The organism is Halorubrum kocurii JCM 14978 (genome assembly GCF_000337355.1).
GTDB classification, from domain to species: Archaea; Halobacteriota; Halobacteria; order Halobacteriales; family Haloferacaceae; genus Halorubrum; species Halorubrum kocurii.
The window spans coordinates 1-55,551 of sequence record NZ_AOJH01000079.1; the positions used below are offsets into that span (position 1 = coordinate 1).

General features: G+C 69.7%; 54 protein-coding genes (1 of these 54 only partly in view). 35 read left to right on the forward strand and 19 right to left on the reverse strand.

The genetic code is table 11. From position 1 onward, the window contains the following. Nucleotides 1-486: 486 nt before the first annotated feature. Together C468_RS12330 and C468_RS12335 are read right to left on the reverse strand one after the other, a co-directional pair. Nucleotides 487-1,017 carry a PUA domain-containing protein gene (locus tag C468_RS12330; protein WP_008849229.1) on the reverse strand — a complete coding sequence of 177 codons (531 nt, stop codon included), beginning with the start codon at nt 1,015-1,017 and terminating at the stop codon, nt 487-489. Between the two features lie 70 nt (nt 1,018-1,087). After that, nucleotides 1,088-4,852: a tetratricopeptide repeat protein gene (locus C468_RS12335; protein ID WP_008849230.1), complete on the reverse strand. Its 3,765-nt coding sequence runs from the start codon at nt 4,850-4,852 to the stop codon at nt 1,088-1,090. Between the two features lie 117 nt (nt 4,853-4,969). Here C468_RS12335 and C468_RS12340 point away from each other — a divergent pair, with 117 nt between their 5' ends. Next, the gene (locus tag C468_RS12340; protein ID WP_008849231.1) at nt 4,970-6,433 is read left to right on the forward strand and encodes an aldehyde dehydrogenase family protein; all 1,464 of its coding nucleotides are present in this window, start codon (nt 4,970-4,972) and stop codon (nt 6,431-6,433) included. 46 nt (nt 6,434-6,479) lie between these two features. Here C468_RS12340 and C468_RS12345 read toward each other — a convergent pair whose 3' ends face one another. Next, a complete protein-coding gene (locus C468_RS12345; protein ID WP_008849232.1) occupies nt 6,480-7,436 on the reverse strand; it encodes an HD domain-containing protein in 957 nt (318 codons plus the stop codon). Between the two features lie 320 nt (nt 7,437-7,756). On the opposite strand from C468_RS12345, the gene dapA reads away from it, so the two are divergent. Genes dapA through C468_RS12375 form a run of 6 tightly spaced genes read left to right on the forward strand, consistent with a single transcriptional unit; the run spans nt 7,757 to nt 13,964 of the window. Further along, nucleotides 7,757-8,755 carry a 4-hydroxy-tetrahydrodipicolinate synthase gene (gene dapA / locus C468_RS12350; protein ID WP_008849233.1) on the forward strand — a complete coding sequence of 333 codons (999 nt, stop codon included), beginning with the start codon at nt 7,757-7,759 and terminating at the stop codon, nt 8,753-8,755. After that, a complete protein-coding gene (gene dapB / locus C468_RS12355; RefSeq protein WP_008849234.1) occupies nt 8,752-9,546 on the forward strand; it encodes a 4-hydroxy-tetrahydrodipicolinate reductase in 795 nt (264 codons plus the stop codon). The genes dapA and dapB overlap by 4 nt, the downstream gene beginning before the upstream one ends. A gap of 53 nt (nt 9,547-9,599) precedes the next feature. Continuing rightward, nucleotides 9,600-10,439 carry a 2,3,4,5-tetrahydropyridine-2,6-dicarboxylate N-succinyltransferase gene (locus C468_RS12360; protein ID WP_008849235.1) on the forward strand — a complete coding sequence of 280 codons (840 nt, stop codon included), beginning with the start codon at nt 9,600-9,602 and terminating at the stop codon, nt 10,437-10,439. Next, nucleotides 10,436-11,830, forward strand: a complete 1,395-nt coding sequence (gene lysA, locus C468_RS12365) for a diaminopimelate decarboxylase (protein ID WP_008849236.1) — start codon at nt 10,436-10,438, stop codon at nt 11,828-11,830. Before C468_RS12360 ends, lysA begins: the two co-directional genes overlap by 4 nt. Beyond that, nucleotides 11,827-12,756, forward strand: a complete 930-nt coding sequence (dapF, locus tag C468_RS12370) for a diaminopimelate epimerase (protein ID WP_008849237.1) — start codon at nt 11,827-11,829, stop codon at nt 12,754-12,756. Before lysA ends, dapF begins: the two co-directional genes overlap by 4 nt. Further along, complete coding sequence (locus C468_RS12375) at nt 12,753-13,964, forward strand: M20/M25/M40 family metallo-hydrolase (RefSeq protein ID WP_008849238.1); 1,212 nt, start codon at nt 12,753-12,755, stop codon at nt 13,962-13,964. Before dapF ends, C468_RS12375 begins: the two co-directional genes overlap by 4 nt. 17 nt (nt 13,965-13,981) lie before the next feature. Here C468_RS12375 and C468_RS12380 read toward each other — a convergent pair whose 3' ends face one another. After that, on the reverse strand, nt 13,982-14,479 hold the full coding sequence (locus tag C468_RS12380; RefSeq protein ID WP_008849239.1) for a LabA-like NYN domain-containing protein: 498 nt from the start codon (nt 14,477-14,479) through the stop codon (nt 13,982-13,984). Nucleotides 14,480-14,590: 111 nt separating this feature from the next. Here C468_RS12380 and C468_RS12385 point away from each other — a divergent pair, with 111 nt between their 5' ends. The 5 genes from C468_RS12385 to C468_RS12405 are packed head-to-tail and all read left to right on the forward strand — an operon-like array spanning nt 14,591 to nt 21,103. Next, the gene (locus tag C468_RS12385; RefSeq protein WP_008849240.1) at nt 14,591-16,519 is read left to right on the forward strand and encodes an ABC transporter substrate-binding protein; all 1,929 of its coding nucleotides are present in this window, start codon (nt 14,591-14,593) and stop codon (nt 16,517-16,519) included. Between the two features lie 39 nt (nt 16,520-16,558). Then, the gene (locus tag C468_RS12390; protein ID WP_049912213.1) at nt 16,559-17,533 is read left to right on the forward strand and encodes an ABC transporter permease; all 975 of its coding nucleotides are present in this window, start codon (nt 16,559-16,561) and stop codon (nt 17,531-17,533) included. 15 nt (nt 17,534-17,548) lie between these two features. Next, entirely contained in the window at nt 17,549-18,733 is a 1,185-nt protein-coding gene (locus tag C468_RS12395; RefSeq protein ID WP_008849242.1) for an ABC transporter permease, read from the forward strand. Continuing rightward, nucleotides 18,733-19,773, forward strand: coding sequence for an ABC transporter ATP-binding protein (locus C468_RS12400; RefSeq protein ID WP_008849243.1), 1,041 nt, complete (start codon nt 18,733-18,735; stop codon nt 19,771-19,773). The genes C468_RS12395 and C468_RS12400 overlap by 1 nt, the downstream gene beginning before the upstream one ends. Then, nucleotides 19,766-21,103 (forward strand): ABC transporter ATP-binding protein, encoded by a 1,338-nt coding sequence (locus C468_RS12405; protein ID WP_008849244.1) that lies wholly within the window; start codon nt 19,766-19,768, stop codon nt 21,101-21,103. Before C468_RS12400 ends, C468_RS12405 begins: the two co-directional genes overlap by 8 nt. Before the next feature lie 12 nt (nt 21,104-21,115). Here C468_RS12405 and C468_RS12410 read toward each other — a convergent pair whose 3' ends face one another. The 5 genes from C468_RS12410 to tpiA form a co-directional block, all read right to left on the reverse strand. Then, the gene (locus C468_RS12410) at nt 21,116-21,865 is read right to left on the reverse strand and encodes an AMP-binding protein (protein ID WP_008849245.1); all 750 of its coding nucleotides are present in this window, start codon (nt 21,863-21,865) and stop codon (nt 21,116-21,118) included. A 101-nt stretch (nt 21,866-21,966) separates the two neighbouring features. After that, a complete protein-coding gene (locus tag C468_RS12415) occupies nt 21,967-22,287 on the reverse strand; it encodes a cupin domain-containing protein (protein WP_008849246.1) in 321 nt (106 codons plus the stop codon). A 79-nt stretch (nt 22,288-22,366) separates the two neighbouring features. Beyond that, complete coding sequence (dnaJ, locus tag C468_RS12420) at nt 22,367-23,536, reverse strand: molecular chaperone DnaJ (RefSeq protein WP_008849247.1); 1,170 nt, start codon at nt 23,534-23,536, stop codon at nt 22,367-22,369. A gap of 82 nt (nt 23,537-23,618) precedes the next feature. Continuing rightward, the gene (gene dnaK / locus C468_RS12425; RefSeq protein WP_008849248.1) at nt 23,619-25,547 is read right to left on the reverse strand and encodes a molecular chaperone DnaK; all 1,929 of its coding nucleotides are present in this window, start codon (nt 25,545-25,547) and stop codon (nt 23,619-23,621) included. Nucleotides 25,548-25,770: 223 nt separating this feature from the next. Continuing rightward, the gene (gene tpiA, locus C468_RS12430; protein ID WP_008849249.1) at nt 25,771-26,415 is read right to left on the reverse strand and encodes a triose-phosphate isomerase; all 645 of its coding nucleotides are present in this window, start codon (nt 26,413-26,415) and stop codon (nt 25,771-25,773) included. Nucleotides 26,416-26,564: 149 nt separating this feature from the next. Here tpiA and C468_RS12435 point away from each other — a divergent pair, with 149 nt between their 5' ends. Then, nucleotides 26,565-27,353, forward strand: coding sequence for a DICT sensory domain-containing protein (locus C468_RS12435; protein WP_008849250.1), 789 nt, complete (start codon nt 26,565-26,567; stop codon nt 27,351-27,353). Between the two features lie 156 nt (nt 27,354-27,509). On the opposite strand, the gene C468_RS12440 is transcribed toward C468_RS12435, so the two are convergent. Continuing rightward, nucleotides 27,510-28,049: a multiprotein bridging factor aMBF1 gene (locus C468_RS12440; RefSeq protein ID WP_008849251.1), complete on the reverse strand. Its 540-nt coding sequence runs from the start codon at nt 28,047-28,049 to the stop codon at nt 27,510-27,512. A 156-nt stretch (nt 28,050-28,205) separates the two neighbouring features. Between C468_RS12440 and aroA the strand changes: the two genes are divergently transcribed. Both aroA and C468_RS12450 read left to right on the forward strand, forming a co-directional pair. Then, on the forward strand, nt 28,206-29,567 hold the full coding sequence (aroA, locus tag C468_RS12445; protein ID WP_008849252.1) for a 3-phosphoshikimate 1-carboxyvinyltransferase: 1,362 nt from the start codon (nt 28,206-28,208) through the stop codon (nt 29,565-29,567). Nucleotides 29,568-29,748: 181 nt separating this feature from the next. Further along, entirely contained in the window at nt 29,749-30,003 is a 255-nt protein-coding gene (locus C468_RS12450) for a hypothetical protein (protein ID WP_008849253.1), read from the forward strand. Nucleotides 30,004-30,195: 192 nt separating this feature from the next. Here the strand turns inward: C468_RS12450 and C468_RS12455 are convergent, their stop codons facing one another. The 6 genes from C468_RS12455 to C468_RS12480 form a co-directional block, all read right to left on the reverse strand. Further along, the gene (locus C468_RS12455; RefSeq protein WP_008849254.1) at nt 30,196-31,233 is read right to left on the reverse strand and encodes a presenilin family intramembrane aspartyl protease PSH; all 1,038 of its coding nucleotides are present in this window, start codon (nt 31,231-31,233) and stop codon (nt 30,196-30,198) included. 621 nt (nt 31,234-31,854) lie between these two features. Beyond that, nucleotides 31,855-32,661, reverse strand: a complete 807-nt coding sequence (locus tag C468_RS12460; RefSeq protein WP_008849255.1) for a carbon-nitrogen family hydrolase — start codon at nt 32,659-32,661, stop codon at nt 31,855-31,857. Beyond that, the gene (locus C468_RS12465; RefSeq protein WP_008849256.1) at nt 32,658-33,086 is read right to left on the reverse strand and encodes a CoxG family protein; all 429 of its coding nucleotides are present in this window, start codon (nt 33,084-33,086) and stop codon (nt 32,658-32,660) included. The genes C468_RS12460 and C468_RS12465 overlap by 4 nt, the downstream gene beginning before the upstream one ends. A 120-nt stretch (nt 33,087-33,206) precedes the next feature. After that, nucleotides 33,207-33,434: a DUF7123 family protein gene (locus C468_RS12470; protein WP_007998354.1), complete on the reverse strand. Its 228-nt coding sequence runs from the start codon at nt 33,432-33,434 to the stop codon at nt 33,207-33,209. Between the two features lie 52 nt (nt 33,435-33,486). Continuing rightward, nucleotides 33,487-33,669, reverse strand: a complete 183-nt coding sequence (locus C468_RS12475; RefSeq protein ID WP_008849257.1) for a DUF7525 family protein — start codon at nt 33,667-33,669, stop codon at nt 33,487-33,489. Between the two features lie 82 nt (nt 33,670-33,751). Further along, entirely contained in the window at nt 33,752-34,783 is a 1,032-nt protein-coding gene (locus C468_RS12480; RefSeq protein WP_008849258.1) for a phosphate signaling complex PhoU family protein, read from the reverse strand. Nucleotides 34,784-34,942: 159 nt separating this feature from the next. On the opposite strand from C468_RS12480, the gene C468_RS12485 reads away from it, so the two are divergent. After that, a complete protein-coding gene (locus C468_RS12485; RefSeq protein ID WP_008849259.1) occupies nt 34,943-35,302 on the forward strand; it encodes a response regulator in 360 nt (119 codons plus the stop codon). Between the two features lie 34 nt (nt 35,303-35,336). Here the strand turns inward: C468_RS12485 and C468_RS12490 are convergent, their stop codons facing one another. Further along, nucleotides 35,337-35,717 (reverse strand): DUF7522 family protein, encoded by a 381-nt coding sequence (locus tag C468_RS12490; RefSeq protein WP_008849260.1) that lies wholly within the window; start codon nt 35,715-35,717, stop codon nt 35,337-35,339. A gap of 139 nt (nt 35,718-35,856) precedes the next feature. Here C468_RS12490 and aglJ point away from each other — a divergent pair, with 139 nt between their 5' ends. From aglJ to C468_RS12520, 6 genes are all read left to right on the forward strand, one after another. Next, nucleotides 35,857-36,789, forward strand: coding sequence for an S-layer glycoprotein N-glycosyltransferase AglJ (gene aglJ, locus C468_RS12495; protein WP_008849261.1), 933 nt, complete (start codon nt 35,857-35,859; stop codon nt 36,787-36,789). A 131-nt stretch (nt 36,790-36,920) separates the two neighbouring features. After that, a complete protein-coding gene (locus tag C468_RS12500) occupies nt 36,921-38,027 on the forward strand; it encodes an AI-2E family transporter (RefSeq protein WP_008849262.1) in 1,107 nt (368 codons plus the stop codon). A 93-nt stretch (nt 38,028-38,120) separates the two neighbouring features. After that, entirely contained in the window at nt 38,121-39,272 is a 1,152-nt protein-coding gene (locus C468_RS12505; RefSeq protein ID WP_008849263.1) for a cell division protein FtsZ, read from the forward strand. A gap of 78 nt (nt 39,273-39,350) precedes the next feature. Next, nucleotides 39,351-40,085 (forward strand): hypothetical protein, encoded by a 735-nt coding sequence (locus tag C468_RS12510; protein ID WP_008849264.1) that lies wholly within the window; start codon nt 39,351-39,353, stop codon nt 40,083-40,085. A gap of 642 nt (nt 40,086-40,727) precedes the next feature. After that, a complete protein-coding gene (locus tag C468_RS12515) occupies nt 40,728-41,900 on the forward strand; it encodes a 5-(carboxyamino)imidazole ribonucleotide synthase (RefSeq protein ID WP_008849265.1) in 1,173 nt (390 codons plus the stop codon). Between the two features lie 10 nt (nt 41,901-41,910). Further along, nucleotides 41,911-42,432, forward strand: coding sequence for an NUDIX hydrolase (locus C468_RS12520; protein ID WP_008849266.1), 522 nt, complete (start codon nt 41,911-41,913; stop codon nt 42,430-42,432). On the opposite strand, the gene C468_RS12525 is transcribed toward C468_RS12520, so the two are convergent. Next, nucleotides 42,415-43,638, reverse strand: a complete 1,224-nt coding sequence (locus C468_RS12525; RefSeq protein ID WP_008849267.1) for a PQQ-binding-like beta-propeller repeat protein — start codon at nt 43,636-43,638, stop codon at nt 42,415-42,417. The genes C468_RS12520 and C468_RS12525 overlap by 18 nt on opposite strands. A 123-nt stretch (nt 43,639-43,761) precedes the next feature. Here C468_RS12525 and purE point away from each other — a divergent pair, with 123 nt between their 5' ends. The 13 genes from purE (at nt 43,762) to C468_RS12590 (ending at nt 55,351) form a co-directional block, all read left to right on the forward strand. Then, nucleotides 43,762-44,379 carry a 5-(carboxyamino)imidazole ribonucleotide mutase gene (gene purE, locus C468_RS12530; RefSeq protein WP_008849268.1) on the forward strand — a complete coding sequence of 206 codons (618 nt, stop codon included), beginning with the start codon at nt 43,762-43,764 and terminating at the stop codon, nt 44,377-44,379. A gap of 167 nt (nt 44,380-44,546) precedes the next feature. Next, nucleotides 44,547-44,963, forward strand: a complete 417-nt coding sequence (locus C468_RS12535; protein ID WP_008849269.1) for an NADH-quinone oxidoreductase subunit A — start codon at nt 44,547-44,549, stop codon at nt 44,961-44,963. After that, entirely contained in the window at nt 44,963-45,661 is a 699-nt protein-coding gene (locus C468_RS12540) for an NADH-quinone oxidoreductase subunit B (RefSeq protein ID WP_008849270.1), read from the forward strand. Before C468_RS12535 ends, C468_RS12540 begins: the two co-directional genes overlap by 1 nt. After that, entirely contained in the window at nt 45,658-47,322 is a 1,665-nt protein-coding gene (locus C468_RS12545; protein WP_008849271.1) for an NADH-quinone oxidoreductase subunit D, read from the forward strand. The genes C468_RS12540 and C468_RS12545 overlap by 4 nt, the downstream gene beginning before the upstream one ends. Next, complete coding sequence (locus C468_RS12550) at nt 47,322-48,395, forward strand: complex I subunit 1/NuoH family protein (RefSeq protein WP_008849272.1); 1,074 nt, start codon at nt 47,322-47,324, stop codon at nt 48,393-48,395. The genes C468_RS12545 and C468_RS12550 overlap by 1 nt, the downstream gene beginning before the upstream one ends. Before the next feature lies 1 nt (nt 48,396). Further along, nucleotides 48,397-48,858: a NuoI/complex I 23 kDa subunit family protein gene (locus C468_RS12555; RefSeq protein ID WP_008849273.1), complete on the forward strand. Its 462-nt coding sequence runs from the start codon at nt 48,397-48,399 to the stop codon at nt 48,856-48,858. Nucleotides 48,859-48,907: 49 nt separating this feature from the next. Next, nucleotides 48,908-49,174, forward strand: a complete 267-nt coding sequence (locus C468_RS12560; protein WP_004049822.1) for an NADH-quinone oxidoreductase subunit J — start codon at nt 48,908-48,910, stop codon at nt 49,172-49,174. Continuing rightward, a complete protein-coding gene (locus C468_RS12565; protein WP_008849274.1) occupies nt 49,171-49,533 on the forward strand; it encodes a hypothetical protein in 363 nt (120 codons plus the stop codon). Before C468_RS12560 ends, C468_RS12565 begins: the two co-directional genes overlap by 4 nt. Further along, complete coding sequence (gene nuoK / locus C468_RS12570; protein WP_004049827.1) at nt 49,530-49,850, forward strand: NADH-quinone oxidoreductase subunit NuoK; 321 nt, start codon at nt 49,530-49,532, stop codon at nt 49,848-49,850. Before C468_RS12565 ends, nuoK begins: the two co-directional genes overlap by 4 nt. A 1-nt stretch (nt 49,851) precedes the next feature. Beyond that, nucleotides 49,852-51,894, forward strand: coding sequence for an NADH-quinone oxidoreductase subunit L (nuoL, locus tag C468_RS12575; RefSeq protein ID WP_008849275.1), 2,043 nt, complete (start codon nt 49,852-49,854; stop codon nt 51,892-51,894). Beyond that, on the forward strand, nt 51,891-53,423 hold the full coding sequence (locus C468_RS12580) for a complex I subunit 4 family protein (RefSeq protein ID WP_008849276.1): 1,533 nt from the start codon (nt 51,891-51,893) through the stop codon (nt 53,421-53,423). The genes nuoL and C468_RS12580 overlap by 4 nt, the downstream gene beginning before the upstream one ends. Further along, complete coding sequence (locus C468_RS12585; RefSeq protein WP_049912215.1) at nt 53,416-54,927, forward strand: NADH-quinone oxidoreductase subunit N; 1,512 nt, start codon at nt 53,416-53,418, stop codon at nt 54,925-54,927. The genes C468_RS12580 and C468_RS12585 overlap by 8 nt, the downstream gene beginning before the upstream one ends. 91 nt (nt 54,928-55,018) lie before the next feature. Next, on the forward strand, nt 55,019-55,351 hold the full coding sequence (locus C468_RS12590; RefSeq protein ID WP_008849278.1) for a hypothetical protein: 333 nt from the start codon (nt 55,019-55,021) through the stop codon (nt 55,349-55,351). A 41-nt stretch (nt 55,352-55,392) separates the two neighbouring features. Here the strand turns inward: C468_RS12590 and C468_RS12595 are convergent, their stop codons facing one another. Further along, on the reverse strand, nt 55,393-55,551 hold the 3' portion of the coding sequence (locus C468_RS12595; RefSeq protein WP_008849279.1) for a Gar1/Naf1 family protein. 69 nt of this gene lie beyond the right edge of the window; only the last 159 of its 228 coding nucleotides appear in the window; its start codon lies beyond the right edge, outside the window — the gene reads right to left on this strand; the stop codon is at nt 55,393-55,395.

Genomic DNA, 55,551 nt, shown 5'->3' on the forward strand with positions numbered 1-55,551 from the left:
TCGATCGCTTATAAATGGGTGGCGTTGACACCGGGGTGACGGCCGCCAAAGCCCCAGCCGATCGCTTATAAATGGTTGATCGTAGATCGACGGTGAACACCTCCAAAGCCTCAGCCGCTCGGTTATCAATCGTTGATCGCAGATCGACGGTGAAAGCCTCCAAAGCCCCAGCCGCGAGGACTCGATGCGCTCGCTGCGGTCCTCAGTCGGTCGCTAGCGCTCCCTCCCTGCGGTCCTAGCGTCGCCCGTCTTCGACCTCGCGGCTGCCCCTTTGAGTCCCACCCGCACAGCACCGCCCCGCACCTCACGCCTCCCCAGCCTCGCGCGTGCTCTCGCCGGCGGCTTCGCCGCCGGCTGTCAGAGGGACCTTCGGTCCATNCCGCGTCCCTCGCGCGGCGCTCCTCCCGGCCGCCAAGGGCGGCCGCTCGGAGGCGCGCGCCACCGCACACGAGCCCTAAAAATCGTCTTAAAAACGATGAGTGCGCGCTACTCGTCGGTGTCGTCGCCCTCCTCCCCGTCGCTCCCCGCGCCGTTCCGCACCTTCACGGCGACGCCGCTCGCGAAGTGCTCGGCCTCGGATCCGGAGAGCTCGGCCCGCCCGACCGCGAACAGCGCGTCGTCCTCGTCGACGACGAGCACCTCGTCGCCGGGGCGGATTCCGGCGTCGGCCGCGGTCACGAACTTCGCGAACGCGTTGCGCCCCTCGCGGACGAACGGCTCGCTCTCCTCCCCGACGATCATCCGGTGACGCGGGGCCGCGAACGCCTCGCGGATCCGGGTCCCGCCGGCGATTCCGAGGGTGAACCGACCGTCCGTGCCGTACGAGACGAGCCGGTCGCCCTCCGGGCTGCCGGGGTCGTCGTCCACGTCGCCGACGATCACCTGTCGAGGGCGGCCGCCGCTCGACCGCCTGAGGGTCAGCGTCTCGTCCGAGGGGAACAGCGCGTCGCCCGCGCCCGCACCGAACTGGTAGTCGGCGCCGGTCCGCAGGTCCGCGAGGGCCGCTGCGTCGCTCATACCTCGGGTATCCCGGCCACCCGCAAAGCGGTTGCGACACGCGGCGCCGTCCGCCCGGACCGAGGCCGACTCAGTCGCCCTCGCTCCCGCACTCGCTCTCGCCCGCCGCGGGGTCGGCGGTGAGCCCGTCCGCGTCGACACGCCACCGGTCTGCGAGGTCGCGGTACGCCGCCGGGTCGGTCGGCGAGCCCTCGAGCACCGAGCCGAGCGCCTCCTCGTCGAGTTCGCCGGGCTCCGGGTGAGACGCGAGCAGCGCCGCCAACGCCTCGGCCGCGGGGACGACCGCGCGCACGCACTCGATCCGACGGCCGAACTCGAGCGCCGCGGTCAGCCGGTCGACCGCCGTCTCCGCGTCCCCGCGCTCGACCGCGACCCGTCCGCGGTCGGCGAGCGCGCGCGCCTCGACGGCTGTGAACCCGCCCGCACGGGCCCGCTCCACCCCGGAGTCGAGCGCGGCCGCGGCGCGGTCGAGGTCGCCGCGTTCGAGCGCGAGGACGCCGCGGTTCCGGTCCGCCGTCGCCGCCCGCCGCCGACTGGCGTGCTCGTCGAGCAGCGACTCGGTCCGGTCGATCCACCGCTCGGCGGCGTCGAGGTCGCCCCGCTGGAGTTCGACCTCGGCGAGGGTCTCGGCGACCATCGCCCGCCTGGAGTCGGCGTCGAGGTCCTCGAACGTCGCCAGCGCGTCGCGGAGACACCGCTCCGCGCGGTCGAGGTCGCCGGCGAGCTGCGCCGCCGACCCCAGGTGGCTCACCGCGAACGCGCGGTACAGGCCGGAACCGATCCGGTCCGCGATGGCCCGGGCCTCCCGCGCGCGGGTCGCCGCCTCGTCGACCTCGCCGCGCTGCTCGGCGATCGCACCGAGGTTCAACAGGACGACCGCCTCGCGGTGCTCGTCGCCGACGGTCCGGTAGCCGTCGAGCGCGCGCTGCGCCTCGCGTTTCGCGGCCGTCAGCTCGCCGCGTCGGAACCGGGCGACCGCGAGGTTAGTCCGGACGTTCGCCTCGCCGTGGGTGTCGTCGTACGCCCCGAACAACCCGCCGGCGATCCGGTAGTGATCGATGACCGCGTCGGTGCCGTCGAGCGCGTCGAGCGCGTTTCCGATGTCCATGAGGCTCTTCGCGACCCCGATCGGGTCGCCGACGGCCGCGGCGAGCGCGTACGCCCGGGAGCCCGCCTCGTACGCGGCCTCGTAGTCGCCCGCGAAGTGGGCGGCCTGCGCTCTCCCCCGGACCGCGGCGGCGAGCCCGCGCCGGTCGCCGGCCGCGGAGAACAGCGCCGCGGCGCGGTCGTAGCGCTCCCTCGCGGCGTCGTACTCCCCGCGTCGACGCGCCACGTCGCCGTACCCGCGCTGGCGTTCGGCCTCGCCGGCCTCCTCCGTCGGGCGCCACGCGTCGAGCGCGTCGGTCGCGCCGTCGAGGTCGCCGGCGTCGACGTACATGCGGACCACCCACTCCGGCGGTCGGCCTCGGAGGTCGGACGGACAGGCGTCGGGGAGGTCGATCCACGAGTAACGGACCCGTCCGTACAGCTCCGCGAGCCGCGGGTAGCGTCGGCCGACGCCGTAGACGGCCCGCACTGCGCCGGCCGCCCACGCCTCGGGGTCGCGCTCGACCCGGTCCATCGCCGGCGCGTCGCCGCCCAGGGCGCGTCGGATCCGCGACCGCCGAGCGGGGTCGTCCGCCAGCTCGAGCACCCGCGTCGCCGCCCGTCCGACCCGTCTGGCGACGACGGGCTCCGGCTCCCGTTCGAGGAGGCGCTCGAAGAACAGCACCGACCACTCCCGGTGGACCGTCCGCCCCGGGTCGGTCGGCGTCGGGACGAGGACGGTGCCCGACAGCCGGTCGAGCGCCCGCCGCACCGCCTCCGGCTCCGTCTCGCCGTCGACGAGCGCGTGCGCGAGCTCCCGAACGTCGTCGACGCCGGCCACGTTGAGCAGGTTCACCAGCACCGCGACGTCCGCGGTCGGCGGCGGCCGGTCGGTCAGGTCGCGGACCGCCCGCGAGACGGAGGCCTCAAGCCCCGTCTCGTCGGTCTCTTCCGGCTCTTTTCCCCGTTCTCCGCCGGCTAGGGGGTCGCCGCCGGCCGGGGAGTCGCCGCCGGCCGGGGAGTCGCCGCCGGCCGGGGAGTCGCCGTCCAGCAGGCCGCCGGCCCGCACGAGGCGGTGAACGAGACACAGCAGCTCCCCGGGGCGGTCGCCGTCAGGCCGCCGCACCGCGTCGAGGAGCGCGCCCGGGTCGGCGACGGGCGAGGCGCCGGTGCAGTCCGCGACGTGGGCCGCGAGCCGCTCGGCCTCGCGCTCGTCGAGCCGCGGCATCCGCCGCGACTCGATCCGCCCTCGGTACTCGAGGTCGCTCGGATCGAGGGGGAGCGAATCGGGGTCGTCGTACCGCTCCTCGCGCGCGTCGAAGAGGAACGAGACGTCGTCCCGGTCGGCGAGTTCGCGGGCGACCCCGACCGCGTCGGCCGCGTCGTCGTCGACGACGTCCTCGACGACGACGAGCACGTGCCCCTCGGCGGCGACCGCGCGCTCGCGGAGCCGGTCGGTCGCCGAGAACGGCTCCCCCTCGTCGCCGGCGCGGTACAGCACCGATCCGCGCCCCGACCGATGCCACCGCACGCCGACGAGCCGGCAGACCGTGCTCTTCCCGCTGCCGGCCGGGCCGACCAGCGCGTGGTCGTCGCCCCTCGCGAGCCCCTCGATCAGCCCGTCGGCGACCGACCGCCGCGAGCCGTCGCGGACCGCGGTCCGGTCGAGCGCGAATCCAGCGTCGACCTCCGCGAGCGACGGCGTCGCGCGGAGCGGCCCCGTCGGGTCGGCGTCGCGGTCGAGCAGCGCGTCGTCGAGCGCGACGAACCCCTGCGCGGAGAGCGAGTCCGGGGGCGCGCCGCCGGCCCGCGGCGGTGCGCCGAAGGCGTCGAACCCGCGCGCATCGGCGTCGAACCCGCCCGCGTCGGCGTCGGCCCCGCGGTGGGCGCCGTTGCCGCTGCGCTCGCCGGAACCGCCGGCGGACCCCGCGCCTCCGACGGCTCCGGTCTCCCCGTCGCGCGCGGTTCGCGCCTCCCGGATCGCCGCGAGCTCGTCGGTTACGTCGCGGCCCGATTCGCGGAGGGCGCGAACGCGGTCGCGCGCCCACGCCACCGCCTCGGGATCCGCCGACTCGACCACGGCGTGAACCCCGCCGTCCGTGTCGAACACGACGAGGAGCGCGGTCTCGTCGGCGACGAGGCAGCCGACGTCGACGCCCTCGGCGACCGACACCGCGGCGCGGTCGCCGGCCGCCAGCGCCCCGAGCGTGTCGGCGTAGCGCTCGCGCCCGTGTCGGTACGTGCTGTCGGTCACCGCGAGGTCGACGCGCTCGCCGGCGTCGGCCGCGCGTCGGAACCGGTCGAGCAGGCGGGGATACGGGAGTGCTGGGAGCGCCGCGGCGACGCCGTCCGCCCTCGCGAGCGCCGCGTCGATCCGCTCTAATGGCCGGTACGGGTCGGGCGCCGCGGCCCGGTAGGTGTCGGCGTCTCGCAGCGTGGCCGGGGAGAGCGCGACCTCGGGGCCGAGCGGTGCGAGCGCGTCGCTCGCGGCGTCGACGTCGGCGGCGACGGTCAGGAACCGCCGGTAGCTCTGCGCCAGCAGGCGACCGGAGAGCGTCGTCCGGTAGCCGTCGGTCTCGCCGGCGACGAGCCCGGCGGCCTCCAGCTCGTCGATGGCCCGGTTGACCGTCGAGCGCGAGTGACCCAGCTCGTCCACCAGCTCGTGTTTTCGGAGCGCCCCCTCGGAGAGACGTTCGAGGAAGTCCAACCGGCGCTCGACCACCTCGACGAGTGCTGACCGCGCCTCCATTCGTCAGCTACGAGTCGGCCTACCCGAATAACTGTTTCCTCGGTCACACGTTCCCTCACGGGGTGACACAGTGCGTCACCGGATGAGAATATGTGGTTGGGCGAGCGAGGTCCGCGTATGGACGGGGGAGCGATCACCGACCCGGAGGGCGGTGACAGGGTGTCGACGACCGTCGCGAACGCCCGCGCCGCGGGGGCGCGGCTCGCCGAGCGCGACGACGCCGCGGCGGACCGGATCGCCGAGGCGGTCGGCGAGCGGCTGAGCGACCCGCAGGCGATCAGCCGGCTGGCGCTGGCGGCCGCGAACGAGACCGGGAGGGGCCATCCGGGGGCGAAGAGCGAGAAGATCGCGGCAGCCGTCGAGGGGGCGCGGGCGCACGTCCGCGAGACGCCCACCGCGGGCGTGGTCGAGCGAGACGAGCCGCGGGGTAGGCTCACCGTCGCCCGGCCGGTCGGCGTCGTCGGCGCCGCGGTCCCCGCGACGCACCCGGTGGTCGTCTCCGCCGCGGTGTCGCTGTACGCGCTGGCCGGACGGAACGCCGTCGTCCTCGCGCCGTCCCCGTCGACGGTCGAGACCTGCGACATGGTCGTCGAGACGCTACGGGGGGCGCTCGCGGCCGCGGACGCGCCCGTAGACGCCGTCTCGATGCTCCCCGCCCCGCCCTCGAAGCCCGGCACCGACTCGCTGTTCGAGCGGGTGGACGTCGCCGTCGCGTCCGGCTCCGCGTCGACCGTCACCGCCGGCCAGCGGTGCGGGACGCCGAACGCGTGTGCCGGCGCAGACGGACTCGTCGCTGTCTCCGACGGCTCGGCGTCGCCCTCGGCGGTGGCGACCCGCGTGGCGGTCGGCGCGACCTACGACTTCGGCGCTCACCCCGCGGCCGACGCGGCCGTGGTGAGGTCGGCGGAGACCGCTGAGCCGCTGACCGCCGCCCTCGAAGCCGAGGGCGGCTACGTTCTCGACGCCGACGAGCGCGACCGCCTCCGGGGGCTACTGGCGGGCGGTTCGGCGTCACACCGGGCGACCGACGCGGATCGAGACGCGAGGACGGCCTCTCCGGTCGGCAACTCGCCGCGGTGGTTCGCATCGGTGCTCGACCTGCCCCCCGCCGCGGACGCCGCGGCCTTCCTGATCGTCGACGGCGGGGACCTGCGCGACGGCGGAGAGCCGGACGGAGGCGAGGACGCCGGGAACGACCCACTCGCCTCGCTCCCGGGGATTCCGGCGGTCACGGTCCACGCCCGCGAGGGGTTTGACGCCGCGCTGCGGCTGGCGGCCGATCTGGGCGGCCCCCACGCGGCCGCGGTCCACACGACGCGGCAGGCGCGCGTCGCGCGGGCCGCGGAGCGGCTCGCGGCCGGTCGGCTCGTGGTCAACCAGCCGGGGACCGCGGCGGTGGGGTCGACGCGGAACGGGCTCCCGTTCGCGCCGCTCCTCGGAGGCGGAGCGCGCGAGGGGAGCCAACTCGACGGCGGGCTGACCGCGACCGACCTGATCGAGACGACGAGCGTCTCGGTGACGACCGTCGCCGACCGCCATCCGAACCGGGGCGGAGCGGGGGAGACGCTCCGGGGGCCGTAACCCCTCGGTCCCTCTCACGGCCGCCCGTCAGCCCCGCGGAACGGTCCTACAGCTCGATCCGGTCGACGATCGATCCGTTGCCGTCGCCGTCGCGGTGCGTGTTGATCGCGACCGTCCGGATCTGGTCTTCAAGCAGCGACCCGTCGATCTTCGCTTTGAGCAGCGAGTCGACCTGGAACACGCCGGCCGCGTTGTTCATTCGGATCACGACCTGCGCCGGGGTCTCGTCGCCCTCGCGCAGCGAGACGCGCTCGATCGCCTGCGACGAGACGGTGTTGATGCCGCGGCCGCCCTCCTCGTAGGGGACCCGCGAGCGCCCGCGCTCCATGTCGAGGCCGTCGGCGATCCGGACCACGCCGGCCTCGCGGGTCAGCGGCTCCTCTTCGGTGTGGTGACAGAGGATCGCGTGGAGCACCTCGGCCTTGACTCGGACCCGCTCGGGAACCCCGTAAAACGAGGGGAGGAAGTCGTCGAGGAAGTCGGCCGCGAGCGGGATCGAGTAGTACGGGTGGTCGTGGCGGTGGACGACGTGGCCGATGTCGTGGAGGGTGGCGGCGAGCGCGATGATCACCGACTCGTCGGCCTCGTCGAGCCCCTGTTGGCTGGCGCCGTTGAACTCGACGCCGCCGGCCTTCAGCAGGTCGTACAGCCGGAGCGCCCGGTCCCGCACGATCTCGACGTGTTTCGCGCCGTGGTCGTTGTACCCCTTCCGGTCGACCGGGTTGACGTTCTGCGCCTCCAGGTACGCCGTGATCTCCGGGTCCGACGCGATCCGGTCGAGCATCTCGTTGAGCCGACCGTCGGGGAACGCGTGTTCCCGGTCGGGGTAGTACTCGTGGCGGTCGGCGTCGGGAGCGGCGTCGATGTCGGCCTCCGGGTTGGCGTCGACGTCGGGATCGGGGTCGCTCTCGGAGGGGTCTGAGTCGCTCTCGGAGGGGTCTGAGTCGCTCTCGGAGGGGTCCGGGTCGCTCTTGGTAGTGTCCTCACCCGCGGGGTCACTCATAAGATCGATGGGAACGCGACGAGTGCTTAAAAGCATGTTCGTGAGCGGCCGTGCGGAGGCGATCGACCGCTGCGAGCCACCGACCGGACCGGCAGTTTCGACCCGAGGCACAACCTATAAGCGAACCAAAGGCGCATACCGTGGTGTGACCCGACCCGCGTCAGAACGCGGCTCGCCGACGCCGACAGCGACGCGGCTCTTCTCGAAGAAACGCGCGTGAACCGTCCACCGGCGGGAGTGGCGACCCCGTCTCGGACGACCCCCGACTCCCGACCCACGCGCACCGACCTGCTGACCGACCCGAACTCACCGCAGCATCCATGACGGACACCACTACCACGACACCCTACGCGACCCGAGACGAGACGGACCGACAGACGACGGCCGAGCCCTTCGAAGGCGTCTACCCGGCGATGACGACTCCGTTCACGGACGACGACGAGGTCGACCACGACCAGCTCGCGGCCAACGCCCGGTACCTCGAACGGGCCGGGGTCGACGGGGTCGTCCCGGTCGGCTCCACCGGCGAGTCGGCCACGATGACGCACGACGAGCACGTCGACGTGATCGAGACCGTCCGCGACGCGGTCGAGGACGTGCCGGTGATCGCCGGTACCGGCTCGAACAACACCGCCGAGGCGCTCTCGCTGTCCGAACGCGCCGCCGACGCGGGCGCCGACGGGCTCCTCCTCATCTCCCCGTACTACAACAAGCCCGAGCCCGCCGGCTTCCTCGAGCACTACCGGACGATCGCCGACGCCGTCGACCTCCCGCAGATCGTCTACAACGTTCCGAGCCGGACGGGTCAGTCGATCCCGGTCGACGTGAGCGTCGAGCTCGCCGAACACCCGAACATCCAGGGGTACAAGGCCGCGTCCGGCGACCTGAACCTCATCAGCGAGGTGATCGAACGCACCCGCGACGAGGAGTTCGCGGTGCTGTCGGGCGACGACGGACTCACGCTCCCCGTGCTCTCGATCGGCGGGACCGGCACCATCAGCGTCGTCGCCAACGTCGAGCCGGAGCGCTCCTGCGCGATGGTCGGCGCCGCGCTGTCGGGCGACTACGACCGCGCGCGGGCGCTCCACCACGAACTGGCGCCGCTCGTCCGCGAGCTGTTCGCCGAGACGAACCCGATCCCGGTGAAGGAGGCGATGCACGTCCGCGGCCGGGGCGGGCCGCGCGTTCGCCCGCCGCTCAGCCGGCTCTCCGAGGACCGGCGCGAGTCGCTCCGCGCCCTCCTGACCGAGTACGAGCGCGGCGACCCGGGGAGCGTCGACCCGGAGACTGTCGAGTCAGCAACCGGAGGCGCCGAATGAGCGGCGACGACGCCGACCGCCGGCTCGCCGTCACCGGCGCCGGCGGTCGGATGGGACGAGAGGTGATCGAGGCGGCCGCCGACCGCGAAGGCGTCGCCGTCGCCGTCGCGGTGAACCGCACCCCGACCGACCCCGTGGCGGGCGTCGCGGTCGAGGACGCCGACCGCCTCGGCGAGCTGCTCGCGGCCGCGGAGCCGGACGCGCTCGTCGACTTCACCGGCCCGGGCTCGGCGGTCGCGTACGCCGAGGCCTGCGCCGACGCCGGCGTGCCGATGGTCACGGGGACGACCGGGTTCGCGGACGCGCAGCTCGACAACCTCCGGGCCGCGGGCGAGTCCGTGCCCGTGCTCAAGGCGTCCAACTTCGCTCGCGGCGTCGCCGCGCTCCGACGCGCGGTCCGTGAGGCCGCCGCCGCGCTCCCCGGCTACGACGTGGAGCTGACGGAGACGCACCACAACGCCAAGCGGGACGCCCCCTCGGGCACCGCGAAGTCGATCCTCGACGACGTGAAGTCGGTCCGCGACGACCTCGACGAGCGGGTCCACGGTCGGGAGGGCGACGCGCCGCGCGAGACCGGAGAGATCGGCGTCCACGCCCGGCGCGCGGGCGACGTGACGGGCGAGCACGAGGTGCTGTTCGCGGGGAACCGCGAGTCGATCGAGCTCACCCACCGCGCCGGCGACCGCGGGGTGTTCGCCGAGGGCGCGCTCGACGCAGCCGACTGGCTCGCCGACCGCGAGCCCGGCTGGTACGGGTTCGGCGACGTGCTGGACGCGGACGCAGATAATTGACACGCATACACACATCGACGAATAAACACCGACACTCATCCATACACCATTCAATGACGCTCGAAGCCGACGTTTCCGATCTGTGGGACCGCTACCAAGAGGGCCTGACCGCCGCCGACGCGACCGACGAGGACGCCGCCGTCGTCGAGGAGTTCCTCGCCGCGCTGGAGGCCGGTGAGGTCCGCGCCGCCGAGAAGACCGGCGACGACGTGACCACGTGGGAGGCCAACGAGTGGGTCAAGCGGGGCATCCTGCTGAACTTCGGCCTGCGCGAGACCGAGGCGCGCGAGTACGGCGGCGTGACCTACCACGACGTGCTCCCGCTGCGCGACACCGAGGACCTCGGCGAGCGCGGCACCCGGAACACGCCGGACGGCACGGCGATCCGTCGGGGCGCGTACCTCGGCAGCGACTGCATCATGATGAGCCCCTCGTTCGTCAACATGGGGGCGTACGTCGGCGACGGCACCCTCGTCGACTCCTGCGACACGGTCGGCTCCTGCGCGCAGCTCGGCGAGAACGTCAAGCTCGGCGCCAACACGCTGATCGGCGGCGTCCTCGAACCGGTCGAGGACGCGCCGGTGATCGTCGAGGACGGCGTCTCGCTCGGCGCGGGCTGTCGCGTCACGAGCGGCTTCCGCGTCGGCGAGAACAGTATCGTCGGCGAGAACACCCTGCTCACTCCCCGCATCCCCGTCTACGACCTCGTCGAGGAGGAGGTCATCTACGGCCACCTCCCGGCCGAGCGCCGGGCGTTCACCCGCATGGTCGAGTCGTCGGTCGGCGACCACGACCTGTTCGAGGGCGGCGCGTACAAGCCCGCGGTCGTCGCGACCCACGTCGAGGAGGAGACGCTGGAGGCGACGCGACGGGAAGACGCGCTCCGCGAATGAACGAGGGCGACGAGCGCGACGCGGCCGTGGAACCGCCCGCCGAGCCCACCGAGGGCAACCCGTCGGTCCGGCGCGTGAGCGACTGGGACGCCGAGCGCCTCGCCGACCTCGCGGCCGAGCACGGCACGCCCCTCTACGTGCAAGACCTCGACCGCGTCCGCGAGAACTGCGAGCGCCTGCGCGACGCCTTCCCCGACGCCGACGTGCGATACGCGGTGAAAGCCCACACCGGTCGGGCCGTGCTTGAGGCGGTCCGCGAGTCGGAGCTGGACGCCGAGTGCGCCTCGGCGGGCGAGGTCGACCGCGCGCTCGCGGCCGGCTTCGGCGGCGAGCGACTCCACTACACCGCGGTCAACCCGCCCGCCCGCGACCTTGACTACGTCGCCGGCGTCGCGGAGGCGGAGCCGGATCTGACCGTGACGGTCGGCGCCGTCGACACCCTCGACCGGCTGGCCAAGCGCGGCTACGACGGTCGGGTCTGCGTCCGGGTGAACCCCGGCGTCGGCGCGGGCCACCACGAGAAGGTCCGGACCGGCGGCGCGGCCAAGTTCGGGGTCCCGTACGACCGCGCCGCCGACGCGGCACGCCGAGCCGCAGAGCGGTTCGACGTCGTCGGTGTCCACGCCCACGCCGGCTCCGGCATCGACCCCGAGCAGCTGGACAGCCACCGCGAGCTGGTGGCGCGGATGGGCGAGCTGGCGCGGGAGCTGGTCGACCCGAGCGACGCCAATACCGCCCCCCTCGACCTCGAGTACGTCGACGTCGGCGGCGGCTTCGGCGTCCCGTATGAGGAAGACGAGCCCCCGCTCGATCTCCCGGCCGTCGCCGAGGCGACGCGGGAGGCGGTCGCGCCTCTCCCTTCGGGCGTTGACCTTGCGATCGAGCCCGGCCGGTACGTGGTCGCCGACGCGGGCGCCCTCTTGACGCGCGTGAACACGGTGAAGCCGACGCCGGACGAGCGCGTTGTCGGCGTTGACGCCGGCATGACGGACCTGCTGCGCCCGGCGATGTACGACGCGTACCACCCGATCCGGAACCTCGGGGGCGGACGGAACGCCGACGGGAGCGACGCGTCTGCTCCCGACGACCGGTCGGCAACCCCTGTCACGGTCGCCGGACCTATCTGTGAGACCGGCGATACGCTCTGTAGGAACCGAGCGCTCGCCGACCCGACCCGCGGGGACCTCCTCGCGGTCGGGGTCGCGGGCGCGTACGGATACGAAATGGCGAGCCAATACAACTCACGACCGCGACCGGCGGAGGTCGCGCTCGACGACGGGACAGCGGCGGTCGTCCGACGCCGGGAGACGCTCGGCGACCTGACGGCGGTCGAGCGGGAACCGAACCGAGACCGACACGACCGGACCGACCGAACGGAGGCGGGCCGATGAGCGCTCACGCCGTCCCGTTCGAGAAGTACCACGGCACGGGCAACGACTTCCTCGTCGTCGACGCGGCCGCCGAGGGCGTCGGCGACCGGGCGGCGTTCGCGCGCGCCCACTGCGACCGCGAGACGGGCGTCGCCGGGGCGGAGTCCGGTGCCGAGGGAACCGGGGACTCCACCGGTCGACGCGGCGCCGACGGCGTTCTCTTCTTAAGCGTCGAAGACCGCTTCGACCCGACCCGCGTCGTGATGACGCTGGTCCAGCCGGACGGGTCCACGGCGACCATGTGTGGCAACGGCGCCCGCGTCGTCGCCCGGTGGGCCCACGACCGGACGGGCGACCGCGAGTTCATGATCGACACCCAGGCGGGGACCCGGCGCGCCTCCGTGAACGCGGACGCGACCGCGGCCACCATCGAGATGGGCGAGCCGACGTTCGACCCCCGATGGGTCCCGGTCGACCGCGACGAGCCGCTGATCGACGAGCCGGTCGCCGGACTGACCGTCACCGCCGTCAACACCGGGGTCCCGCATGCGGTCGCGTTCGTCGACGGCGGCCGCGACGACCCCGACGGGATCGACGTGGTCGACCTCGACTCGGTCGCGCCGCCGGTCCGCCACGCCGACGTCTTCCCCGACGGCGCGAACGTGAACCTCGCGAGCGTCGTCGACGACGGGAGCGGCGACGGCCCCGCCGTCATCGACCAGCGCACCTTCGAGCGCGGCGTCGAGGGCGAGACCCGTTCCTGCGGTACCGGCGCGGTCGCGGTCGTCGCAGCCGCGCGGCGGCTCGGCCTGATCGACGGGGAGTCCGCGGTCAGCCGCCCCCCGGGCGGCGAACTGGAGATCGCGGTGCCGGACCGCGGCCACGCGACCCTGACCGGTCCCGTCGCCCGCGAGTACGAGGGGATGCTCCCCGCCGACCCGCGATGAGCGAGGCGGCGTTCGACCCGGTCTCGTTTTTGGAGCGGGCGGTCCGGACCCCTTCCCACGAGTCGGTCGACGAGACCCGCGAGCTCGTCGTCGAGGCGCTCGAGCGGTTCGGGGTCGAGTGCGAGGTCGTCGCCGGCGGCTGCGTGCTCGCCGAGAAGCGGTCGGACACGCCCGACGACGGGCCGCACCTCGTGTTGAACACCCACCTCGACACGGTGACGCCACACGTCCCGCTCGAGCGCGGCGAGGCGCGGGCGGACGAGCGGCCCGACTGCTCCTCCGACGACGCCCCCGAAGCCGTGATCCGCGGCCGCGGTGCCTGCGACGCGAAGGGGCCGCTCGCCGCGCTGCTGTCGGGCTTCCTCGCCGCCGATCCACAGCGGGGGCGGCTCACGCTCGCGCTCACCCCGGACGAGGAGTCGCTGTCGCTCGGCGCGGCGGCGCTGACCGGGCGGTCGCCCGGGACCGAGGACCGGCTCGACGGCGACCTCTATCTGGTCGGCGAGCCGACCGGCCTCGACGCCTGCACCGCCGCGAAGGGGCGGTTTCAGGGGACGGTCGAGCTGTCGGGGACCGCCGCCCACGCCGCGGAGTTTGCGGGGGCGAACGCTGTCGCGGCCGCCGAGGGCGCGCTCGCGGCCATCCGGACCTTCGACGCGGACGCCGGCGACCACCCCCAGCTCGGCCCGCCGAAGCTCACGCCGACCGTCATCGAAGGCGGCGGCGCGACGAACCAGGTGCCCGCGGACTGCGCGATCACCGTCGACAGGCGGAGCGTCCCGCCGGAGACGGCGGAGGGGTTCCGGTCCTCGCTCGCGGACGCTGTCCGGGGGTCGACGCCCGACGGCGTCGGCGTCGACGTCGCGCTGACGGACCGCGAGTCGCCCTTCTTCGAGGCGTTCTCGACGGACCCGGACCACGAGCTGGTGGCGACGGTCGCGAGCGCGGCTCGGAGCGCCGCCGAGTCGGTCGGCCTTCCGGCGGACCGCGGCGGCGCGGCCCGCCCCTTCGGCGCAGCGACGGAGGCGTCGTACTTCGCGCCGGCCCCGACGGTCGTGTTCGGTCCCGGGGACCTCGCGGACGAGGCCGGCGCGGTGGCGCACGCCGAGCGGGAGTACGTCCGGGTCCGAGAGGTAGCGGCGGCGGCCGAGGCCGTCGAAGGGTCGATTTCGGCGCTGCTCGGGGACGCGGGCGAGAGGGAGAGCTGACCGATCCCCGGCGACATTTATAAGAGGAACGTCTCCTTCTCCTCCGTGAGATCGACGAAATCGTCGGCGGCCTCGATCAGCTCGTCGGCGGCGGAGTTGCCGAACCCCATCGCCTCGACGCGGACGCCCTCGTGGCGGAGATGCGAGCAGAGCCGGGCGAAGTCGCCGTCGCCGGTGCAGAGCACGACGGTGTCGACGTGGCTCGCGAGCGAGACGGCGTCGAGGCTCATCCCGAGGTCCCAGTCGGCCTTCTTCGACCCGTCGGCGAACGTCTTGATCTCCTTGATCTTCGTCTCGAAGCCGATGTCGCGAAGCGCCTCGAAGAAGCTCTCCTCCTCGGGGGAGTCGGCGCGGATCACGTACGCGATCGCCCGAACGAGCGAGCGGTCGTCGACCGCCTCCTCCAGCAGTCCAGAATAGTCGATGTTCCGAGAGTACACGCTCTGTGCGGAGTGGTACAGGTTCTGCGAGTCGGCGAGCACCGCGACGCGCTGGTCGGGGTGGATTTCGGTCATACCCTTCGTTCGCCCCGGTGGGTTAGGGGTTTTGGGATCCGTTTTCCCCCGCGGCTTCGTGTATGTTCGTGTATCTGAAGTTTTTTGTATGTCCACTTGTAGCATGTTGGTATGTCACGTCGACACACTGACGAAACCGAAGGTGGCCGGCACATCGGTCGCCGACAATGGCTCTCCGCGCTCGGTATCGCCGGCGTCGCGACGCTGGCGGGCTGCTCCGAGCAGGGCGGTGACGGGGGCGACGGAAGCGACGGAAGCGACGGAAGCGACGGAACGGACGGCGGTGACGGAGACGACGGGGGCGACGGCGGAGACGGCGTCGAACTCGGCGACTTTCCGAAGTTCGGGGTTGACGACCTCTACGGCCCTGAGGTTGCCCGAAACCTGGCGCAACAGGCGTTCGAGCAGTCGGAGTACGAGTACGGCTTCGACGGCGACACGATGGTCAACCCGGACGGCGACCAGGTGGAGATCAACATCTACCACAGCGCCGGGCAGGAGACCTCACAGCTCACCGCAGAGTTCATCGCCCAGGAGCTCGGCGAGAACCTCGGCATCAACGTTGTCGTCGAGGCGATCGACGGCACTCGGTTCAACAACGAGTACTGGACCGGTGAGCCGCAGGGAGGGACCGACACGGTCAACGGCGAGGAGGTCGAGTGGGAGAGCCCGACGCCGCAGAACCCGGGTCCCCGCTCCGTCACGAGCAACGAGCCGTGGGACATGTCAGTCGTGTTCGGACTGAACACGTATCCGCTGAACCCGCTCACGAACGAGGTGTTCTTCGACGGCGCCAACCCGTTCTACAACCCGGTCGGCTACTACCCGCAGTTCGACGCGCAGGCACTGTTCGAGGAGGCCCGACAGGCGTCGAGCCGAGAGGAGCTGCAGCAGGCGTTCGTGGAGATCTTTGAGAACCTCGCCCGCGAGCAGCCCTACATCACGCTGCTGTTCAGCGACGACCTCGTCGGCTACAATCCCGACCTCGAAGGGCCGATCGAGAACTTCTCGAACGGCTGGGACCTGCCCGCGTGGCACTTCAACGACCCTTCCGTCTCCGGCTCGTACGACACCGTCACCTCGGCCGGGTTCACGACCCTGAACCCGCTGTACAACACCGAAAACGGTGCCGGGAACGCGATCGCCCGCGCGCTCGACCAGGGATACACGTTCGACGAGAACCAGGAGTACTTCCCGCTGCTGTACGACATGTCCACCGAGGACGGCGAGGTGTGGACCTTCGAGGTCCGCGAGAACCTCCAGTTCAGCGAGCCGTACGGACAGGTCACGGCGGAGGACTTCGTCTACCTGATTCAGGAGCTCCACCAGAGCGACTGGGCGAACACGGCGGCGTCCAGCAGCTGGGACGGCGTCGAGGTCGAACAGACCGGCGAGTTCGAGTTCGAGGCCACGCTGGAGTCGCCGAACCTCCTGTGGCCCCAGACGTACGACCCGCTCCTGTACCCGATCCCGCGCGGTCTGGTCGAACCGTACGTCGAGGAGGAGGACGTCGAAGGGCTCGAACAGAACGAGGAGCTGCTCGAGCTCCAGTTCACCGGCAACCTCGGCCCCTTCACGCTCGACGAGTGGAACCGCGGCTCCGGCACGGAGTACACCCGCAACGACGAGTACTACCTGCGCGACATCGACGAGGGACCGGACCTGTTCTCTGAGGGGCCGCTGTTCGAGGAGGCCAAGATCAGCGTCGTCGAAGAGCAGGCGTCCCGGCTCGGCGCCCTGGAGACCGGAGAGGCCGACTCCGCGGCGATTCCGCCGGAGCAGTACGAGTCGTACGACGAAGACGAGAACGTAACTGTCCGGCAGGTGCCTACCCCGTACAACACGATCATCTCCGTGAACCAGCGCGAGAACGGCTGGAACGCCGGCCCGGGGAACCTGTTCCAGCTCGTTCCCTTCCGACAGGCGCTGGCGTCGGCGATCAGCAAAGACAGCCTCATCGAAGGCGTCTACCGCGGACTGGCGGAGCCGCACTTCACCTGGCAGCCCCGCTGGTCTGAGTTCTACCCGGGCGAGGAATAGCGCCTCCCGTCGCCGCTTTCACATTATCACACACACCACATGGGATTTGGAAGGTACGTTACCGCTCGCGTCCTCTGGGCCGGAGTGGTATCGCTCATCATCACGACGATCACGTTCCTGCTCGTCTCCGCCGCGCCCAATCCGTCGGTCCAAGAGGCGGCGACGCAGGCCGCACTACAGGGCGGTGACCCGGCCGAGGCCGCCGAGCGCGCGCGCGAGCTTCGCGGGCTCGATCAGCCCCTCTACGTCCGCTACATGGACTTCATCGAGAGCGTCTACACGTTCGACTGGGGCTGGTCTCGCAGCCGGAGCCAGCCGGTGACCGAAGCGCTCGGGCAGGGGCTCTACTACACCGCGCAGTACTCCGTGCCGTGGACGGTCCTGACGGTCCTGATCGGTCCGCTGGTCGGCGTCTACTCCGCGGCGAACATGTACTCCTGGAAGGACCACGCCGCGACCGGGTTCGCCTTCTTCGGGTACGCCATCCCGAACTTCTTCTTCGGGATCATCCTGCTCCTGATCTTCGGCGTCTGGCTGGAGGTCATTCCGGTCGTGTACAACACCGACGTCGCGGTGTTCAGCGTACAGAACGCCGTGCAGCTGTCGATCCCGGTGTTCGTCCTAGTCACCGGATCGATCGGTGCGGTCATGCGCGTCTCGCGCAACGAGTCGGCGGAGTTCCAGAACGCCGAGTTCATGAAGACGGCGAAGGCCAAGGGGGTCTCGCCGCTGCGCGCGTACGCGTATCACGTGATGCGGCCGACGCTCGTGCCGCTGTCGACGACCCTCGTCGGACAGCTGCTGGCGCTGTTCCTCGGGTCGTCGCTGCTCGTGGAAGTCGTGTTCGGCATCCCCGGGATCGGCCGGGTGACGTACAACGCGCTGATCGCACAGGACACGAACCTGCTGTTGGGCTCGACGCTGGCGTTCACGTTCATCGCCGTCATCGGGAACCTCTTGGAGGACCTCGTGTTCACGGTGCTCGATCCGCGGATCAGCTACGACGACAGATAACTCGAGGACACAGACATGGCTACACAGAAACCGGAACGATTCGATCAGGTCGACTGGACGGAGATATCGCGGTCGCGGTGGTTCGACCTGTCGATCAACAGCATCGGCATGCTCGCCGCCGCGCTTCCCCTCCTGATTGTCGCGCTGTACGACTGGCAGGTCCTCGACGAGCGGACGCCGACCCTCGAGCCCGTCGGCCCAGCGTGGGACGTCGGGACCGTCGATTACCTGTTCATCTTCACCCTGCTGCTGTTCGCGTTCTACATCGTGCTCCCGCTGTTCCAGAACCCGCGGCGGACGAAGTACTACTGGCGGGAGTTCAAGCGCAACCGCCCTGCGGTCGTGAGCCTCGGCTGGCTCGCGGTCGTGTTCGTCGGCGGCATCTTCGGGCCGTTCTTCATCAGCGCGCCCGAACAGAGCATCCTCACCGGCTACCAGCCCCCCGTCTTCCTCTCGGTCGAGCAGTCGTACGTCTCCACGTGCGTCGGCGAGGTCGTCAACAACCAGTGTCAGGGGACGTGGCAACACCCCCTCGGCACGACGGCCGGCGGGAAAGACGTGTTCTCGGGGATCGTCCACGGGATGACGATCAGCATGCAGATCGGGTTCATCACGACGACGATCGTGGCGACGATCGGCATCACGTTCGGGACGGTCAGCGCGTACGCCGGCGGCTGGGCTGACGAGCTGATGATGCGGTTCGTCGACATCGTGCTCTCGTTCCCGACGCTCCTGATGTTCCTGCTCATCCTGTACATCTACGGGGCCGGACTCGGGATGTTCATCGTCGTCTTCGCCGCGTTCGCGTGGGGCGGCACCGCCCGATACGTCCGCAGCAAGTCGCTGTCGATCTCCGAGGAGGAGTTCATCAAGGCGAACCGAATCAGCGGCGCGAGCACCTACCGCGTCGTGAGACGCCACGTCGTGCCGAACGCGGCCAGCAGCATCATCACGCAGCTCACGCTGCTCATTCCGGGGTTCCTGCTCGCAGAGGCGCAGCTCGCCTTCCTCGGACTCGGCGACTCCACGATCCCCTCGTGGGGACAGCTCATCTCGGCCGGCCGCAGCGACCTCTCGTTCGCGCCGTGGATCGTCTTGGCGCCCGGTATCGTCCTGTTCTTGACCATCTTGGCGTTCAACTTCCTCGGCGACGCGCTCCTGGACGCCCTGAACCCCGAAGCGGAGGCGGAGAACGCATAATGGCCACCCCACTGCTCGAGGTCGAAGACCTCAAGACGACGTTTAGCACCGACAACGGAGATCTCACGGCCGTCGACGGGATCGACTTCGCCGTCGACGAGGGCGAGACGGTGTGTATCGTCGGGGAGTCGGGCTCCGGGAAGACGGTCGCGACCGAGTCGATCACGCGGATCGTCAAGGAGCCGCCCGGCCGCGTCGAGGGGACCGTCCGGTTCAAGGGCCGCGACCTGCTGTCGATGTCCGAGGAGGAGCTTCGGCAGATCCGCGGAAACGGGATCGCTCACATCTTCCAGAACCCGCAGGAGGCGATGAACCACTGTTACACCGTCGGGTGGCAGATCGCCGAGGCGCTCCAGATCCACCAGGACGTTCCGGACAAGAAGGCGCGGGCACGGGCGGTCGACCTGCTCGACCGGGTCGGCATCGCCAACGCGAGCACGCGCTTCGACGACTACCCGCACGAGTTTTCCGGCGGGCAGAAACAGCGCGTGATGATCGCGATGGCGCTCGTGAGCGACCCAGACCTGCTGATCGCCGACGAGCCGACGACCGCGCTCGACGTGACGGTGCAGGCGCAGATTCTCAAGCTGCTCGACGAGCTCCAAGACGAGTTCGACATGGGGATCCTCTTCGTGACCCACGACCTCGGGGTGGTCGCGCAGATCGCCGACCGGATCGTGGTGATGTACGCCGGGAAGGTGATGGAGCGCGGCGGCGTGCTCGACATCTTCGAGCACCCGGCGCACCCGTACACCCAACAGCTGCTGAACTGCGTCCCGGAGATCGGCGGGAACGAGGGTGGGATCCCCGGCACGCTGCCGAACCCGCACGACCCGCCGGACGGCTGTCGGTTCGCGCCGCGGTGCTCGTACGCAGAGCAGACCTGTCGGACCGGCGGACAGCCCGAGGAGCTCGACGTGAGCCCCGGTCAGCGGGTCTCTTGTATCCACTACCGAGACGGTCGGGACCCGTCTCTGCTCCGCGAGAACGCCCCCGGCGTCGAGTCGGGTTCGAACGGGGTGAGCTCGGCGGATGACTGACGAGCCGATCCTCTCGGTTCGAGACCTGAAGAAGCACTACCCGATCCGGAAGGGGATTTTCAACCGGCAGGTCGGCGCCGCGAAGGCCGTCGACGGGATCGGCTTCGACATCGCGCCCGGCGAGACCCTGGGGCTGGTCGGCGAGTCGGGCTGCGGGAAGTCGACCGCCGCGAGCTCCGTCATCCGGCTGGAGGAGCCGACCGCCGGGGAGGTCGTGTTCAACGGGAACGGCCGAGGCGGCGCGAGCCGCGACTCGGACGGCACCCACCCGAACGATGTGACCGAGTTCTCTGACGCGGAGCTCAAGCGGTTCCGCCGCGGGGCCCAGATGATCTTCCAGGACCCGGCGTCGAGTTTCGATCCGCGGATGACGGTCGGCAGCGCGGTCGCGGAGATGCTGGAGGTCCACGGGATGTCAGACCGCCACCGGCGGCGGGCGATCGTTGAGGACCTGCTCGAACGCGTCGGGCTCTCGGCGGAGGACTACGACCGGTACCCGCACGAGTTCTCGGGCGGGCAGAAACAGCGGATCGCGCTGGCCCGAGCGCTGGTGTTGAACCCGGATCTGATCATCGCCGACGAGCCCGTCTCGGCGCTCGACGTGTCGATCCAGGCGGAGATCCTCTCGCTCATCGACGATCTCCAGACGGATTTCGACCTCTCGTTGCTGTTCATCAGCCACGACATGTCGGTGATCCGCCGGATCTGCGACCGCGTCGCGGTGATGTACCTCGGCGAGATCGTCGAGGTCGGCCCGACCGACGAGGTGTTCGCCGACCCGCAACACCCCTACACCGAGGCGCTGCTGTCGTCGATCCCGACCCCGAATCCGCGGTCGACGGTCGGCGGGATCGAGCTCGCCGGGACGGTGCCGAGCCCGACGAATCCGCCGAGCGGGTGCCGGTTCCACACGCGGTGTCACCGCGTCATCCAGCCGGACGGGGTCGACGTCGACCAGTCCGACTGGCGCGGGATACTGAACTTCCGCGACCGCGTCGCGGCCGGCCAGGTAGACGTCGAGAGCATCCGAGAGAACATCGTCGTCGACGACGGACCCACGAGCGACGACCACGTCAGGGCACAGCTCCGAACCGAGTTCGACATCGACGAGCGGATCGGCGACCCCGAGATCGAAGGCACCCTTCAGGACGCGATCGACCGGCTCCTCGCCGGCGACGACGAGGCGGCGGCGGAGCTGCTCTCCGACCGGTTCACCACCCCGTGCGCGGAGACGGTCCCGGAGCGGACCGTCCACTCCCCGGACCACGAGTCGTCGTGTCTCCGCCACGAGTCGGAGCAAGCGACCGCACCGGGGGCGGCCGACGACTGACTCCCTGAGCCGTCACGCCCCGCCGAACGTCGGCAGCGTCGCCCGCTCCGGCTCCGGCGGCTCGGTCGTCCCGTCGTCGGCGACGACCGCCAAGTCGCCGCGGGGCTCGCCGCCGCCCCGCCCGGAGCCCTCGTCAGTCAACACGACCGTTCCCCCGACCGAGAGCGGCGCGACCACGCCGGCGGCCAGCGCCCGCGGGTCGGCGAGATCGCTCCGGAGGACGACCCGCGTCTCGTCGCCGATCCCGTGTCGCTCGACGGTCGAGGCGGCCGCCGCGAGGAGGGCTCGGTGGGTCACCTCGCCGTCGGCGGCGCGGACGACCGGGTCGTCGGGACCGACCCCGCTCGGCGGCATCCCCGGGTTCTCGCTCCACAGCTCCTGCTCCCAGTGGGTCGTCTCGGGGCGGTCCGGCGGGCCGCCGAAGGCGGCGAGGTTCGTGCCGGGCGCCGGTTCCGTCGTCGGCTCGTCCGCGACGGCGACGAGGACCACGCGGTCGCCGCGCTCGATCCCCGCCGCGGGGTCGAACCGGACCGGGGCGCCCAGCCCGGCGGCGCCTAAAAAGGCGAGCGTCGTGTGGAGCTTCGCGGTCGGCTCGACGGCGACGGTCGACCCCTCGCGGGCGCCGAGGTAGCGCAACACGTTGGCGGCCTTGTACGCGTTGGTGATCAGGTCTCGATACGTGCGCTCGCGGCCGTCGGCCGTGACGAGCGCGATGTCCCGGCTCCGCCGGTCCCGAGCGAGCAAGTAGCCGACGACGTCCATACGCGGGGCTCGGGGCGGACGAGACTTAAAAACGCGGAGGCGTTCCCGCCAGGCGCGAGCCGGGCCTCGGAGCGCCGGGTCGAACGTCGACCGCGGAGCGCTCAGGGCGCGCCGGCGATGACCATCTTCGACCCGTCCGCGGAGAACGCGAGGTCGCGCGTGGAGTCGGCGTCGACCCGGACGGCGTCGCCGGGACCGAGCTCGACGGCCTCGCCGTCGACGGTGAGCGTCGCCTCGCCGTGGAGCAGCACGTACACCTCTTCCTGAGCGTCCTCGGCGTGGTCGTGTTCCATCCCCTCCCAGCCGTCGTCGGCCTCGACGACCGTGACGCCGAGCTCCTCGCAGCCGAGCGCGTCGCGGAGGAAGTACATGCCGGGGGCGCGCGGTTCGACGTCGTCGTAGGCGGTCGCGTCGTAGCCCATACCCGAAGGAGGGCCCGGACCGCGGAAAAGGTACGGGTCGGCGAAGACGGAACCGACGCGGACGAGCTATCGGGTGAATTTAAAAGGAACTCTTGAGCTTCTCGAAGAACCCGCCGCCCACGTCGACGTCCTCGCCGCCGGCCTCGGCGAACGCCTCCAGCGCCTCGCGCTGCTCCTCGTTGAGCGACTCGGGGATCACGACGCCAACCTGGACGTAGAGGTCGCCGCGCCCGCGGCGGCGGAGTCGGGGCATCCCCTTCCCCTCCAGCCGGAACGTCTCGCCGCTCTGGGTGCCGGCCGGCACGTCCATCTCGACGCTGCCGTCGACCGTCTCGACCTCGATGGTGTCGCCGAAGACGGCCTGCGGGAAGGAGACGGCCTCGTTCACGCGGAGGTCGTCGCCGTCGCGCTCGTACCGGTCGCCGACCTCGACGTCGACCTCGATCAGCAGGTCGCCTTTCGGCCCGCCGTTCTCGCCGGGCGCACCCTCGCGCTCCATCCGGAGGCTCTGCCCCGAGCGGATCCCCGGCGGGATCTCGACCGAGAGCGTCGCCTCCTCGCGGACGACGCCGTCGCCGCCGCAGTCGGCGCAGTCCTCGCTGTACAGTTCGCCTTCGCCTTCACACCGGGGACACGTCGAGGTCTGCTGGACGCGGCCCAGCGGCGTCTGCTGGACCTGCTGGACCTGCCCGCGGCCGTTACACTGCGGACAGGTCTCCACGTCGGCGTCGGGCGGGTGCCCCGCGCCGCCGCAGGTGTCGCACTCGCTCGGCCGCGTGAGGGTGACCTCCTTGGTCGCACCCTTGAACGCCTCCTCCAAGTCGATCGTGAGCCCGGTGCGGAGGTCCTGTCCCTGACGGGGCCGGTTGCCGCCACCGCCGCCGCGACCGCCGCGGCCGCCGCCGCCACCGAAGAACTGGTTGAAGATGTCCTCGAACCCGCCGGCGCTGCCGGCGCCGCCGGCGCCGCCGAAGGGGCCGCCCGCGCCGCCGGGACCGCCCCCGCCGGTCGCGCCGCGCTTGTCGGCCTCAGTGAACCGGTCGTGGCCCAGCTGGTCGTACTGCTGGCGCTTCTGCTCGTCGGTGAGCACCTCCTTGGCCTTCTGGATCTTCTTGAACCGCTCCTCAGCGTCGTCGTCGTCGCTGACGTCCGGATGGTGTTCGGCGGCCTGCTTGCGGTACGCCTTCTTGATCTCTTCCTCGCTGGCGTCCCGCGAAACCCCGAGGACGTCGTAGAAGTTCTCGCTCATGCGTTACGTTCGTTGTTCGTTGGTGTGTCGTTCGTGGCTAAATCGTGTGAGACGGCGCGTCGGGAGGTCGGGGTCGGCGACGTTACTCCTCGTCGTCGTCCACGTCCTCGAAGTCGGCGTCGACGTACTCCTCGTCGTCCGCGTCGCCGCCGGGACCGGCACCGCCCGCGCCGCCCGGGCCGGCCGCGCCGCCCATGCCGCCCATCCCGCCGGGACCGGCGCCGGCGGCACCGCCCGCGCCGCCCGGACCGGCCTGCGCGGCCTGTCCCTCGTACATCTGCTTGCCGATCTCCTGCAGCTCTTCGGTGAGCGCCTCGGTGGCGGACTCGATCTCGTCGGTGTCGGCGTCCTCGTCTTCGAGGACTTCCTCGACGTCCTCGATGGCCGCCTCGATGTCGGCGACGAGCTCGTCGTCGTCGAGCTCCTCCTCGTTCTCCTCTAGGAGGGTCTCGGCGCGCTGGATCGTCGTCTCGGCCTCGTTGCGGGCCTCGATCCGCTCGCGGCGGGCCTCGTCTTCCTCGGCGTGCTTCTCGGCCTCCTCCTGCATCTGGTCGATCTCCTCGTCGGAGAGGCCGACGCCCCCCTCGATGGTGATCGACTCGGCGTTGCCCGAGCCCTGGTCCTCGGCCTCGACGTTGACGATGCCGTTCTCGTCGATGTTGAACGAGACCTCGATCTGGGGTGTCCCGGCGGGCGCCGGGGGAATGCCGGAGAGCTGGAACGCGCCGAGCAGCTCGTTCTCGTCGGCGATCTCGCGTTCGCCCTGGAAGACGCGGACGTTGACGGAGGTCTGGTTGTCCGCGGCCGTGGTGAACACCTTCGACTCCTCGGTCGGGATGGTGGTGTTCTTCTCGATGAGCCGCTCGAACAGGCCGCCCTTTACCTCGATCCCGAGCGAGAGCGGAGTGACGTCCAGCAGGACGATGTCGTCGACGTCGCCGGAGAGCACGCCGCCCTGGACCGCCGCGCCGAGCGCGACCGCCTCGTCCGGGTTGACGTTCTTCTTCGGCTCCTGGCCGACGAGCTCCTCGACCTTCTCCTGAACCTGCGGCATCCGGGTCGAACCGCCGACGAGGATGACCTCGTCGATGTCGCCCTTCGAGTACCCGGCGTCGGAGAGCGCCTGCTCGGTCGGCTCGACGGTGCGCTCGATGAGGTCCGACGTGAGGTTCTCGAACGTCGCGCGGGTGACGGACTGCTCGAGGTGGACCGGACCGCTGTCGGTCGCGGTGATGAAGGGGAGGTTGACCGTCGTCTCCTTCTTGCTAGACAGCTCGATCTTCGCCTCCTCGGCGGCGTCTTTCAGCCGCTGAAGCGCCTGCCGGTCCTCGCGGAGGTCGATCCCGTGGTTGTTCTGGAACTCGTCGGCGAGGTGGTCGATGAGCGCCTCGTCCCAGTCGTCGCCGCCGAGGTCGTTGTCCCCGTTCGTGGCGACGACCTCGTAGACGCCCCCGCCCAGATCGAGGACGGACACGTCGAACGTGCCGCCCCCGAGGTCGTACACGAGGACGGTCTGGTCGGACTCGTCGTCGAGGCCGTACGCCATGGAGGCCGCGGTCGGCTCGTTGACGATCCGCTCGACTTCGAAGCCGGCGATCTCGCCGGCGTCCTTGGTCGCCTGCCGCTGCTTGTCGTTGAAGTAGGCGGGGACGGTGATGACCGCCTTCTCCACGTCGTCGCCGAGGTACTCCTCCGCGTCGCGTTTGATCTTCTGGAGGATCATCGCCGAGACCTGCTCGGGCGTGTACTCCTCGTCGCCGATCTCGACGGTGTAATCGTCCTCGCCCATGTGCCGCTTGATCGACTGGATCGTGCGGTCGGGGTTCTGGACGGCCTGGTTCTTCGCCGGCTTGCCGACGAGTCGCTCGTCGTCGTCGGCGAAGGCGACGACCGACGGGGTGGTTCGGTCGCCTTCCGCGTTGGCGATGATCTCGGGCTCGTCGCCCTCCATCACCGCGAACGCGGAGTTGGTGGTACCGAGGTCGATACCGAGGATCTTGTTGCTCGCCATCTTACCCAAATGTACCGGCTTGTGTCGGTTAAAGGTTACTAGACGGCGCGATTCACAAGCGTAACCGATGGCGCCGCAGTCATGCGATTTCTGCGATCGTGTGAACGCCTCTCACCGATGTCTTTATACCGATCCGCAAGCGCAGCGGCCCGCCCCGGCGCGCGGGCGAACGGGTTCGGGTGTCACCCGCCTCCGGGCGCACGGACCGCCGTCGGTCCGGCTCTCAGATCCCGCCGACGAGGTCTTCGAGCACGGCTTCCGGGTCGTCGGCCTTCGCCACGCCGGAGGCCAGCAGGACGCCGGCGGCGCCGAGGTCGCCGGCGGCGCCCACGTCGTCGCCGGTCGAGACGCCGGCCCCGCAGAACACGTCGACCGCGGGGTCGACCGCCTCGGCGGCCGCGACCGCGTCCTCGACGATCCCCGGGTCGGCCGTCGAGACGGAGACGTCGCCGCCGATGAGCTCCGGCGGCTCGACGGCGACCGCGTCCGGCCCGAGCGCGGCTGCGGCGCCGACCTGCGCGGGGTTGTTCGCGCAGACGACCGTCTCCAAGTCGGCGCGCTCGGCCGCGCGGACGGAGCCGTCGATGTCGGCGAGCTTCAGACGGTTCTCGGAGTGGTTGATGAGGGTGCCCTCGGCGCCGTTGTCTGCGACGGCCTCGGCGAGTGTCGACCCGGTGTGGGAGCCGTGCGCGTTCGGCGAGACGTGCTGGGCCCACGTCTCGACGCCGGTGTCGGCGACGCGAGCGATGTCGGCGGCCTGCGGTGAGACCGCGATCCGGGCGCCGGACGCCTCGGCGACGTCACGCGCGGCGGTCGCGACTTCGATCGGGTCACACGGGTACGCCTTGAGGTTCACCAGGATGAACATACTCGTCCTGGGGGACCGCGGCGCAAATAGCTTCATGCTTCGGCGACGCTTCCGTCGGGGCGTCGTCGCGACCAACGAAACCGGGACTCGTTTCGCGAGTCCGAGAGCAGAAACGACCTTATACCCCGCTGCTGTGGGTCCGACAAGAGATGTCCCTCATCGAGCTCATCGCTGGCGTCGAGGCTCACGAGGCCACGTTGACGGTGTTCAACGCTGATCCGGCGGTTACGGACGAACTCCGGGAGTATTTCGCCGACCGCAACATCCGGATCGTCGAGGACCAGACCGCGTCCGGGCCGGAGGCGTTCGCCGTCCTCGCGCGGGACGGGGAGTTCGTCACGGCCGTGACCGTCGACGATCTGTTACCCCGCCCCGGGGGCGACGAAACCGGCGATTCGGGGCCTGAAGAGGGCGAATCGGGAGGGGAGGGGTCGCGAGGCGGCCGCGTCGGCGAGCCGGTGTTGGACCACCTCGACGAGACGATGTTCACCTCGTACTCGCGCGCGGACATGGTCGCCGCGTCCAGAGAGATCGAGGACCGCGCGTGGCGCGTCGGCGACGGCGAGCTCCACGCCGGGTTTCAGACCCTCGACGTGCTCACCGGCGAGGCGGACACCTACGACCTGCTCGGCGAGAAGGACCGGCTCGACGTGCACGCGTACGCCGCCGCCGAGGGCGACGCGCCCGACGTGGGGCATTACACCGTCCATGTCGGCCAGACCGCCGAGATCCGGGAGACGTGGTTCGTCGCGTACGACGGCGGGGGGTACGACGACGCGAAGTGCGCGCTGCTCGCCGAGGAGCGCGCTCCGGGCGAGTTCTACGGGTTCTGGAGCTACGACCCCGAGACGGTCGATTACATCATCGACTACCTGACGGACCAGTACGGACCCGAAGAGGGAGGGGCACCCGCGGGCGACGCCGGGCGGAACAGGTAGCGCCGACGGAGAAACGGAGCCGGCGTCTCGGGACTCGTCGTGGCACGGCGGAGGCGTTCGCAGTGACCGGCGGGACACCGCAGCGCCGTTCGCCTCAAAACGACACCAAAGGGGGCCGATCGAGCGCGGCCTCAATCTGTCCGCTTGACTGCGGCCTCAGTCCTTCCGCTTGACCACGTCACCGAGCGTCATCGTTCCGGCGTCGCCGCTGTCCCAGTCGGCGTCGTCGACGGACTCGCCCTCGACGAGCGTGATGTCGAGCGCGCCCTCCAGCTTCCGCTGAATGTCATCCGTGGGGAGCGTGTCGCCGCGCTCCAGCTTCCGGATGAGGCTCGCCTTCTCGTTGAGCTGGTTGGCCAGCTCCTCCTGACTGAGCCCGCGAGACTCGCGGGCGTTGCGGATGCGGTCGTCGTAGTCGGTGGCGATCTCGTCCATGTCGTCGAACATGTCGCGTGGGCGTGTCGAGCCGGACGAGCCGGACGAGCCGGACGAACCGCCCGAGGAGCCGGAGGAGGATCCGGACGACTTCCCGGTGCTCGAACTCGTGGAGTACTTGCTGCCGCCGGAGCCGGTGGACTCGTCGCGGACCTCGGTGCCGAAGTCCGTACACGAGCTGCACAGCTCCAGCTCGGCGCCTTCGACCTTCGTCGTCGTCAGCGAGGCCTGCTCGGCGCCACACATCTCACACTGGGGCATACGCGACGGTAGCGCTCCCGGTGGTATAAAGGGTGCGCCGGCGGAGCGGCGAGCGCCCGGGCTGCCGATCCGAGCCGCCGGCCAGCACCGCGGAACCCGCTCTCAGAATCGTGCCGCGGCCGGTACCCACTTGTCGCCGCGGACGGCAGGGAAGGTATGGATGTCCGCGTCACCACCTCGACCGTGCGGGGGACCACCCGCGCGCCGCCATCGAAGAGCTACACTCACCGCGCGCTGCTGGCCGCCGGGTACAGCGACGGCGCGACCGTGCGCTCGCCGCTCGTCTCGGCCGACACGAAGGCGACCGCGCGAGCCGTGACCGCCTTCGGCGGCGCGGTCGAACCGGACTCGGCCGCCGGCATCGACGACGCCGACGCGCTCGTCGTCGACGGCTTCGGCGGTCGCCCCGCGGTCCCCGGCGACGTCATCGACTGCGCGAACTCCGGGACGACGATGCGGCTCGTCACCGCCGCGGCCGCGCTCGCGGACGGGACGACGGTGTTGACGGGAGACGGGTCCCTTCGCTCGCGCCCGCAGGGCCCCCTCCTCGAGGCGCTCGACGACCTCGGCGTGCGCGCGGAGTCCACCCGCGGGAACGGGCGGGCGCCCCTCGTCGTGAGCGGGCCGCTCGCGGGCGGCGACGTCGCGATTCCCGGCGACGTCTCCTCGCAGTACGTCACCGCGCTGCTGATGGCCGGCGCGGTGACCGACGAGGGGGTCGAGATCGACCTGACGACGCCCCTCAAGTCCGCGCCGTACGTCGACATCACGCTCGAACTTCTCGACGACTTCGGGATCGAGGCCACGCCCGTCGCCGACGACGGCGGCGCGCTCGACGGCGCGGCCGGCGCGGCCGGCTTCGTCGTCGAGGGCGGCCAGTCGTACGCGCCTGCGGGCGGGAGCTACACGGTCCCGGGCGACTTCTCCTCCATCTCGTATCTGGTCGCCGCCGGCGCGGTCGCCGCCGAGTCCGGCGAGCCGGTCCGGATCGAGGGCGCGGTCCCGAGCGCACAGGGCGACTCCGCGATCGTCGAGATCGCGGAGCGCATGGGCGCGGACGTCGAGTGGGACCGCGAGGCGGGCGTCATCACCGTCCGGCGCTCCGAGCTGTCGGGCGTCGAGGTCGACGTGGGCGACACGCCCGACCTGCTCCCCACGATCGCCGCGCTCGGCGCGGTCGCCGACGGCGACACTCACATCACGAACTGCGAGCACGTCCGGTACAAGGAGACCGACCGCGTCTCGGCGATGGCCGAGGAGCTGGCGACGCTGGGCGCGGAAACGACCGAGGAGCCGGACACCTTGACGGTCCACGGCTCCGAGAGCGAGCTGCGTGGCGCGACCGTCGACGGGCGCGCCGACCACCGGATCGTGATGTCGCTCGCCGTGGCCGCGCTCGTCGCCGAGGGGACGACGACGATCCGCGGCGGCGAGCACGTCGACGTCTCGTTCCCGAACTTCTTCGAGGCGATGGCGGACCTCGGGATGGCCGTCGAACGCGACGGCGCGGGCGAGTAGCGGGGATCGGCGAGTCGACACGGCGAGTGGCGGCCTCTCCTTCGTCTCCCGGCTACCGGCCTCTTCTCGATCGGAACTGGGTCGTCCCCCGGCTTCGTGACCGCCGTCGATCGTCCGGTCGCAAAGACAATAGTTATGCTATTACGCAATATACACAATTCTATATGGTAGCTGATAGCGGATGAGCGGCGAATCGGCGGCGGACACGACCGGCGGACCGAACCCCGGAGTCGTCGTCGGAGGCGTCTTCGCAGCGATTGTGACGCTCACCGTGATCGCGTACGCCGTGACCGTGAGCGCGGTCAACCTCCTGGCCGTCGACCTGCTCGCGTACCCGACCGCCGGCGTCGCGCCGTTCGTCGTGATCACGGGCGCGATTCTCACGATCCCGATAATGATCCCGACGGCGCTGGTCTCGATGAAGCGGCTCGAGTGACGATCCCGGTCAGTGGACGCGAGCGTCGACCGGCGGTCGACCATCCGCGAGAGAAAGCAGACGAGGAAGGTGCGGCTACAATTTCTAACGGACTCGTCCGCCGGTGAGCCGACCGGCGGGGCCGGCACCTACGGCCGGCGTCTACCGGGGATCGGTGCCGACGGGAGGCCGACGCCTACGGCAAACCGACGCCTACAGGAAACCGCCGAGCCCGACCGCCTCGATTAGCGGGACGCCGGCGGCGACGGAGCCGATCAGGTAGCCGCCGATCGCGCCGCCGTTTAAAAGGGGGAGCCCGGCGTGAGGCCGGCCCTTGATCACCCAGCTCATCAGCACCAACAGCCCTCCGAGGCTGCCGACCATCGCCAGCAGCGCGGGGACGTTGATTCCGATCAGCGGGACGGAGAGAGCGGCCGCCGGCGAGAACGTCGCCGCGCTCGCCACGAGCACCGCCGGGATCACGGCGTCGCCGAGCCCGATGAAGAACGCGTCGCGGTCCTCGATGTCTGTTGGCTCCGCGACGTCTGTGCCCCCGCCGTCGGCGTCTTGGGGGCTGTTTGCGTCTTCGGGGCTGTTTGCGTCTTCGGGAGCGTCGGCGCCCTCGAGGTCGTCGTGGGGAGACCCTCCGTCGGCGGCCTCGTCGGCCTCCGGCTCCTCATCGAGAAGCGAGTACGAGAGCGAGAGCGGGATCACGAGCACCACGGGGATGTTCAGGTCCATCACGCCCTCCGCGAGCGACAGCATGTGCTCGGTGCCGTACACCGAGATCGCGTCGTACACCGCCAGGAAGGCCAACAGGAGCAGCGCGGGCAACAGTCCGAACGAGATGCCGAAGAGCCCCGCCGCGCCCGCGCCCATCAGCACTCCGGCGGCGTCGATCACGTACCACTCCGGGTACGCGAGGAGGGCGACGCCGACCGCGACCGCGGGCGCGGCGGCCGCGAGCGGCGAGACCACCGCGGAGAAGACGTACCACGAGAGCCACGCGGAGACGCCGACGATCAGCAGCCGGATCGCCTGGTCGAGGTTGTACCGGAACGCCGCGAGCATCAGCCCGGTCATGGCGATGATCGCGGCGATGTACACGAGGCTGTTCGTCGGGTTCTCGGGGTTCTCGACCGCCTGATAGCCGCTCTCGGCGAACTCCGGCACCAGCGCTAACGCGCCCAGCTGGACGACGAGGAACAGGCCCACGACGAAGGCGACGCCGCGGTACTCGCGGGGGAACATTCGACCGTCGGTTCGAGAGCCCGGGGTTTCGACCTTGCGCTTCGCTTCGGGGAGGAACCGGTCGCCGCAGGACGAGGACGCAACGTTGAGAAACGGGGTCGGGTACGGTGTGGGAGCGGGTGAACCCGAGCCCGAAAGCCGACGGACGACGGACGGTGGAAGCGAGTCTCCGGCCGGCCCGCCCGTAAACGGGGTTGGGCCGGCCGGTTTCGTCCGCGGCGTTTACCTGCTACCCCGAGCGGCGTAAGTAGCTATCGCCCGAGTTATCGATATTGATTCTTACACACGTCCGAACGGCGTCGGCAACTGGGCGCCGCCGGCGATCGGTGACGTTCGAGGCGGTTGCGATCGGTGACGCTCAAGCGCGGCGATTGTTCTACACGAGACCGCGTCTGTGTGGCGTTCGGAAAGGGGAGAGGCGGCGAAAGGCGAAGCGGACGGTCGAACGACGGGAGGCGGGCGGGCGGCGGCCGAACAGCGGACCCCCGGGCTGTCACCGGCGTCGCCGCCCGAAGTGGTCGGGACGGGCGCGTGGTTTGTCGCCGAACTCCAACGAGAAAAGCGTCGGACTTCGGCAATATACCCTTGCGGCTTCTCCGGTATAAATGAGACGGTCCGCGGCTACCGGCGGTCGCGCAGCGCGGGGAACTCCTCGCGCACCGCCGCGACGCGGTCCGGGTCGACCTCGGCAGTCACGGTCGTCGGCTCCTCGCCCGCCGACGCCAGCGTCGTCCCCCACGGGTCGTAGACGGTGGTCCGCCCGCAGAGCGCGTCGCCGTCGAACGCGCCGCTCCCGTTGACCGTCGCGACGTAGGACAGGTTCTCGATCGCCCGCGCCCGGCCGAGCGTCCGCCAGTGCTCCACGCGCGGGTACGGCCACGCGCTCGGCACCAGGACGCAGTCGACGCCCGACTCGACCATCCGCCGGAACTGCTCGGGGAACCGGAGGTCGTAGCAGGTCGTGACGCCGACCGACGCGCCCTCGATCTCCGCCACGGGGGTCCGCTCGCCGGGCACCATCCGGGCCGTCTCCTCGGAGTCGTAGCCGAAGAGGTGCCGCTTCCGGTAGACGAGCCGACGCTCCCCGCTCCGGTCGAACAGCGCGGCGGTGTTCGCGAGCCCCTCGTCCGCCGGCACGTCGACCCCGTCGGCCGCGGACGCGGCGAGGTCCTCGACGACGGTCCCCGCCAGCACGTTCACGTCGGCCTCGGCGGCGGCCGCGGCGAACCGACCCAGTCGCTCGCCGGCGAGGCTCTCGGCCGCGCGAGCGTACGAGTCGAACGCGAAGTACCCCACGTCGAACAGCTCCGGGAGGACGACCAGGTCGGCCCCGTCGGCCGCCGCCTCGCGGACCGAATCCACCGCGGCCGCGACGTTGTCCTCGACGGCGCCCCCCTCGACGCCGAGCTGGACGCAGGCGAGCCTCATGCGGTCGGTCCGAGCGACGCCCGCAGGGCGTCTTCCAAGTTGTCCAGCTCCGCGTCGAAGTTGCGCTCGAAGAAGGACTCGACGCCCGGCAGCCGGCCGTCGACCACGAACTCGTTGGCCAGCCGGCAGCCGCCGTCGGTCTCGGTGATCGTGTGTTCGCCGGTGACCCGGAACGCGCGCGACTTACCGACGAACTTCACCCGCGTCGGCGGCTCGCGCTCGACCTCCTCCGTCTCGACGGAGATGGTCGACCGGATCATCGGAATCGGAAGGGCGACGTGCCACGTCGCTCGCCCGCCGCCGTGCACCTCGAAGGTGTCGACGACGCTGATCGCTCCTGCGCGCTGCTCGGCGTCCGAGATGAACGCCCACACGTCTTCTGCGGGCGCGTCGAACTCGAACGTCCGGGAGACTCGGACGGTCATACGCACTCGTTTGGGGCTACGGGGGTTAAAAACACGCGAGTCGCACGGGCGGGGACTGGAGTCGCACGGGCGGGGACCGCACTCGAGCGGGACGCGTCTCCAGCGGGACCCGGGACCGCGTCAGCCCTGCGGCGTCACACGCCACGTCGTCGACCGCGCGCGGCCCCACTTCTCGATATCCACGTCGTCTGACTTCTCTGCGAGCCGGGGAAGCCGGGAGCCGACCTGCTTGGCCGTGAGGCCGATGGCGTCGGCGATCGTCTTCGAGCGGACGTACCGCTCGCCACGGGTGACGCTGTCCGTGAGGTACGCGAGGATGCGCTGTTCCTCCTCGGTGTACTCGCTCATGTCCTGTAGGTAGGTGTCAAACGTGCTTAACGGTTTCTCGTCGGAAGCGCCCTCAGTCGAAGATCTGGACGGCGACGACCGAACAGAGGGCGAAGACGAACGCCGCCCCGAACCCCCACGCCTTCCCGAGCTGCGACGGGTGGCCGAACATCACGACGGCGCCGACGAGCGCGATCGCGCCCAACGCGAGCGCCACGCCGATCTCCTTGTCAGACTCGATGGATGCCTCGCTCATACTCGTCGCTTTGCGGGCGACTACTTAGTTCATGCGAACGCGGGGACGCGATCCCGGAGCGAACGGCGCGAGTGGGTCCGGATCAGATGATCTCGACGTGGTCCGACTCCTCGTTGAGCGCGAGGTTCGCGGCGATCTCGGCGTTTCGCATCGCGTACTCAGCGGTGTGCTGGAGGCTAACGAGCACCTCGCGGGTCATCAGCAGGGTGTCGTTGTCGAGGTCGCTCGGCAGCTCTCCGAGGATCTCCTGTTCGCGGTCCTCGAGCCGGGCGAACAGCTCCCGACACTCGACCGTGAGGTCGTAGTCGCGTTCGACGACGGCCCGGACGGCGAGCGCGGTCAGGTCGTCGACCTGGTCGGTGAACTCCCGGATCTGCCGCATCGTCGCGCTGTCGACGTCGAGCGTGTGGCCCTCCGCCTCCATCACGATGTCGGCGATGTCCTCAGCGTTGTCGGCGGTGAGCTCCAGGTTCTTCGCGACCGACCGGTAGCCGATCAGCGGGAATCCCTCCTCCAACCCGACCGCCCGGGCGAGGTTCGGGTTCTGGTACGCCGTGAAGATGAGCCGGAGCAGGAGGACGAATATCTTGTTCGCCTGCCGCTCGCGGTTGAGGGCCCGCTGGGCCAGATCGGGGTTGCCGTGGGCGAGCGCCTTTACGGCCTCGCCGCGCATGGTCGACCCCGTGTTCTCCAGCCGTTCGAGGAGGTTATCGAGGGTGAAGTCCTCGGGGTCGACGGAACACCGGATCGAGATGTCCGACGGCGTCTCCTCGATGACGCCGAGCCCCATCAGCTGCGTCTCGGCTTTATATACGGCGTTGATGTGTTCGCTGTCGAGCGTCCCCTCGCTGCGGACGTGGATCACGCGCCGGCCGAGGACGTACTGGGCGACGATCGCGCGTTCGAGCGACCGCGCGTCGAGCCCGTCGGCGTTGATCACCGCCTCCGACTCCTCCGTGCTCACCGACTCCGGCAGCACCGTGAGGGTCCCCTTGCCGCCCATACGCAGCGACACCTCGTCTCCCTTGTTGACGCCGTGCTCCTTCGCCCACTCCGCAGGGAGGGTCATCGCCAGCGTCGACGGACCCAACCGCTGGACTTTCCGCGTTTCCATGGAGATTGATACCGCCGGATACACCTTAACCTTGTTCCTATGTCCATTATACGCTTCACCGAATATACAAGGAATTTACGCGAGAGTCCTCGGCGACGCGGCGGTCCCCCGACGGCGTCGATCCGCGCGTTTATTGGGGTTTGCCGACGACGAACAGACATGACTGAGCGGGTACTCGTCGTCGACGACTCCTCGTTCCAGCGAACCGTCGTCCGGGACGCGCTGGAGGGTCCCTTCGAGGTGGTCGGCGAGGCGGAGAACGGCGCGGAGGCGGTGGAGCTGTTCGAGGCGTACGAACCGGACGCGGTGTCGATGGACGTCGTCATGCCCGAGATGACCGGGATCGAGGCGACGGCCGCGATCAAGGAACGCTGGCCCGACGCGGTGGTCGTGATGTGCACGAGCGTTGACCAACAGGAGAAGATGATGGAGGCGGTGAAGGCCGGCGCCGACGGGTACGTGACGAAGCCGGTCGACGCCGACAAGCTGGTTCCCGAGATGGAGAGCCACCTCGGGTAGGGTCGAGCGGACGGGGAGGGGGACCGCGTCTCGGCTACGCCGGGTCGAACGACCGAAGGATGGACGCCAGCGCGCTCGCGAGCTCTTCGAAGCGGTCCATCTCCATCGAGTCCGTCGTCACCCAGATCCCGTGGTCGTTGGCGATAACGCGCGTGAGGTACCCGTTTTCGAACACGCGGACCGTGAACTGGTAGTCGCCGAGCTGCGTGTCGGCGTACAGAGACTGCGAGCGAAACCCCTGGCGCTCGTTCTCCGCGAAGCCGACGAGGTCGGCCGTCCGACTCAGGTCGCTTCGGAGGTACAGCTGGGTGACCTCGTCCTCGGTGAAGTAGGTGAGGCTCCGGAGCTCGTCGCCGATCGCCGTCCGGGCGGCGCTGAGCAGCTCATCGACGCTGTCGTCTGGTGGATGTGTCATGCTATCACGATCAATCGTCTGATACATGAGCGTATGGGTGTCCGCAGAACCGACGACCGGGGTGGTCTTCCGGTCTGCGGGGGACCGGTTCCGATGCGGAAGGACAGAGTTTAGCGACTCCCCCGATATCGACCCCGTAATGAGCGAGTACGACGACGTCTGCGTCCTGCTGCCCACGATGGACGAAGTCGAGACGGTCGCGCGCGTCGTCGGGGCGTTCCGCGACGCCGGACTCGACGAAGTCCTCGTGATCGACGGCGGATCGACGGACGGCACGCAGGAGGCGGCCCGCGAAGCGGGCGCGCGCGTCGTCGAGCAGTCCGGCCGCGGGAAGGGTCAAGCCGTCAGGGAGGCCGTCTCCGAGCACATCGACGCGCCGTACGTCGTGATGGCCGACGCGGACGCGACGTACGACGCGACCGACGTCGACGCGATGCTCGATCCCCTGCTGTCCGGCGAGGCCGACCACGTCATCGGGAATCGGTTCGCGGACATGCGACCGGGCGCGATGACGCGGCTGAACCGGATCGGGAACCGGATCATCAACCTCGCGTTCCGCGCGATCCACGGCGAGCAGTACCGTGACATTCTCTCCGGGTATCGGGCGTTCACCCGCGAGTCGTTCGCGAGGCTCCACCTCACCGCCGACGGGTTCGGGATCGAGACCGAGATGGCGGTCGAGTGCGTGAAGAACCGACAGTCGGTCGCGGTCGTTCCGGTCACCTACCGCGAGCGGCCCGGCGGCTCCGCCACCAACCTCCACCCCGTCCGCGACGGCGGCGTGATCTTCCTCGAGCTGTACCGGAAGGCGAAGACGAACAACCCCCTGTTCTACTTCGGGAGCCTCGGCGTGATCTCGACGAGCGCCGGGGCGCTCATGACCGGGTACGTGCTCTACGACTGGTTCGTCAACGGGATCACCCACGAGATAATCTCGATCGGCGCCGTCGGGGCCGCGCTGTTAGGGATCCAGCTGTTGATCTTCGGCTTCCTCGCCGACATGATCCTCTCGCTCCACCGCGAGCAGGTGGCGCGCTACGAGCGCACCGCCGACGACGGCTCGGAACGGTAACCGCCGTCTCCTCCGCCACGTATCGATAAGCGTCGTCTCCTCCGGCGCGTGTCGGGGGGATCGGCGTCCCCGTCTCTTCCCCGAACCGGCCGAGCCCCATAGTTTATGTCCGACCGCAGAGAGGAACGGCCATGGACGAGAAGCGGTTCGTCATCGCCCTCTTCGGACTCGCCGTCGCGATGATCGTCGGGTTCATCGCCTACCGGTTCATCGCGCCCCTCACCGTCGCCGTCTTCCTCTACTACTCGACCCGGCGCCTCTACCACCGCCTCGAACGCTTCCGGCTCCCCGCGAGAGTCCGGGCAGTGGCCTCCATGTCGCTGATCGCCGTCCCGCTCATGGGTCTCCTGAGCTACACGGTACTCCTCTTGCTGATCGAGGCGCGACGGTTCATCGAGCAGTACCCCGTCGCCGAGACCGTCGGGGCCGAGAACTCGTGGGTCGGCGACCTCGCCGCGCTCTCGAACCCGACGTTCGACGGTATGATGCAGGCGTACCAGTCCGGCCAGCTCGATCCGCTCATCGACTTCGCCTCCGACCAGGCGGGGCTGCTTGCGGGCGTCGTCTCGGGGCTCGCGTTGAACCTCCTCATCACGATCATCGTCACGTACTACCTGCTGCTCGACGGCTCGAAGTTCCACGAGTGGCTGCTCACGTTCGACGACGACGCCCTCGTCCGCGAGTACCTGGAAGCGGTCGACGCCGAGCTGGAGGCGGTGCTGTACGGGAACCTGCTCAACGTCATCGCCATCTCGATCATCGCCGTCGTGACCTACACCGGCTACAACGTGATCGCCCCGGAGATCGTCGAGGTGCCCTACCCGGCACTCGCGGGAGCGCTCACGGGGATCGCCAGCCTGATCCCCGTGATAGGGATGAAGATCGTGTACCTCCCGCTCGCGGCTGTGACCGCGGTCCAGCCGATCCTCGCCGATGAGATCGCCGCCCTCGTGTACGTCGCCGGGTTCCTCGCCGTCGCCGCGGTCGTCGTCGATACGATCCCCGACATCGTGCTCCGGCCCTACTTCAGCGGGAAGACCACCCACGTCGGGCTGCTGATGCTCGCGTACATCTTCGGGCCGGTCGTGTTCGGGTTCCACGGGCTGTTCCTCGCGCCGATCGTGCTCGTGTTGGCGCTCACGTTCGCCGACACCGCCCTGATACGGCTCCTCGGCGGGGACTCCGAGGAGGTCGGTCCGGAAATCCCACGGGGGCAGCGCCAGCTCGACGAGTTCTGACCGGTTCCCGCCGGCCGACGAGTCCCGATCGGACCCCGCCAGTCGACGCTCGGGCCGAAGGCATAAACCCCCGCTCGACGACCGGAGTGACGTATGCGTGTACACGTCATCGGTCTCGGGGGCGCCGGGGGCCGGATCGCCGACCGGCTCGCCGCCGACAGCGACGGGGACCGGTTTCTGCAGGGCGTCAACGCGTTCGACACCGACACGGCCGCGCTCGGTTCCCTCCGGTCGATCGGGGAGTCCCGCCGGTACCGCTTCGGGGACGCGGCCGCCGGAGGCGGACTCGACGGCGATCTCCACGCAGCCCGCCGGCTCGGCGACGCCCACGCCAGCGAGCTGGGTCGGGCGATGGACGATCAGCAGCCGTCGCTCGCGGACGCGTTCGTCCTCGTCGTCGGGCTCGGCGGCGGCGCGGGCGCGGGCGTCGCGCCGGCGCTGGCCGAGGAGCTGACGCGGCTCTACGACGCCCCCGTCTACGCCGTCGGGCTGCTCCCGACGCCCGCGGAGTCCGAGCCCGGCGAGCCCGACCCGGCCCGTGCGAGCGCGACGGGAGGCGACTCCGAGCGCCCCTCTCCGGACCGGCCCCTCGCGGAGAAGAACGCGGCGCGGACCCTCGACGCGCTCTCGGACCGCTGCGCGGCGGTCTTCCCGTTCGACAACGGCGACTGGCTCCGGCCGGGAGAGACGCTCGACGACGCCCGCGACCGGCTGAACGCCGTCGTCGCCGAGCGGGTCGCGGCGCTGTTCGGCGCCGGCGAGGCAGACGACGCGGCCTCGACGCCCCAGCAGGTGCTCGACGCGAGCGACGTGGCCCGGGCCGTCGGCGACGACGGGGAGATCGCCGTCATCGGCCACGCGACGCAGGCGGTCGATCCGCCCGAGTCGGGGTCGCGGTTCGGGCTCGGGCTGTTCAGGTCCTCGGAACCCGCCGAGGTCGACACGAGCGCCGCGGTGTCCGCGATCGAGACGACGATCCGGAAGGCTGCCCGCGGGAAGAACACCGCCGAGGTGCCCGACGGACGGGCCGACCGGACCCTGCTCGTCGTCGGGGGGCCGCCGGCGTGGCTCAACCGCGAGGCGATCGCGGACGGCCGGCGGTGGCTCGCGGACGAGACCGGCTCCGGCGCGATACTGAGCGGCGACGCCCCGGTCCCGGACGGCGACGAGGTGTTCGCGGTCGTCGTGCGCTCGGGGGTCGACGAGCCGGCCCGGGTCCGCGAGATTCGGGAGTCGATCGCGTGACCGCCGGCTTCCGGTGCCGACTCCTCCCGCCGCTTCCCGACCCGAACTCGTTAACCGCGTGAGGCGCCCAGTACGCCCGTGACAACCCACGCCGACCTCGGGCTCGACCTCGACGTGCGCGACACGGACGCGGTCGCCGACCGGCGCGACGAGCTCGTCGCCGCCGTGCGGGACCACGCCGGAACGATCGCCTACCAGCTCGCCCGGCTACAGGGCGGCGACTACGGCCGACAGGAGCTTTCGACGCCGGGCGGGACGTGGACCGTCAAACACGAGGCCGGCGAGCTGGAGTTCCTGCTGTTCTCGCCGACATCGGGATCGGACGTGTACGTGATCTCGACGAAGCAGCCGCCGGAGCCCGCCGACCTGGCGACAGCCCTCGACGACTACGCGGAGTTCGTCGCGGCGTGGAACGAGTGGGTAGAATCGCTGTCGGGGGTTCTCGACGGCGTGAGCGCCGAATTTCCCGACCCCGCCTCGACCGACGGGGTCGTCGCCGAGCGCGACCGCGTGCTGGACCGCGTGCGCGACACCTGCTCGGTCATGGCCGGCGAGATCTACCGGTACGAGGGCGACGACTACGGCACCTTTACCGCCCGCGTCGACGGCGACCGCTGGGAGCTGAAGTGGGACGAGGGGACCGTCTCGTACCTCAGGGTGGGCGGGTCGGGCGGGCTCTACATCCTCTCGCAGTACGAGGCGCCGTCGGCGGCTGACGTGCGCGAGTACGCCGACTCGTTCCGTGGGTTCGTCGACGCGTACAACGAGTTCGTCGCGGAGCTGGAGAGCGACCTTGAGGTGATCGAGCTGTAGGCGTTGCGAAGCGATTGTGACCGATAGCGGGAGTACGTGTCTCACTTCGGTTGATCGGTCGTTTATACGTGATCGAGCGGTGTTGCTGTCGGCTGTTTATAAGTGATCGACGTCGCGGTGAACACTTTCAAACCCCCAGCCGGCGAGGCGGGCGCACGCTCGCTGCGCTTCTCGCTCAGTCGCTGTCGCTCCTTCGCTGCGGTGCTTACATCGTCATCAGAACGCGAAGCGTTCTGATTGGCTCACGAGAGCGGAGCTCTCGTGAACGCCTGCGCCCGCCTCGCCGGCTGCCCCTTTGAGTCCCGCCCCGCACAGCAACCGCACCTCACNTCGGGCGACCGACTCCCTCGCGCGGCGCCGCTCGCGGGCCTCCGGCCCGCTCCCGGGCGCGCGCCGACCGCTTCGTTCATTTATAAACGATCGACGCCGTGGCTCACGCCTATTTAAACACCTTATCGCCACCACCGATCTGCAACACTCACTCTCGCTGTCGATCAAGAGGTCGTCTTCAGCAACCGGCTGTGTCACTGCGGTATCTCTGAACAAAATGATTTCAACGAACCCGCAAAGGTATCCACGAATGTGGGCATTCTCCCGTGCAATGTGAGAATATTTATGCAGTAACGTCCGGTACCGCCGTCTATGACGATCACGCTACCGGGACCGACGCTCGGCGTCGTCGGCGGCGGTCAACTGGGTCGGATGATGGGCGAGGCGGTCGCGCGGCTCGGCGTTGAGGTCGTCGTGCTCGACCCGACGCCCGACTGTCCGGCTAGTCCCGTCGTCAGCGACCAGATCGTCGGCGGTTTCGACGACCCCGACGCGATCCGCGAGCTGGCGAGCCGGGTCGACGCCCTGACCTTCGAGATCGAGCTGGCCGATCCGGACCTGATGGCCGAGGCGGCCGCCGAACACGACGTGCCCGTTCACCCGGATCCGGACACCCTCCGCACCATTCAGGACAAGCTCGTGCAGAAGGAGGCGCTGGTCGACGCCGGGATCCCCGTCCCAGAGTTCGTCGCGGTCGCCACCGCCGAGGGGCTCGAACGCGTCGTCGAGGAGTTCGGCGGCGTCATGCTGAAGGCCCGCGAGGGCGGGTACGACGGGCGCGGGAACGTCCCGGTCGAGACGCCCGACGAGGCAGCCGACGCGCTCGACGAGGTCGGCGGGAACGCGATGGCCGAGGAGCTCCTCGACTTCGAGCGCGAGATCGCCGTGATGGGCCTGAAGGGCGCCGACGGCGAGACGCGGACCTACCCCGTCACGGAGACGGTCCACCGCGAGGAGATCCTCCGCGAGAGCGTCGCGCCGGCCCGGACCGACGACGCGGTCGTCGCCGAGGCCGAGTCGATCGCCCGAGACGTGCTCGACGTGCTCGACGGCCGGGGCGTCTTCGGGATCGAGCTGTTCGAGACCCGCGACGGCGACGTGCTCGTCAACGAGATCGCGCCGCGGCCGCACAACTCCGGCCACTGGACGATCGAGGGCGCGCGCACGTCGCAGTTCGAGAACCACGTCCGGGCCGTCCTCGGCTGGCCCCTCGGGCCGACCGACCTCGTCGCGCCGGCGGTCACCGCGAACGTGCTCGGCGATATCGAGGAGACGTGGCCCGCGACGCTGTCGGGCGTCGAGGAGGTGCTCGCGGCGCCCGACGCCGACCTCCACTGGTACGGGAAAGACGACGTGCGCCCGCTCCGGAAGATGGGGCACCTGACGGCGACGGCCGGCGGCGACGCGGACGCCGCCGCCGACCGCGACGCCCTGCTCTCGCGGGCGCGAGACCTCCGCGACGGGCTGACGTTCCGGGACGCGTAGTCACGAACCAATGCCAGACGACCTCGCGCCAGACGACCTCGCGCCAGACGCGCCCCGCGAGCGCCAGTCGCTCCGACTTCCGACCGACCGGATCGAGGCGCTCCGGGAGTGGGCAAAGGAGGGGACCGCTCTGACCGCGGCGGCCCGCGTTCGCGACCCCAACGGTCGGCTCGCGTTCGTGAAGACCGCGTGGTCGGACGGCTGGGTGCTCCCCGGCGGCGCGGTCGAGCCCGGCGAGTCGCCCGCGGTTGCGGCGGCGCGGGAGGTCCGCGAGGAGACGAGACTCGACGCGGCGATCGGCGACCCCGTCGTCGTCTTCGAGCAGTCGTACGTCGATGCCGACCGTGACGCGGTCGCGTTCGAGGCGGAGTACGTCGTCTACGCGGCGCGCGCCGAGGGTCGCATTCCCGACGCCGCTGAGCTGGGGGTCTGCCCCGACGAGATCCGCGCCGCGCGGTGGTTCGAGGGGGTTCCGGAGAAACTGCACGACGGCGACCTGCTTCGAGCGTCTCTCTCAGGAAAGAACCACTAACCGCACGCTACTGTTTTCCGCCGCCACCGTCGCGAACAGCCTCCCGTCGGCGGCGGTGACGTAGCTCGCGCCGCCGTCGACCTCGCGTTCGAACCGGGTCTCGCCGACGCGGAGCGACCGGACGCCGACGCCTCCGCCGACGCCGACCCCGTGGAGCCGTTCTCCGCCGACGTATATCGTGTCACCGACGAGCGCCGGCGGCGTCGGTCGAACGGCGTTTCCCATTTCCGTCTGCCACGCGTGGTTCCCGTTCTCCGCGTTCAGCCCGTACAGCCGCCCGGCCGAGACCGCGAACACCCCGCCGTGGCCGGCGGCCATGCCCCCTTCGGCGAATCCGCGAAGGTCGGCTCGCCACTGCGGCTTCCCGGTCGGGTCGAAACAGCGGACCGACCCGTCTCCCGCGCCGACTACCACGTCTCCCGACCCCCGTATCGACTCGTCGTTCGGCCCGCGTGACCCGACGACGGTCGGCGGGGTACGGATCCCGGCGTCGACGGTCCGGTTCCAGTGCACCCGGCCGTCGTCGTCGACCGCGTACAGCTCCCCGCCGGTGGTCGCGGCGTAGACGACGCCGTACACCGACGCCAGTGAGTGGGCGGCGGCACGCCGGACGATCCCACCGAGCCGGCGCTCCCACTGCAGTTCGCCCGTCGAGCCGTCGAACGCCCGGAGGTACTCGCCGGCGCCGATCACCACTCGGTGGTCGTCCCCGCGGTCGACCACGAGGGGCGTCGTCTCCCCGAAGCCGTACTCGAACTCCCGACCCCACAGCCGCTCACCGGTGTCGAGGTCGCGGGCGACCAGCGTGTCGCTCTCCGGGACGTACGCCACGCCGTCCGCGACGGCCGGCGCCCCCGTGTAGCGGAACGCGCTGTTGTCGTCGGGAGCGACGGCCCAGCGCCGGCTCAGGTCCCCGCGATCGAGCGCGACCACGTCCACGCCGATGTTGAGAAGCACTGCCTCGTCGGTCACCACCGGGTCGCCGGCGGGAATCCCGTCGAACTCGTGTGTCCGGTCGACGGTCGGGTCGTCGCGCGGCGCAACGCCGTTCGGCACCGCCCGCGAGTTCAAATCGTCCCCGCCGCCGCTCGGCCAGTCGTACGTCTCGTCGTCGCCGGGGGCGGCGTCGAACCCGGTGAGACAGCCGGCGGTAGCCGTCAGTCCGGCCGCTCCGAGGCCAGAGAGAAACGCGCGTCTGGAGGGCATGCTCGTCCCGCGATTCCGCGGCCGGAGACTTCCGCCTTGCGGTCGCCGGGGCGTCCATCCACGGCGTGATAGTCGGCCGCGGGACCGGCACGATTTACAACCCACCTCGCGTCACCCACACCCATGACGACGGTCCAAGACCTGATCGACCGGCTCGAATCGGAGGCGGCGGCTGACACCGACCCCGAGACCACCCCCGACGTGGGGATCATCATGGGGTCGGACTCGGACCTCCCCGTCATGGAGGGGGCGTACGAGGCGCTCGACGCGCTCGGGTTCGCCGAGCAGACCGACTTCGGCGACGCGCCCGACGCCCGGTTCACCTACGAGAGCTACGTCGTCTCCGCCCATCGGACGCCGGAGCTCATGTACGCTTACGCGGAGACCGCAGGAGCCCGCGGGCTCGACGTCGTGATCGCGGGCGCGGGCGGGAAGTCCGCCGACCTCCCGAACATGACCGCGTCGATCGCCTATCCCGTCCCGGTGATCGGCGTCCCCGTTCAGGAGAAGTCGGTCGATTCGGTTATCGGGATGCCAACCGGGGCGCCGATCGTCGCCGTCGACGCGGGGAAGTCGTTCAACGCGGGGCTCTCCGCCGCGCAGGTGCTCGCGCGTGAACACGACGCGATCGAGGAGCGGTTGAACGAGTACCACGAGGGGCTGAAAGGCGGCGTCGCCGACGTGTCGGCCGATCTTCACGACCTCGGAATCGACGGGTTCCGGAAGCGCCACGAATCGTAGCCCGGACCGAGGAGCGAGAGACGCCCCCGAGCGAGCGCAGCCGACTCCGGATCCCGATCCCCCGTCGAGCCCGCTGGCCGGGGTTTTCGGCGGCGTGGGGGCGTTGCGGTAAAGACTCAACGCTTATGAGGGGGCGGTCCAAACCCCAGCACGTTACGGAGACCTATATGAGCGATTGGATAGCGATTGGCGCCTTGGCGGCCGTCGGCCTACTCATCCCGATAGCGATGATGTCGGTGTCGGCGTTGCTTCGTCCAAGCGTGCCTGAGACCGGTAAAAGTACCACCTACGAGTCCGGCGAGACCCCGACGGGCGGGACGCGGATCCGGTTCAACATCCAGTACTACATGGTCGCGCTGTTGTTCGTCGTGTTCGACATCGAGACCGTGTTACTGTTCCCGTGGGCCGTCATCTACCGTCCGGCGATCAGCGCTGGCGTGCCGATGATCGCCCTGCTGTGGCCGATGTTGGCGTTTGTCGGCGTCCTGGCGATCGGACTCGTCTGGGCGTGGCGCTCCGGGGCGATCAGCTGGGCCCGGAGTCCCCGCGCGAGCAGCCGAAAGACGGAGCGTGACCTCAACTAATGAGCAGTGATCAACCATTCATCACCGACGAATCGCAAGTCGTGACCGAGACGCGGGACGCCCGGATGACCGGGCAGGGAGACCGGTTTAACTCCCGCCTCCGCGAGGCGTTCGGCTCCTCGCCGTTCATCCTCACCAAGTTCGACAAGTTCCTGAACTGGTGTCGCGGCTCCTCGATGTTCATGCTGCAGTTCGGCATCGCCTGCTGCAGCATCGAAATGATGCACACCTACGCGGTGAAACACGACCTCGACCGCTTCGGGTCGGGCGTCCCCCGCGCGTCGCCGCGGCAGGCCGACGTGATGATCGTCCCCGGGACGATCGTCTCGAAGTTCGCGCCGCGGATGAAGCGCGTCTACGACCAGATGCCCGAGCCGAAGTTCGTGGTCGGCATGGGCTCGTGTACCATCTCCGGCGGTCCGTTCCAAGAGGGGTACAACGTGATCAAGGGCGCCGAGGAGGTTATCCCGATCGACATCCACGTCCCCGGCTGCCCGCCCCGCCCTGAGGCGCTCGTCTACGGCGTCGTGAAGCTGCAGGAGCGCGTCGCCAACGGCGAGGCCGCGCCGGTCACCGTGAAACCGTACGAGCTGGAGGAGTTCTCCGACCTCGAACGCGACGAGCTTGTCGACAAGCTCGCGGACCAGGTCGACGACGACGAACTCGTCATGCGGTACAACTTCGCTGATTCGCCATGAGCCTCGAACGACCAGACCCCGTCGACGACGGCGCCGTCGAGCGCACCCCCGACGAGCTGGAGGCGCTCTTGGGCGACCTCGTTGTCGACCGCGACGACCACCTGAACGCCCCCGGATTCGTTATCCGGCCGGACACCGTCCAAGAGACGCTCTCCGTCCTGAAAGAGCAGGCTGGGTACGACCACCTCTCGGTGGTGTCCGCTCAGGAGTACGAGAACCGCTACGAGTCGATCTACCACCTGAAGAAGTACGACGACCCGACCCAGGAGGTCAGCGTCGTCGTTCCCGCCGACAAGGACAACCCGGTCTCCGAGTCGGCCGAACCGGTGTTCCGTACCGCCGACTGGCACGAGCGCGAAGCGTACGACCTGATCGGCATCGAGTACGACGGCCACCCCGACCTGCGCCGGATCCTGCTGCCCGAGACGTGGCAGGGACACCCCCTGTCGATGGATTACGATTTGGACCGGCCGCAGATCGCCACGCTGCCGGAGCACGCGAACCCGCTGCAGGAACACCACAAGGACGCCGACTCCGACACGATGTTCCTCAACATCGGGCCGCACCACCCGGCGACCCACGGGGTGCTCCACCTGAAGACGGTCCTCGACGGCGAGCAGGTCATCGACGTCGAGCCCGACATCGGGTACCTCCACCGTAGCGAGGAGCAGATGGCCCAGTCCGGGACGTACCGTCACCAGATCATGCCGTACCCGGACCGCTGGGACTACATCTCGGCGGGCCTGCTCAACGAGTGGGCGTACGCCCGCGCGGCCGAGGACCTCGCGGACATCGAGGTGCCCGAGTACGCGCAGGTCATCCGCACGATGGGCGCGGAGATGTGTCGCATCGCCGCGCACATGCTCGCGCTCGCCACCTTCGCGCTCGACATCAACGGCGACTTCACGGCGACGTTCATGTACGCCATCAACGACCGCGAGCGCGTTCAGGACCTCTTGGAGGACCTGACGGGCCAGCGGCTGATGTTCAACTACTTCCGGCTCGGCGGCGTCGTCTGGGACCTGCCGGAGCCGCGCGACGAGTTCTTCTCGAAGACGCGCGACTTCCTCGACCAGCTGCCTGAGTCTGTCGAGGAGTACCACAACTTGATCACCTCCAACGAGATCTTCCAGATGCGGACGATCGACACGGGGGTTCTGCCCCCGGAGGTCGCGAAGAACTACGGCGCCACCGGCCCGGTCGCTCGCGGTTCGGGCGTCGACTACGACCTGCGTCGCGACGACCCGTACGGCTACTACGACGAGCTCGACTGGGACGTCGTCACCGAGGACGGCTGCGACAACTTCAGCCGCCTGCTCGTCCGGATGCGCGAGGTCGAGGAGTCCGCGAAGATCATCGAGCAGTGCGTCGACCTGCTCGAAGACTGGCCGGAAGACGAGCGGAACATCCAGGCGAACGTGCCGCGCACGCTCCGCCCGGACGACGACACGGAGATCTACCGCGCCGTCGAGGGCGCGAAGGGCGAGCTCGGGATCTACATCCGGGCTGACGGCACGGACAAGCCGGCTCGGTTCAAGATCCGGTCGCCGTGCTTCTCGAACCTCCAGACGCTCCCGGAGATGGCGAACGGGGAGTACATCCCCGACGTGGTCGCCGCACTCGGTAGCCTCGACATCGTTCTCGGGGAGGTGGACCGTTGATGGGAGCGGCGCCTGCACAGCTGTTCCCCGAGTTCCTCGCCAACGCGGTCGGGGCCGAGGGCCTCCTCGCAGAGGTCGTCAGCTCGCTGATCGGCGCGACCGTCGTCGCCAGCATTATCCTCGCGTTCTCCGGCGTCGCCGGGCCGTGGGCGAAGCGGAAGATCACGGCGGCGTTCACCGACCGGATCGCGGTCGATCGGATCGGACCGTTCGGCCTGCTCATCATTCCGGCGGCGTCGGTCCAGCTGCTCGCGAAGGAGCTCATCATCCCCGAAGGGGTCGACCGCCCGACGTGGGACATCGCCCCGATCATCCTGCCGGCGTCCGCGCTGCTCGGGTTCTCCGTCATCCCGATGGGGCAGATCGGGCCGCTGAACATCCACCTCGCCGACCCCGAGGTCGGGCTGGCGCTGGTGTTCGCGTTCGCCTCCATCGCCTCCGTCTCGCTGGTGATGGCCGGCTACGCGTCCAGCAACAAGTACTCGCTTCTCGGCGGGCTCCGCGCCGTCGCGCAGAACCTCGCGTACGAGATACCGCTCATCGTCACCGCGATGTCGGTCGTGATCTTCGCGGGAACGCTTCAGATAAGCGGCGTCGTCGGTGCCCAGACGGAGACGCTCGTGACGATCGCCGGAATCGACATCCCGGCGTGGTTCGCGTTCGTGAACCCGTTCGCGTTCGTCCTGTTCCTCACGGCGAACATGGCGGAGATCGGGCGGAACCCGTTCGACATCCCCGAGGCGCCGACCGAGATCGTCGGCGGGTACCAGACCGAGTACTCCTCGGCGTACTTCGTCCTGTTCTACCTCGGCGAGTTCGTCCACATCTTCCTCGGCGGTGCGATCCTCTCCGTCGTCTTCCTCGGCGGCGCGTCCGGTCCGGGCCCGGAAAGCATCAGCTTCATCTGGTTCGTGGTGAAGGTCTGGGGCTTCTTCCTGTTCACGCAGTGGGCCCGCGCGGCGATTCCCCGCGTCCGGATCGATCAGCTGATCGAAATCGGCTGGAAGGGAATGCTGGTGCTGTCGTTCGCGAACCTGGTGCTCACGGCCGTAATCGTGGGGGTGATCGCGTAACATGATTGGACTCATGAAATCCATGGCGACGACGATGAAACACGCGCTGGACGGGACGACGTTCACGGTGGAATACCCGGACGAAGCGCCCGAGGTAAGCCCGCGCTTCCGCGGCGTCCACAAGTTCAGCCAGGAGCGGTGCATCTGGTGCCGCCAGTGCGAGAACGTCTGCCCCAACGACACGATTCAGATCGTTCAGGACGACCAGCGCAACGGGGAGCAGTACAACCTCCACATCGGGCAGTGCATCTACTGCCGGCTCTGTGAGGAGGTCTGTCCCGTTGACGCAATCCTGCTGACGCAGAACTTCGAGTTCACCGCGGACACGAAGGACGACTTCGTGTTCAACAAAGAACAGCTCAAGAACGTCCCGTGGTACAAGGGAATCGACCCGCTGGAGTCCCGGAACCCCGATCGCGGCGCGTGGATCGGGGAGGGAGACGGCGAGGTCGACTACCAGTAGCGGGCGCGTCTCGAAATCTTCAAAGGGACTCTCATAGGAGACAAACACAATGGTTTATGCTACCATCGCGTTCGGGCTGTTCGCCGCGGTCACGTTGGCGTTCGGCCTCGGGGTTGTCTTGGCGCGCGACGTGTTCCACGCCGCGTTGCTTCTGGGCGGTGCCCTGACGAGCGTCGCGGTGCACTACGTGATGCTGCAGGCGGAGTTTATCGCCGCCATGCAGATCCTCGTCTACGTGGGCGGGGTGCTGATTCTCGTCACGTTCGCCGTGATGCTCACGCGATCGGACACGGAAACGGAGGTGAATAGCGCATGAGTAACGACGGCTCCCGGAGCCGCGGGCGTCTCGTGCCCGCAGTCGCGGTCGGACTCCTGTTCGCGATAATGGCTCTGACGGTGCTGTCGGCGGACTTCCCCGCCGAGGCGGCGGCGTTCCCGGCGGACGCGTCGATCGTCCACAACATCGGGTACGCACTGTTCAACCTTGGCGAGTACGAACTCGGATCGGTGCCGTCCGAGGGATTCCTCGCCGCGTTCCTGATCGCCGCCGTCGCGCTCGACGTCGCGGTCGACGGCGCGGTCTACCTCGCGAAGCGCGAGGAGGACGGCTCCATCGTCTCCGCGGTGGGCACGGCGTTCACCGACGGCGGGCGTGACGGAGGTGAGCGGCGGTGACGGCCGTCGCGTCCTCGATCCCGCCCGAGTGGTACCTGCTGCTCGCCACCGCCGTGTTCTGTATCGGCCTGTTCGGCGTGCTCACGCGGCGCGACGCGCTGTACTTCCTCATGAGCGTCGAACTCATGATGAACGCCGCGAACATCAACTTCGTCGCGTTCGCGCTGTACTACGGTGACCTCACCGGACAGGTGTTCGCCCTGTTCGTCATCGCGCTCGCGGCCGCGGAGGTCGCGATCGGGATCGGCATCATCCTCGTGTTGTACCGCAACTTCGGTGTCACCGACGTGACCGTTCCAACGGAGATGAGGTGGTAACATGATAGACGTGTTCTCATACGTTCCGGCGATCGTTCTCCTCCCGTTCTTCTCGTTCCTGATCGCCCTCGGTGTCGGGAAGTACCTCCCGAAGGGCGGCGCCTTCGGCGGCATCGCGGCGACGGCGGGGTCGTTCCTGCTCTCGCTGTGGGTGCTCGCGACGGTCGCGGGCGGGGAGGCGGCGAACCGCACGCTCTACACGTGGGCGGACGCGGGCGGCATCGGCCCGACGGACGTCGAGCTGTCCTTCGGGATCCTGATCGACCCGCTGTCGGCGCTCATGCTCGTCATCGTGACGCTCGTGGCGCTCCTCGTCCACGTGTTCTCGCTCGGCTACATGAACGACGAGGGCGAGACGGGGCTGCCCCGGTACTACGCCGGTCTCGGCCTGTTCACGGCGTCGATGCTCGGGTTCGTCGTGGCCGACAACCTCCTGATGGCGTTCATGTTCTTCGAGCTGGTCGGGCTCTGCTCCTACCTGCTCATCGGCTTCCACTTCCGGGAGCCCGGCCCGCCGTCCGCGGCGAAGAAGGCGTTCCTCGTCACGCGGTTCGGGGACTACTTCTTCCTGATCGGCGTCGTCGCGGTGCTCGCGACGTTCGGCACCGCGCAGTTCGCCGGCGAGGGCTCGTTCCCCGCGCTCGCTGACGCGGCGCTCAACGGCTCCGGCTCGGTCGCGTGGACGCCCGGCGGAGTCGAACTGCAGACGTGGCTGACGGTCGTCGGCCTGCTCGTGTTGGGCGGCGTCGTCGGGAAGTCCGCGCAGTTCCCGCTGCACACGTGGCTCCCCGACGCGATGGAGGGCCCGACGCCCGTCTCCGCGCTCATCCACGCCGCGACGATGGTGGCGGCCGGCGTCTACCTCGTCGCGCGCATGTACGGGTTCTACGCGCTGTCACCGACCGCGCTCGCGGTCATCGCCTTCATCGGCGGCTTCACCGCGCTGTTCGCGGCGACGATGGGACTCGTGAAAGACGAGCTGAAGCAGGTGCTCGCGTACTCCACCATCTCGCAGTACGGCTACATGATGCTCGCGCTCGGCGCGGGCGGGTACGTGGCAGCGGTCTTCCACCTGACGACCCACGCCTTCTTCAAGGCGCTGCTGTTCCTCGGCGCCGGCGCGGTGATCATCGCGATGCACCACAACGAGGACATGTGGGACATGGGCGGGCTGCGGTCGAAGATGCCCGTGACGTACTACACCTTCCTGGCCGGGTCGCTGGCGCTCGCGGGCATCTTCCCGTTCGCCGGCTTCTGGTCGAAAGACGAGATCCTCTACGAGGCGCTGGTCCACGGACTCAACGACCCGCTCCTGCTCGGCGGCTACCTGATGGGGCTGCTCGCGGTGCCCGTCACCGCCTTCTACACCTTCCGGATGGTGTTCCTGACGTTCCACGGCGAGCCCCGGAGTGAGACCGCACGCGACCCCGAACCCGTTCGCTGGAACGTGAAGGGGCCGCTAACGGTTCTCGGCTCGCTCGCGGTCGTCACCGGCTTCATCAACATGGTGCCGGTCCAGAAGGTCCTCGGCCTGGAGGGGATCGACCTGCTCCACCGCTGGCTCGACAACGAGTGGGGCGGCATCGAGGGGCTCTCCTCGCACCACTACGCGGACATCGGTCCGTACAGTAGCGGGTATCTCGTCGGCGGCGAGGCCGGCACGGTCCTCGTCGGAGCGGTCGTCTCGCTCGGCTTAGCGCTCGGCGGCCTCGCCGTCGCGTGGCGGCTCTACAACGTTCCGTCGCCGACGGAACACACGGCGAAGCTCGGCGGGATCAAAGACGTGCTGTACAACAACTACTACTTGGACGAACTGCAGGTCTGGCTCGCGTATCGCACCGAGAACGTCGCCGGCGGAGCTAACACCTTCGACCAGGGGATCATCGACGGCGTCGTCAACGGCGTGTCGTCGGTGAGCCTCTTCGGCGGGGGTCGGATCCGCCGGATCCAGAGCGGCGTGGTCTCGCAGTACGCCACGCTGCTCACGCTGGGGCTCATCGCGCTGCTGCTCGCGCTCGGCGTGAGCGGGGGGTGGTTCCTGTGATCATCGAAGCCCTCATCGGGTTCACGTTCGTGGCCGCGCTGCTCGTGCTGCTCGCCCCCGACGAGTGGGCGGGTCGGCTGGCGTTCGCGCTCAGCCTGCTCCCGTTCGCCGGATCGCTGTCCCTCTGGTCCGGCTTCGACGGCGCCGGCAACGCCCTCACGGGTGGTGACATCGCGTACGCGACGCAGATCGAGTGGCTCGAGGTCGGCGGGCGGACCGTGTCGTGGTTCGTCGGCGTCGACGGGATCAGCCTCCCGCTCGTCGTGCTCACGACGTTCCTCGTTCCGCTCGCCATCGTGAGCGCGTGGACGCCGATCGACTCGCGTCAGAGCCAGTTCTACGGCCTCATGCTGTTCATGGAGGCGAACCTGCTCGGCGTATTCACCGCGCTGGACTTCTTCCTCTGGTTCGTCTTCTGGGAGGCCGTCCTGGTGCCGATGTACTTCCTCATCGGCGTCTGGGGCGGTCCGCGCCGGAAGTACGCCGCGATCAAGTTCTTCGTGTACACGAACGCGGCGTCGCTGCTGATGTTCATCGGCTTCATGTCGCTGACGTTCGCGCTCGGCGGCTCCGTCGAGTCGTTCGCGCTGCCGGAGATCACGCAGGCGATCGCCGACGGCGGCCTCGGTAGGTTCGCCGGACTCGCGCCGGAGACGCTGGCCTTGGCCGCGTTCCTCGCGATGTTCCTCGGGTTCGCGGTGAAGGTCCCGATAGTTCCGTTCCACACGTGGCTCCCCGACGCCCACGTCGAGGCGCCGACGCCGGTGTCGGTGCTGCTGGCGGGCGTGCTCCTGAAGATGGGGACGTACGCGCTGCTCCGGTTCAACTTCACGATGCTTCCCGAACAGGCGTCCGCACTCGCGGTCCCGATCGCCGCCATCGCCGTCATCAGCGTCATCTACGGCGCGATGCTGGCGCTGGCTCAGAAGGACCTCAAGCGGATCGTCGCCTACTCCTCCGTCTCGTCGATGGGGTACGTCATCCTCGGGCTGATCGTGTTCACCGAGTACGGGGTCGGCGGCGCGACGTTCCAGATGGTCGCGCACGGCCTCATCTCGGGGCTGATGTTCATGGCCGTCGGCGTCATCTACAACGCGACGCACACGCGGATGGTCGGAGACATGTCCGGGATGGCCGACCGGATGCCCGTCGCGGTGGGCATCCTCGTGGCCGGCGCGTTCGGGTACATGGGGCTCCCGCTGATGGCCGGCTTCGCCGGTGAGTTCTTCATCTTCGTGGGGTCGTTCTCCGCCCCGGCGCTGCCGTACGCGCCGATCTTCACGGCGCTCGCGATGTTCGGCATCGTTATCGTCGCCGGCTACCTGCTGTCGGCGATGCAGAGCACGCTGTTCGGGCCCTTCGAGCTCGAAACCGACTACGACGTCGGTCCCGCGCCGTTCCACGACGTCGCCCCGCTCGCGGTGCTTCTGGTGGCGATCATCGTGCTCGGCGTGGCGCCCGACATCTTCTTCGAGATGATCCGTGACGCCGCCGTTCCCGTGGTCGAGGGGGTGACCGTCGATGGTTAACACGCTGCCTCAGGTGGCGGCGCTGCTACCCGTCTTCCTGCTCGCGTTCACCGGGCTCGCGCTGCTGCTCGTCGACACGATCAGTCCCGACGCGCGCTCGAACACCTCGATGGCTGTCGGCGCCGCGCTCGGGTCGCTCGCCGCGCTCGCGGCGAGCGTCTGGCTGGTCGTCTCCGGCACCGGGAGCGCCGACACCGGCGGCGCAATAACCCTGTTCGCCGAGGCGATCAAGGTGGACACGATGGCGCTGTTCTTCACCGCCATCTTCGCGTCCGTGACGGCGCTGGTCGTCGTCGCGGCCCACGACTACTTCCACGACCACGCGAGCCCAGCGGCGTTCTACTCGCTCGTCGTGTTCGCGGCGACCGGGATGGCGCTGCTCGCGGCCGCGAACTCGCTCGCGGTCGTGTTCGTCGCCCTGGAGATGGTGTCGCTGCCGTCGTACGTGCTCGTCGCGTACCTCAAGAAGAACCGCGGGAGCGTCGAGGCGGGGATGAAGTACTTCCTCGTCGGCGCGCTCTCCTCCGCGATCTTCCTGTTCGGCATCTCGCTGGTGTACGCGGCCACCGGGTCGCTGCTGCTCAGTGACGTCGCCGAGGGGATCGGCTCGCTCGACGGCCTCGCCGGCATCGCCGGTCTCGGGATCGTGATGATCGTCGGCGGCGTCGCGTTCAAGACCGCCTCCGTCCCGTTCCACTTCTGGGCGCCGGAGGCGTACGAGGGCGCGCCCGCACCGGTGAGCGCGTTCCTCTCGTCCGCCTCGAAGGCCGCCGGCTTCGTCGTCGCGTTCCGCCTGTTCACCGAGGCGTTCCCGGTGGGCGCGTCGCTCACCGCCGGCATCGACTGGGTGCTGGCGTTCGGCGTGCTGGCGGCCGTGACGATGACGCTCGGTAACTTCGCGGCGGCCGTTCAGGAAGAGGTCAAGCGCATGCTCGCGTACTCCTCTATCGGGCACGCGGGCTACGTGCTCATCGGCGTCGCGGCCCTGTCGCAGGGCGGGAGCGCCAACGGCGCCGTGATGGGCGCCGCGATGGCGCACTTGCTCGTCTACGGGTTCATGAACACCGGCGCGTTCCTCTTCGTCGCGATGGCGGAGCGGTGGGGCGTCGGCCGGACCTTCGAGGACTACGCCGGGCTCGCGAAGCGCGCGCCCGTCGCCTCGACGGCGATGGCCGTGTTCATGTTCTCTCTCGCCGGGCTGCCGCCCTTCGCCGGGTTCTTCTCGAAGTACTTCCTGTTCATGGGCGCCATCGACAACGGCTTCCTGTGGCTGGCGGCATTCGGCGCCGTCAACAGCGTCATCTCGCTGTACTACTACAGTCGGGTCGTGAAGGCGCTGTTCATCGACGATCCGGCGTCGTCGAGCTCGCTGGACGCGATCGACGTCCGGCCGACGGGGCTGTACGCCGCAGTCGTCTTCGCGGCGGTCGCGACGGTGCTGCTCTTGCCCGGCTTCGGGCCGGTCATCGAGACCGCCGAGGCCGCGGCGTCGGCGCTGTTCTAGCGGTCCGACGCGCCCTCGCGGCGCTTTCGGTTTGGCGTTCTCCGAACCGGTACCCGCAGGTATTAGCGCGTTCGGACCCGTATGTTCTCACATGAGTAGAAGCCGAACGTACCGCTGTCTGAACTGCCTCGAACACACCGTGAGCCGCGAGTTCGACACGTCGCACCTGTCGGTGACGTGTCCGAACTGCGAGTCGTTCGAGCGGTTCGTCAACGGGGCGGTGTACCGGCAGTTCCAGTCTTTCGAGGAGTCGCCGCCGACGGAGCTCGACTGGGGGCGGCTCGACCGGATGGAGAAGCTGGTCGTCGCCGAGCGCCTCGCCCGCTCGACGAAGACGATCGACGACTTTGACGTGGTGGGCGGTGATGGGGAGGAAGCGGCCGGTGGCTCGGTCGACGCCGGCGAGTCGGCGGCTCTCAAGTAGCGACGGTGATCGGCGCGCGTCCCGCTCTCGCCCGCTCCACGCTAGCGCGCGTACAGCTTCCCGCCGACGAGCGCCGCGAGGTCGTCGTCGCTCGGCGTGACCGCCACGTAGGGTCGATCGACGGGACCGAACACGTCGACCACGCGACCGACCGTCGCGAGCGACTCGTCGACCACCGCCGATCCGATCCGCGGCGGCTC

What these genes read in the sequence shown, in the direction of transcription:
- C468_RS12330 (WP_008849229.1), bottom strand. Translation starts at nt 1,017, where the DNA reads ATGAGCGACGCAGCGGCCCTCGCGGACCTGCGGACCGGCGCCGACTAC.
- C468_RS12335 (WP_008849230.1), bottom strand. Translation starts at nt 4,852, where the DNA reads ATGGAGGCGCGGTCAGCACTCGTCGAGGTGGTCGAGCGCCGGTTGGAC.
- C468_RS12340 (WP_008849231.1), top strand. Translation starts at nt 4,970, where the DNA reads ATGGACGGGGGAGCGATCACCGACCCGGAGGGCGGTGACAGGGTGTCG.
- C468_RS12345 (WP_008849232.1), bottom strand. Translation starts at nt 7,436, where the DNA reads ATGAGTGACCCCGCGGGTGAGGACACTACCAAGAGCGACCCGGACCCC.
- dapA (WP_008849233.1), top strand. Translation starts at nt 7,757, where the DNA reads ATGACGGACACCACTACCACGACACCCTACGCGACCCGAGACGAGACG.
- dapB (WP_008849234.1), top strand. Translation starts at nt 8,752, where the DNA reads ATGAGCGGCGACGACGCCGACCGCCGGCTCGCCGTCACCGGCGCCGGC.
- C468_RS12360 (WP_008849235.1), top strand. Translation starts at nt 9,600, where the DNA reads ATGACGCTCGAAGCCGACGTTTCCGATCTGTGGGACCGCTACCAAGAG.
- lysA (WP_008849236.1), top strand. Translation starts at nt 10,436, where the DNA reads ATGAACGAGGGCGACGAGCGCGACGCGGCCGTGGAACCGCCCGCCGAG.
- dapF (WP_008849237.1), top strand. Translation starts at nt 11,827, where the DNA reads ATGAGCGCTCACGCCGTCCCGTTCGAGAAGTACCACGGCACGGGCAAC.
- C468_RS12375 (WP_008849238.1), top strand. Translation starts at nt 12,753, where the DNA reads ATGAGCGAGGCGGCGTTCGACCCGGTCTCGTTTTTGGAGCGGGCGGTC.
- C468_RS12380 (WP_008849239.1), bottom strand. Translation starts at nt 14,479, where the DNA reads ATGACCGAAATCCACCCCGACCAGCGCGTCGCGGTGCTCGCCGACTCG.
- C468_RS12385 (WP_008849240.1), top strand. Translation starts at nt 14,591, where the DNA reads ATGTCACGTCGACACACTGACGAAACCGAAGGTGGCCGGCACATCGGT.
- C468_RS12390 (WP_049912213.1), top strand. Translation starts at nt 16,559, where the DNA reads ATGGGATTTGGAAGGTACGTTACCGCTCGCGTCCTCTGGGCCGGAGTG.
- C468_RS12395 (WP_008849242.1), top strand. Translation starts at nt 17,549, where the DNA reads ATGGCTACACAGAAACCGGAACGATTCGATCAGGTCGACTGGACGGAG.
- C468_RS12400 (WP_008849243.1), top strand. Translation starts at nt 18,733, where the DNA reads ATGGCCACCCCACTGCTCGAGGTCGAAGACCTCAAGACGACGTTTAGC.
- C468_RS12405 (WP_008849244.1), top strand. Translation starts at nt 19,766, where the DNA reads ATGACTGACGAGCCGATCCTCTCGGTTCGAGACCTGAAGAAGCACTAC.
- C468_RS12410 (WP_008849245.1), bottom strand. Translation starts at nt 21,865, where the DNA reads ATGGACGTCGTCGGCTACTTGCTCGCTCGGGACCGGCGGAGCCGGGAC.
- C468_RS12415 (WP_008849246.1), bottom strand. Translation starts at nt 22,287, where the DNA reads ATGGGCTACGACGCGACCGCCTACGACGACGTCGAACCGCGCGCCCCC.
- dnaJ (WP_008849247.1), bottom strand. Translation starts at nt 23,536, where the DNA reads ATGAGCGAGAACTTCTACGACGTCCTCGGGGTTTCGCGGGACGCCAGC.
- dnaK (WP_008849248.1), bottom strand. Translation starts at nt 25,547, where the DNA reads ATGGCGAGCAACAAGATCCTCGGTATCGACCTCGGTACCACCAACTCC.
- tpiA (WP_008849249.1), bottom strand. Translation starts at nt 26,415, where the DNA reads ATGTTCATCCTGGTGAACCTCAAGGCGTACCCGTGTGACCCGATCGAA.
- C468_RS12435 (WP_008849250.1), top strand. Translation starts at nt 26,565, where the DNA reads ATGTCCCTCATCGAGCTCATCGCTGGCGTCGAGGCTCACGAGGCCACG.
- C468_RS12440 (WP_008849251.1), bottom strand. Translation starts at nt 28,049, where the DNA reads ATGCCCCAGTGTGAGATGTGTGGCGCCGAGCAGGCCTCGCTGACGACG.
- aroA (WP_008849252.1), top strand. Translation starts at nt 28,206, where the DNA reads ATGGATGTCCGCGTCACCACCTCGACCGTGCGGGGGACCACCCGCGCG.
- C468_RS12450 (WP_008849253.1), top strand. Translation starts at nt 29,749, where the DNA reads ATGAGCGGCGAATCGGCGGCGGACACGACCGGCGGACCGAACCCCGGA.
- C468_RS12455 (WP_008849254.1), bottom strand. Translation starts at nt 31,233, where the DNA reads ATGTTCCCCCGCGAGTACCGCGGCGTCGCCTTCGTCGTGGGCCTGTTC.
- C468_RS12460 (WP_008849255.1), bottom strand. Translation starts at nt 32,661, where the DNA reads ATGAGGCTCGCCTGCGTCCAGCTCGGCGTCGAGGGGGGCGCCGTCGAG.
- C468_RS12465 (WP_008849256.1), bottom strand. Translation starts at nt 33,086, where the DNA reads ATGACCGTCCGAGTCTCCCGGACGTTCGAGTTCGACGCGCCCGCAGAA.
- C468_RS12470 (WP_007998354.1), bottom strand. Translation starts at nt 33,434, where the DNA reads ATGAGCGAGTACACCGAGGAGGAACAGCGCATCCTCGCGTACCTCACG.
- C468_RS12475 (WP_008849257.1), bottom strand. Translation starts at nt 33,669, where the DNA reads ATGAGCGAGGCATCCATCGAGTCTGACAAGGAGATCGGCGTGGCGCTC.
- C468_RS12480 (WP_008849258.1), bottom strand. Translation starts at nt 34,783, where the DNA reads ATGGAAACGCGGAAAGTCCAGCGGTTGGGTCCGTCGACGCTGGCGATG.
- C468_RS12485 (WP_008849259.1), top strand. Translation starts at nt 34,943, where the DNA reads ATGACTGAGCGGGTACTCGTCGTCGACGACTCCTCGTTCCAGCGAACC.
- C468_RS12490 (WP_008849260.1), bottom strand. Translation starts at nt 35,717, where the DNA reads ATGACACATCCACCAGACGACAGCGTCGATGAGCTGCTCAGCGCCGCC.
- aglJ (WP_008849261.1), top strand. Translation starts at nt 35,857, where the DNA reads ATGAGCGAGTACGACGACGTCTGCGTCCTGCTGCCCACGATGGACGAA.
- C468_RS12500 (WP_008849262.1), top strand. Translation starts at nt 36,921, where the DNA reads ATGGACGAGAAGCGGTTCGTCATCGCCCTCTTCGGACTCGCCGTCGCG.
- C468_RS12505 (WP_008849263.1), top strand. Translation starts at nt 38,121, where the DNA reads ATGCGTGTACACGTCATCGGTCTCGGGGGCGCCGGGGGCCGGATCGCC.
- C468_RS12515 (WP_008849265.1), top strand. Translation starts at nt 40,728, where the DNA reads ATGACGATCACGCTACCGGGACCGACGCTCGGCGTCGTCGGCGGCGGT.
- C468_RS12520 (WP_008849266.1), top strand. Translation starts at nt 41,911, where the DNA reads ATGCCAGACGACCTCGCGCCAGACGACCTCGCGCCAGACGCGCCCCGC.
- C468_RS12525 (WP_008849267.1), bottom strand. Translation starts at nt 43,638, where the DNA reads ATGCCCTCCAGACGCGCGTTTCTCTCTGGCCTCGGAGCGGCCGGACTG.
- purE (WP_008849268.1), top strand. Translation starts at nt 43,762, where the DNA reads ATGACGACGGTCCAAGACCTGATCGACCGGCTCGAATCGGAGGCGGCG.
- C468_RS12535 (WP_008849269.1), top strand. Translation starts at nt 44,547, where the DNA reads ATGAGCGATTGGATAGCGATTGGCGCCTTGGCGGCCGTCGGCCTACTC.
- C468_RS12540 (WP_008849270.1), top strand. Translation starts at nt 44,963, where the DNA reads ATGAGCAGTGATCAACCATTCATCACCGACGAATCGCAAGTCGTGACC.
- C468_RS12545 (WP_008849271.1), top strand. Translation starts at nt 45,658, where the DNA reads ATGAGCCTCGAACGACCAGACCCCGTCGACGACGGCGCCGTCGAGCGC.
- C468_RS12550 (WP_008849272.1), top strand. Translation starts at nt 47,322, where the DNA reads ATGGGAGCGGCGCCTGCACAGCTGTTCCCCGAGTTCCTCGCCAACGCG.
- C468_RS12555 (WP_008849273.1), top strand. Translation starts at nt 48,397, where the DNA reads ATGATTGGACTCATGAAATCCATGGCGACGACGATGAAACACGCGCTG.
- C468_RS12560 (WP_004049822.1), top strand. Translation starts at nt 48,908, where the DNA reads ATGGTTTATGCTACCATCGCGTTCGGGCTGTTCGCCGCGGTCACGTTG.
- C468_RS12565 (WP_008849274.1), top strand. Translation starts at nt 49,171, where the DNA reads ATGAGTAACGACGGCTCCCGGAGCCGCGGGCGTCTCGTGCCCGCAGTC.
- nuoL (WP_008849275.1), top strand. Translation starts at nt 49,852, where the DNA reads ATGATAGACGTGTTCTCATACGTTCCGGCGATCGTTCTCCTCCCGTTC.
- C468_RS12585 (WP_049912215.1), top strand. Translation starts at nt 53,416, where the DNA reads ATGGTTAACACGCTGCCTCAGGTGGCGGCGCTGCTACCCGTCTTCCTG.
- C468_RS12590 (WP_008849278.1), top strand. Translation starts at nt 55,019, where the DNA reads ATGAGTAGAAGCCGAACGTACCGCTGTCTGAACTGCCTCGAACACACC.